This is a genomic window from Pseudomonas sp. NFACC45 (genome assembly GCF_900113505.1).
GTDB classification, from domain to species: Bacteria; Pseudomonadota; Gammaproteobacteria; order Pseudomonadales; family Pseudomonadaceae; genus Aquipseudomonas; species Aquipseudomonas tehranensis.
This window is the reverse complement of record NZ_FOPO01000008.1, coordinates 230,687-287,278: the sequence shown is the minus strand read 5'-3', so window position 1 is coordinate 287,278 and position 56,592 is coordinate 230,687. Positions and strand designations below refer to the sequence as shown.

54 protein-coding genes and 3 tRNA genes (2 of these 57 only partly in view) are annotated in these 56,592 nt (G+C 59.9%); 24 read left to right on the top strand and 33 right to left on the bottom strand.

The annotated features are described in order from the left end of the window. Window positions 1-251, bottom strand: partial view of a LexA family protein gene (locus BM132_RS16920; RefSeq protein WP_092457052.1) — the start only. Its footprint begins 397 nt before the window's first position; 251 of the gene's 648 nt are visible here — the first part of the coding sequence; its start codon is at window positions 249-251; the stop codon falls past the left edge of the window. 129 nt (window positions 252-380) lie between these two features. Between BM132_RS16920 and BM132_RS16915 the strand changes: the two genes are divergently transcribed. Then, window positions 381-722: a DUF6124 family protein gene (locus tag BM132_RS16915; protein WP_092457049.1), complete on the top strand. Its 342-nt coding sequence runs from the start codon at window positions 381-383 to the stop codon at window positions 720-722. 491 nt (window positions 723-1,213) lie between these two features. Beyond that, on the top strand, window positions 1,214-2,365 hold the full coding sequence (locus BM132_RS16910; RefSeq protein WP_092457046.1) for a M14 family metallopeptidase: 1,152 nt from the start codon (window positions 1,214-1,216) through the stop codon (window positions 2,363-2,365). A 66-nt stretch (window positions 2,366-2,431) separates the two neighbouring features. Here BM132_RS16910 and BM132_RS16905 read toward each other — a convergent pair whose 3' ends face one another. Next, on the bottom strand, window positions 2,432-2,968 hold the full coding sequence (locus BM132_RS16905; protein ID WP_092457044.1) for a cytochrome b: 537 nt from the start codon (window positions 2,966-2,968) through the stop codon (window positions 2,432-2,434). Then, a complete protein-coding gene (locus tag BM132_RS16900; RefSeq protein WP_092457041.1) occupies window positions 2,965-4,047 on the bottom strand; it encodes a catalase family peroxidase in 1,083 nt (360 codons plus the stop codon). Before BM132_RS16900 ends, BM132_RS16905 begins: the two co-directional genes overlap by 4 nt. Before the next feature lie 163 nt (window positions 4,048-4,210). On the opposite strand from BM132_RS16900, the gene BM132_RS16895 reads away from it, so the two are divergent. Then, a complete protein-coding gene (locus tag BM132_RS16895; RefSeq protein WP_092457038.1) occupies window positions 4,211-4,717 on the top strand; it encodes a sigma-70 family RNA polymerase sigma factor in 507 nt (168 codons plus the stop codon). Continuing rightward, a complete protein-coding gene (locus tag BM132_RS16890; RefSeq protein WP_092457035.1) occupies window positions 4,714-5,466 on the top strand; it encodes an anti-sigma factor family protein in 753 nt (250 codons plus the stop codon). Before BM132_RS16895 ends, BM132_RS16890 begins: the two co-directional genes overlap by 4 nt. 127 nt (window positions 5,467-5,593) lie before the next feature. Here BM132_RS16890 and BM132_RS16885 read toward each other — a convergent pair whose 3' ends face one another. Next, window positions 5,594-6,430 (bottom strand): IclR family transcriptional regulator, encoded by an 837-nt coding sequence (locus BM132_RS16885; RefSeq protein ID WP_092400609.1) that lies wholly within the window; start codon window positions 6,428-6,430, stop codon window positions 5,594-5,596. A 245-nt stretch (window positions 6,431-6,675) separates the two neighbouring features. Here BM132_RS16885 and BM132_RS16880 point away from each other — a divergent pair, with 245 nt between their 5' ends. The 8 genes from BM132_RS16880 to BM132_RS16845 all read left to right on the top strand — a co-directional run bounded on the left by BM132_RS16880 (window position 6,676) and on the right by BM132_RS16845 (window position 14,917). Next, entirely contained in the window at window positions 6,676-7,701 is a 1,026-nt protein-coding gene (locus BM132_RS16880; protein WP_092400607.1) for an ABC transporter ATP-binding protein, read from the top strand. Further along, window positions 7,698-8,567: an ABC transporter permease gene (locus BM132_RS16875; protein WP_092400605.1), complete on the top strand. Its 870-nt coding sequence runs from the start codon at window positions 7,698-7,700 to the stop codon at window positions 8,565-8,567. Before BM132_RS16880 ends, BM132_RS16875 begins: the two co-directional genes overlap by 4 nt. A 6-nt stretch (window positions 8,568-8,573) precedes the next feature. Further along, entirely contained in the window at window positions 8,574-9,368 is a 795-nt protein-coding gene (locus tag BM132_RS16870; RefSeq protein ID WP_092400603.1) for an ABC transporter permease, read from the top strand. Between the two features lie 7 nt (window positions 9,369-9,375). Next, a complete protein-coding gene (locus BM132_RS16865; RefSeq protein WP_092457032.1) occupies window positions 9,376-9,666 on the top strand; it encodes a (2Fe-2S)-binding protein in 291 nt (96 codons plus the stop codon). Between the two features lie 154 nt (window positions 9,667-9,820). Beyond that, window positions 9,821-11,176: an FAD/NAD(P)-dependent oxidoreductase gene (locus tag BM132_RS16860; RefSeq protein WP_092457029.1), complete on the top strand. Its 1,356-nt coding sequence runs from the start codon at window positions 9,821-9,823 to the stop codon at window positions 11,174-11,176. Next, a complete protein-coding gene (locus BM132_RS16855; RefSeq protein ID WP_092457026.1) occupies window positions 11,173-12,288 on the top strand; it encodes an NAD(P)/FAD-dependent oxidoreductase in 1,116 nt (371 codons plus the stop codon). Before BM132_RS16860 ends, BM132_RS16855 begins: the two co-directional genes overlap by 4 nt. 18 nt (window positions 12,289-12,306) lie before the next feature. After that, window positions 12,307-13,368 (top strand): ABC transporter substrate-binding protein, encoded by a 1,062-nt coding sequence (locus tag BM132_RS16850; protein WP_092400595.1) that lies wholly within the window; start codon window positions 12,307-12,309, stop codon window positions 13,366-13,368. A 193-nt stretch (window positions 13,369-13,561) separates the two neighbouring features. Further along, a complete protein-coding gene (locus tag BM132_RS16845) occupies window positions 13,562-14,917 on the top strand; it encodes a leucine-rich repeat-containing protein kinase family protein (protein WP_092457023.1) in 1,356 nt (451 codons plus the stop codon). On the opposite strand, the gene BM132_RS16840 is transcribed toward BM132_RS16845, so the two are convergent. Then, on the bottom strand, window positions 14,914-15,618 hold the full coding sequence (locus BM132_RS16840; protein WP_092457019.1) for a YebC/PmpR family DNA-binding transcriptional regulator: 705 nt from the start codon (window positions 15,616-15,618) through the stop codon (window positions 14,914-14,916). The two genes, BM132_RS16845 and BM132_RS16840, sit on opposite strands and share 4 nt — an antisense overlap. A 220-nt stretch (window positions 15,619-15,838) precedes the next feature. On the opposite strand from BM132_RS16840, the gene BM132_RS16835 reads away from it, so the two are divergent. Both BM132_RS16835 and BM132_RS16830 read left to right on the top strand, forming a co-directional pair. Further along, the gene (locus BM132_RS16835) at window positions 15,839-17,245 is read left to right on the top strand and encodes a type VI secretion system Vgr family protein (protein ID WP_092457015.1); all 1,407 of its coding nucleotides are present in this window, start codon (window positions 15,839-15,841) and stop codon (window positions 17,243-17,245) included. 106 nt (window positions 17,246-17,351) lie between these two features. Further along, on the top strand, window positions 17,352-17,900 hold the full coding sequence (locus tag BM132_RS16830) for a cytochrome b (RefSeq protein ID WP_092457012.1): 549 nt from the start codon (window positions 17,352-17,354) through the stop codon (window positions 17,898-17,900). Between the two features lie 6 nt (window positions 17,901-17,906). Here BM132_RS16830 and BM132_RS16825 read toward each other — a convergent pair whose 3' ends face one another. Beyond that, window positions 17,907-18,815 (bottom strand): 1-aminocyclopropane-1-carboxylate deaminase/D-cysteine desulfhydrase, encoded by a 909-nt coding sequence (locus tag BM132_RS16825; RefSeq protein ID WP_092457009.1) that lies wholly within the window; start codon window positions 18,813-18,815, stop codon window positions 17,907-17,909. Window positions 18,816-19,006: 191 nt separating this feature from the next. After that, entirely contained in the window at window positions 19,007-21,046 is a 2,040-nt protein-coding gene (locus BM132_RS16820) for an oxidoreductase (RefSeq protein WP_092457007.1), read from the bottom strand. Window positions 21,047-21,253: 207 nt separating this feature from the next. Here BM132_RS16820 and BM132_RS16815 point away from each other — a divergent pair, with 207 nt between their 5' ends. Together BM132_RS16815 and BM132_RS16810 are read left to right on the top strand one after the other, a co-directional pair. Beyond that, a complete protein-coding gene (locus BM132_RS16815; RefSeq protein WP_092457004.1) occupies window positions 21,254-22,384 on the top strand; it encodes a carbon-nitrogen hydrolase family protein in 1,131 nt (376 codons plus the stop codon). A gap of 4 nt (window positions 22,385-22,388) precedes the next feature. Next, on the top strand, window positions 22,389-23,426 hold the full coding sequence (locus BM132_RS16810; RefSeq protein WP_092457001.1) for an AraC family transcriptional regulator: 1,038 nt from the start codon (window positions 22,389-22,391) through the stop codon (window positions 23,424-23,426). A 41-nt stretch (window positions 23,427-23,467) separates the two neighbouring features. Here BM132_RS16810 and BM132_RS28490 read toward each other — a convergent pair whose 3' ends face one another. From BM132_RS28490 to BM132_RS16755, 11 genes are all read right to left on the bottom strand, one after another. Next, window positions 23,468-23,614: a hypothetical protein gene (locus tag BM132_RS28490; RefSeq protein ID WP_171061343.1), complete on the bottom strand. Its 147-nt coding sequence runs from the start codon at window positions 23,612-23,614 to the stop codon at window positions 23,468-23,470. Between the two features lie 116 nt (window positions 23,615-23,730). Beyond that, window positions 23,731-24,651, bottom strand: coding sequence for a DUF2242 domain-containing protein (locus tag BM132_RS16805; RefSeq protein ID WP_092456998.1), 921 nt, complete (start codon window positions 24,649-24,651; stop codon window positions 23,731-23,733). Window positions 24,652-24,872: 221 nt separating this feature from the next. Further along, window positions 24,873-26,744, bottom strand: a complete 1,872-nt coding sequence (locus BM132_RS16800; protein ID WP_092400574.1) for a SurA N-terminal domain-containing protein — start codon at window positions 26,742-26,744, stop codon at window positions 24,873-24,875. Between the two features lie 225 nt (window positions 26,745-26,969). Continuing rightward, window positions 26,970-27,245, bottom strand: a complete 276-nt coding sequence (locus BM132_RS16790; protein WP_047228496.1) for an HU family DNA-binding protein — start codon at window positions 27,243-27,245, stop codon at window positions 26,970-26,972. 148 nt (window positions 27,246-27,393) lie between these two features. Further along, entirely contained in the window at window positions 27,394-29,790 is a 2,397-nt protein-coding gene (lon, locus tag BM132_RS16785) for an endopeptidase La (RefSeq protein WP_092400572.1), read from the bottom strand. Between the two features lie 161 nt (window positions 29,791-29,951). Continuing rightward, window positions 29,952-31,235: an ATP-dependent Clp protease ATP-binding subunit ClpX gene (gene clpX, locus BM132_RS16780; protein WP_047228498.1), complete on the bottom strand. Its 1,284-nt coding sequence runs from the start codon at window positions 31,233-31,235 to the stop codon at window positions 29,952-29,954. Between the two features lie 107 nt (window positions 31,236-31,342). Further along, window positions 31,343-31,984, bottom strand: a complete 642-nt coding sequence (clpP, locus tag BM132_RS16775) for an ATP-dependent Clp endopeptidase proteolytic subunit ClpP (protein ID WP_003183177.1) — start codon at window positions 31,982-31,984, stop codon at window positions 31,343-31,345. 93 nt (window positions 31,985-32,077) lie between these two features. After that, window positions 32,078-33,388: a trigger factor gene (tig, locus tag BM132_RS16770; protein ID WP_092456995.1), complete on the bottom strand. Its 1,311-nt coding sequence runs from the start codon at window positions 33,386-33,388 to the stop codon at window positions 32,078-32,080. A 421-nt stretch (window positions 33,389-33,809) separates the two neighbouring features. After that, window positions 33,810-33,894, bottom strand: a tRNA-Leu gene (locus BM132_RS16765). Window positions 33,895-33,951: 57 nt separating this feature from the next. Further along, window positions 33,952-34,027, bottom strand: a tRNA-His gene (locus tag BM132_RS16760). Window positions 34,028-34,068: 41 nt separating this feature from the next. After that, window positions 34,069-34,145, bottom strand: a tRNA-Arg gene (locus tag BM132_RS16755). A 282-nt stretch (window positions 34,146-34,427) separates the two neighbouring features. On the opposite strand from BM132_RS16755, the gene folD reads away from it, so the two are divergent. After that, window positions 34,428-35,282: a bifunctional methylenetetrahydrofolate dehydrogenase/methenyltetrahydrofolate cyclohydrolase FolD gene (gene folD, locus BM132_RS16750; RefSeq protein WP_047228500.1), complete on the top strand. Its 855-nt coding sequence runs from the start codon at window positions 34,428-34,430 to the stop codon at window positions 35,280-35,282. 269 nt (window positions 35,283-35,551) lie between these two features. Further along, window positions 35,552-36,490 carry a D-alanyl-D-alanine endopeptidase gene (gene pbpG, locus BM132_RS16745; protein WP_092400568.1) on the top strand — a complete coding sequence of 313 codons (939 nt, stop codon included), beginning with the start codon at window positions 35,552-35,554 and terminating at the stop codon, window positions 36,488-36,490. A gap of 44 nt (window positions 36,491-36,534) precedes the next feature. Here the strand turns inward: pbpG and BM132_RS16740 are convergent, their stop codons facing one another. Then, window positions 36,535-36,738, bottom strand: a complete 204-nt coding sequence (locus BM132_RS16740) for a DUF6021 family protein (RefSeq protein WP_092456990.1) — start codon at window positions 36,736-36,738, stop codon at window positions 36,535-36,537. A 99-nt stretch (window positions 36,739-36,837) separates the two neighbouring features. Next, window positions 36,838-37,515 carry a peptidase C39 family protein gene (locus BM132_RS16735; protein ID WP_092456987.1) on the bottom strand — a complete coding sequence of 226 codons (678 nt, stop codon included), beginning with the start codon at window positions 37,513-37,515 and terminating at the stop codon, window positions 36,838-36,840. A 222-nt stretch (window positions 37,516-37,737) separates the two neighbouring features. Between BM132_RS16735 and BM132_RS28485 the strand changes: the two genes are divergently transcribed. Continuing rightward, a complete protein-coding gene (locus tag BM132_RS28485; RefSeq protein ID WP_177218184.1) occupies window positions 37,738-37,905 on the top strand; it encodes a hypothetical protein in 168 nt (55 codons plus the stop codon). Window positions 37,906-37,980: 75 nt separating this feature from the next. On the opposite strand, the gene BM132_RS16730 is transcribed toward BM132_RS28485, so the two are convergent. Both BM132_RS16730 and BM132_RS16725 read right to left on the bottom strand, forming a co-directional pair. After that, window positions 37,981-38,730 carry a TerC family protein gene (locus BM132_RS16730; RefSeq protein WP_092456984.1) on the bottom strand — a complete coding sequence of 250 codons (750 nt, stop codon included), beginning with the start codon at window positions 38,728-38,730 and terminating at the stop codon, window positions 37,981-37,983. Between the two features lie 28 nt (window positions 38,731-38,758). Continuing rightward, on the bottom strand, window positions 38,759-39,010 hold the full coding sequence (locus BM132_RS16725; RefSeq protein ID WP_092456981.1) for a hypothetical protein: 252 nt from the start codon (window positions 39,008-39,010) through the stop codon (window positions 38,759-38,761). 136 nt (window positions 39,011-39,146) lie between these two features. Between BM132_RS16725 and nhaR the strand changes: the two genes are divergently transcribed. Next, entirely contained in the window at window positions 39,147-40,043 is an 897-nt protein-coding gene (gene nhaR, locus BM132_RS16720) for a transcriptional activator NhaR (protein ID WP_047228504.1), read from the top strand. Here nhaR and BM132_RS16715 read toward each other — a convergent pair. After that, window positions 40,040-41,197, bottom strand: coding sequence for an MFS transporter (locus BM132_RS16715; RefSeq protein WP_092456978.1), 1,158 nt, complete (start codon window positions 41,195-41,197; stop codon window positions 40,040-40,042). The two genes, nhaR and BM132_RS16715, sit on opposite strands and share 4 nt — an antisense overlap. Window positions 41,198-41,480: 283 nt before the next feature. Between BM132_RS16715 and sstT the strand changes: the two genes are divergently transcribed. Next, window positions 41,481-42,713 carry a serine/threonine transporter SstT gene (gene sstT, locus BM132_RS16710; protein ID WP_092400558.1) on the top strand — a complete coding sequence of 411 codons (1,233 nt, stop codon included), beginning with the start codon at window positions 41,481-41,483 and terminating at the stop codon, window positions 42,711-42,713. Window positions 42,714-42,901: 188 nt separating this feature from the next. Here sstT and BM132_RS16705 read toward each other — a convergent pair whose 3' ends face one another. After that, window positions 42,902-43,411, bottom strand: a complete 510-nt coding sequence (locus tag BM132_RS16705) for a DUF1993 domain-containing protein (protein WP_092400556.1) — start codon at window positions 43,409-43,411, stop codon at window positions 42,902-42,904. Between the two features lie 130 nt (window positions 43,412-43,541). On the opposite strand from BM132_RS16705, the gene BM132_RS16700 reads away from it, so the two are divergent. Next, window positions 43,542-44,189 (top strand): YceH family protein, encoded by a 648-nt coding sequence (locus BM132_RS16700; RefSeq protein ID WP_092456975.1) that lies wholly within the window; start codon window positions 43,542-43,544, stop codon window positions 44,187-44,189. Window positions 44,190-44,275: 86 nt separating this feature from the next. Here the strand turns inward: BM132_RS16700 and BM132_RS16695 are convergent, their stop codons facing one another. After that, window positions 44,276-45,097 carry a shikimate 5-dehydrogenase gene (locus tag BM132_RS16695; protein ID WP_092456972.1) on the bottom strand — a complete coding sequence of 274 codons (822 nt, stop codon included), beginning with the start codon at window positions 45,095-45,097 and terminating at the stop codon, window positions 44,276-44,278. A gap of 161 nt (window positions 45,098-45,258) precedes the next feature. Here BM132_RS16695 and BM132_RS16690 point away from each other — a divergent pair, with 161 nt between their 5' ends. Beyond that, window positions 45,259-45,609, top strand: a complete 351-nt coding sequence (locus BM132_RS16690; protein WP_092400550.1) for a hypothetical protein — start codon at window positions 45,259-45,261, stop codon at window positions 45,607-45,609. Between the two features lie 92 nt (window positions 45,610-45,701). On the opposite strand, the gene BM132_RS16685 is transcribed toward BM132_RS16690, so the two are convergent. From BM132_RS16685 to arsN2, 6 genes are all read right to left on the bottom strand, one after another. Further along, window positions 45,702-47,222 carry a nucleobase:cation symporter-2 family protein gene (locus BM132_RS16685; RefSeq protein ID WP_092400548.1) on the bottom strand — a complete coding sequence of 507 codons (1,521 nt, stop codon included), beginning with the start codon at window positions 47,220-47,222 and terminating at the stop codon, window positions 45,702-45,704. A 141-nt stretch (window positions 47,223-47,363) separates the two neighbouring features. Next, a complete protein-coding gene (locus tag BM132_RS16680) occupies window positions 47,364-48,182 on the bottom strand; it encodes an arylamine N-acetyltransferase family protein (RefSeq protein WP_092456969.1) in 819 nt (272 codons plus the stop codon). Between the two features lie 111 nt (window positions 48,183-48,293). Continuing rightward, a complete protein-coding gene (gene xth, locus BM132_RS16675) occupies window positions 48,294-49,088 on the bottom strand; it encodes an exodeoxyribonuclease III (protein WP_092400544.1) in 795 nt (264 codons plus the stop codon). Window positions 49,089-49,157: 69 nt separating this feature from the next. After that, window positions 49,158-51,734 carry a bifunctional diguanylate cyclase/phosphodiesterase gene (locus BM132_RS16670; RefSeq protein WP_092456966.1) on the bottom strand — a complete coding sequence of 859 codons (2,577 nt, stop codon included), beginning with the start codon at window positions 51,732-51,734 and terminating at the stop codon, window positions 49,158-49,160. A gap of 205 nt (window positions 51,735-51,939) precedes the next feature. Beyond that, window positions 51,940-53,511, bottom strand: coding sequence for a sensor domain-containing diguanylate cyclase (locus tag BM132_RS16665; protein WP_092456963.1), 1,572 nt, complete (start codon window positions 53,509-53,511; stop codon window positions 51,940-51,942). 208 nt (window positions 53,512-53,719) lie between these two features. After that, a complete protein-coding gene (gene arsN2, locus BM132_RS16660) occupies window positions 53,720-54,151 on the bottom strand; it encodes an arsenic resistance N-acetyltransferase ArsN2 (protein WP_092456960.1) in 432 nt (143 codons plus the stop codon). Between the two features lie 192 nt (window positions 54,152-54,343). On the opposite strand from arsN2, the gene BM132_RS16655 reads away from it, so the two are divergent. Further along, window positions 54,344-55,495 (top strand): mechanosensitive ion channel family protein, encoded by a 1,152-nt coding sequence (locus BM132_RS16655; RefSeq protein WP_092400691.1) that lies wholly within the window; start codon window positions 54,344-54,346, stop codon window positions 55,493-55,495. Window positions 55,496-55,581: 86 nt separating this feature from the next. Here the strand turns inward: BM132_RS16655 and BM132_RS16650 are convergent, their stop codons facing one another. After that, window positions 55,582-55,830 carry a hypothetical protein gene (locus tag BM132_RS16650; RefSeq protein WP_177193373.1) on the bottom strand — a complete coding sequence of 83 codons (249 nt, stop codon included), beginning with the start codon at window positions 55,828-55,830 and terminating at the stop codon, window positions 55,582-55,584. A gap of 158 nt (window positions 55,831-55,988) precedes the next feature. Beyond that, window positions 55,989-56,592 carry the 3' portion of a LysR family transcriptional regulator gene (locus BM132_RS16645; RefSeq protein WP_092456957.1) on the bottom strand. 284 nt of this gene lie beyond the right edge of the window, so only the last 604 of its 888 coding nucleotides appear in the window; the start codon falls outside the window, past its right edge — the gene reads right to left on this strand; the stop codon is at window positions 55,989-55,991.

The following is a 56,592-nucleotide window of genomic DNA, read 5'->3' as shown; positions in this document are numbered from 1 at the left end:
TTGTACTTCTGCGCCAGGGCCATGCCTTCCTCGGTGGAGGTGTCCGGCTCGCGGATCACCATTGCCACTTCAAGAAACTCCAGCCCCAGCTCCCGCAGGACCCGGTTCATGTCGTCGACACTGGGTTGCCGGCGCTTGGTCAGCCAATGGCCGACGCCGCCCTGGGACATCCCCAAACGTTCTGCGAGCACCACTTGCGTGATGCGCAGCTCCTTCATCTTGGCCTTGACCAACTCTATCCATTTATCCATGTGCGGCACGATACTTGGCTGGCTCCGACCATCAAAACACAAAATGTAGTATTTAAATTATCGTCACAATTACGATAGGTACTATTCTGGATTCAGGATTTCAGCCCCTACACGGAGAATCTAGACACCATGGACAGACTCAACAACGATGAGCCCACCCGCCCTTCCGACAGTACATTCACCTCGCTGCAGGACTGCCCGGCGGCCCAACGCGCTTTGGACTACTACTTGAAACCGGGTATGTCAGAAGCGCCTGCAGAACATCGCTTCTTCGACGTGAACCGCAACATCAGCGCAGAAGAGGCCTTGGTCCATGCTTGCGACCTGCTGCGCTGTGCGGCCGCCACCGCCCAGGAATCCGCCAGCCGACTACAAGGGTCGAGCCGCGACCTGGCTTTTTCAGTGGTGCATATGATTGATCTGGTCAAGGTGATGCTTGACCGGTCACTGGATGGCTACCCTACTCGCTAGGCGTAACACTTGGGAATGGCACCGCGAATGCGGGACCAGGAAAATATTTTCCAATAGGCAGGATAAAAACATTTGACTTGCAAATGATAATGATTATTATTGCATCAGCTGGTCGCGAGATCAGTCGATAGGCCAGAAGACCTTAGGTCGGACTTCTGGAATATCTCCTCATCAGGCTAATCACGGTTTTTGACCCGGCTTTTTGCCGGGTCTTTTTTTGCCGATTTTTCGGCTTATGGCTTCAGGCTAATGAAGTCTTTTGGGTGTCGCTCATTCAATGGCGGCGATGATAGCAAATGAATATCCCTTTTCAAGCAATCCACGCCGTACCGACGAAAACTATCGACAGGCAGCACTTGAGAATCAATCGCGGACTCACTAAGCTCCAATAGCGTCCAGGGAGGACGCCCCCTCTTTTCTGTCACGCAAATCGTCCCGACATCCTCCTCCTTGCGTGTAAAGTAACGGTCATAAAATCCATCACAGGAACCGTGACCGTGGCTAAATCTTCCTTTGATATCAGCGCCAATTTCGACAGCGGCAACATCGAGATCGTCGACATCAGCAATCCTTTGCAATCACTGCTGAAGATCAGACCCGACACCCGTAGCGCCCACTTCCAGTGGTTCCACTTCAAGGCCAGTGGCTTGCATGTCGGCCAGGAATATTCCTTTCGTTTGCTCAATGCCAGTCAATCGTCCTACAACAAGGCATGGACGGGTTACCAGGCCGTCGCCTCTTATGATCACGTCAACTGGTTCCGTATTCCCACACAGTTCGAAGGCGACGCCCTGCGCTTTCACTTGGAAGCCGAACAGTCTCATGCCTGGTTTGCCTACTTCGAACCCTACAGCCGCGGTCGCCACGACTGGTTGATCGAGCAGGCACTGCACAAGGCCGGGACCGAACTGCTGGCCATTGGCAAAAGCGTGGAAGGCCGCGACATTCAACTACTGCGCAAGGGCAGCGGTGCCGAAGGTCGACGCAAGGTCTGGATCATCGCCCAGCAGCATCCCGGCGAGCACATGGCCGAGTGGTTCATGGAGGGCGTGATCGAACGCCTGCAACATCAGGACGACCCGCGCTTGAACCGACTGCTTGCCAAGGCCGATCTGTATCTGGTGCCCAACATGAATCCTGACGGTGCCTTCCACGGCCATCTGCGTACCAATGCCATGGGTCAGGATCTCAACCGCGCGTGGCAGAACGCCAGTCCGGAAATCAGTCCTGAGGTATTTTTCGTCCAGCAGCAAATGGAAAAATACGGCGTAGATTTGTTCCTGGACGTTCACGGCGACGAAGAAATCCCTCACGTCTTCACCGCCGGTTGCGAAGGCAACCCCGGCTACACGCCACGCATTGCCGAACTTGAAGAGCGCTTTCGCAGCGATCTCAAGCACCAGACCAAAGACTTTCAGACCGCTCACGGCTATACCCGCGACGCACCGGGCCTGGCCAACATGACCCTGGCCTGTAACGCAGTCGGCCAAAAATACGATTGCCTGTCCCTGACCCTGGAGATGCCGTTCAAGGATCATGACGACCACCCGGATCCTCGCACCGGCTGGTCCGGCAAGCGTTCGATGCAACTGGGCAAGGATGTATTGAGCAGCATTGAGACCATGGTTGACGAATTGCGTTAATCCAACGACCTGATCAACCCTGGTCCAAGATGGATATCCTAGGTGGGAGCTTTGCTCCCACAATCATCAGCCCTTGCCACGCAACATACTGTCCAACACCTCATCCCGACGCACCCAACCATGAAACAGTGCCGCCGCCAGATGCACCAGCACGGTCAGGAACAATAGATAAGCCAGGTAGCCGTGAGCCTTGCGCAACAGTGCGAAAGTCTGGGCATCCGCCGGTACGATGGAAGGCAATTGCAGGGAGCTGCTGAGCATCACCGGGTCTCCCGCCGCTGAAATCATGCCCCAGCCCAACAATGGCAAAATCAACATCAAGGCATACAGCAGAACATGGGAGGCCTTGGCCGCCAACGCCTGCCAGCCTGGCAGATCGGCCGGCAATGGCGGTTGGCGCGTCGTAAAGCGCACCACCAGGCGCACGATCACCAGCAGCAAAATCGCGATGCCCAAGGGTTTGTGCAACTGAAGCAGCCATTCATGGCGCTCGGACACCGAGGCCACCATGCCCGCGCCGATAAAGAGCATGGCAATGACCATCAATGCCATCAACCAGTGCAGCAGTCGCGCCAGCGGTGCGAAGTGTCGAGGGGTGCTCATGGGCGGGACTCCTGGTTGGCGGGCAATTGACTGACTTCGCTGGTGCGCCGCAAGTACGAGCTGGCATACGCGGCAGAGCGCGCCGCCAAAAGCGGGTCTTCTGAACCTTCGATGCCGTTGGGCAAAATCAGCGGGTCATAGTTGATGTCGCGGCATTCGCCGTCGTCCTGCGACTGGGTGCGCTCCAGCACCAGCGTACCGGCGTTGAGCACCTTTCGATCTTCGGGCCAGGCTTTGCTGGCGTCATTCACCGGATCGCCCGGATTGGCCAAAGTGATATTCAGTTGCCAGCGCAACGGCCCCGCAGCCAGGCGCTTCACCAGATCCTGTTCCAGAAAGTCGGCGCCCTGGGGTGAGGTCACTTGCGTGCCATCTGCGGCCACTGGCACCACGCCCCACCGCACCGCCTGGCGTTGTCCAGCAGGATTGACCAGATAGAACGCATTGATGCCGTTATAGATTTCGGTGGCATAGCTGGCCGAGGGCTTCGCGGTCTTGATCCATTGCAGGAACGGTTTGGCTTCCGGGTGCGCGGCAAAGAAGGCGGGGACGGCCGCAGGGTTGGGTTTACCCGTGGCCGGATCCGGCGATTGGGCCTGTTGCAACTGATAGAACGCTTCGGGAGTGCCCACCGGAAACACCGGCATGCTGTTCATGCCGGTACGCCACTGCTGCCCGTTGGCCTGGGTGAAGCGCAGCGCCAGACTGCGGATCGGCACGCTGTTGTCCGGCGCGTAGGGGTTGCCGCTGGGCAAGGCAAACCGCCCGACGACCGGCGTGCGCGGCTCCATGAAGACTTGGGCACTGGAATAGGGGCGAGCTTCACCGCTGCTTTGGAAATAGCCCGCAACGCAAACCCCTTTGGAGTGATTACGACGAAAGCCGGGGTGCACGCCGTTGTTCTTTTCCAGCACATTGACCAACGCATTCGGCGTCAGGCGTTGTGGGTCAAGGGTTCCATTGACGTAGGCAAATGTCCCGGCCAACGCGGCGACAATCACGGCGATGCCGCTCAGGCGCAGCGCCAGGCTGGTGGCACCCAACGGCGGCCGGCTCGGTTCAGAGGAAGGGTCAACCATGACGAAGCTCCAAGGCCCAAGGCCATTTCTACAAAGGACCCGTCAGACGAAAGCCTGAGGGTTTTATTCCCACGCTTCGTATTTATTTTTTCCAGGCTGGAATAATCTCCTTCGCGAGTCGTCTTTCCACTCCCGGCGCAGTGACTGCCAAAGAAGCACAGCCATGAACGAACTCGACGAACAGTTGCGCACGCTCATCCCCCGACTACGGCGGTTTGCCGTGTCGTTGACGCGCAACCCCAGCAACGCTGACGACCTGGTGCAAGCATGCCTGGAGCGGGCATTGTCAAAATGGAACGACAAGCGGGCCGACGGCGATCTTCGGGCCTGGCTGTTTTCGATTCTTTATCGACAGTTTCTCGATAGCCATCGTCGTTCCCGGCGCTATGCCCGCATGCTGGAATTTTTTACCGGCCGCGACGACGCTCACCCTTCGGCCGAGCGCAGCGTGATCGCCCAAACGTCCCTCGAGGCGTTCGATCAACTGACCACCGAACAACGCGCGCTATTGCTGTGGGTGTCAGTGGAAGGCTTGAGCTACCAGCAAGTGGCCGACATCCTCGACGTACCGACCGGCACCGTAATGTCACGCATATCCCGCGCCCGCCAGGCCCTGCGCCAACTCAGCGACGGCGAAATCACCCGCCCTGCCCTGCGGATACTCAAATGATCAGCATGCCCCCCAGCGACAACGACCTGCACGCCTTCGTCGATCATCAACTGAGCGAAGCCGACCAGCGTCTGATGGAAAACTACCTGGCCCATCACCCGGAAGTCGCCGCCCGAGTCCAGGCCTGGCAACAGGACGCACAACACTTGCGCGCGGCCCTGAACGCAGGCCTGCAACACGCGCCCAATCCGGACCTCGACCCGATAGCGATCCGCCAACGCCTGAAACATCGGTTCCATCGTCATCTGGCCAGCGCGGCAGTGTTGCTGCTGGCCGTCAGTGTCGGCGGTTTGAGCGGCTGGAAGGCCCGGGAGATGACGCTCGTCAGCGCTATGCTGCCCATGACCGACGCCTTACAGGCGTATCGACTGTTTGCCCAACAAGGCATCCTGCCGGCCGATTATCAAGGCGGCGACGAGAGCACCATGCAAGGCTGGCTCGACCGTTATTTCACCCGGGCCGACCGCCTGCCAGATCTGTCGGGGGCAGGATTCAAGCCGGTCAGCGGGCGATTGCTGAGCACCGAGCAAGGGGCGGCGGCAATGGTGGTTTATCAGGACCCGAGCGGTCAGAAAATCAGCTTCTACGTGCGTCCACCGGGCCCGAAAAATTTCCTGCTACCGCGCGGCAGCCGTCGTGACGGCGAGTTGCAGGCCGAGTATTGGTCCGGGCCGGGATACAACTATGCGATGGTCATACCCAGTGATACGCCAGCGGCGCAAAAGCTCAAGCAGACCCTGAATTTCTGAGCACCGCAGATCCCCTGTGGGAGCGGGCTTGCTCGCGAAGGCGGTGTGTCAAACGACATTGATGTTGAATGTGCCAGCGCCTTCGCGAGCAAGCCCGCTCCCACAGGGGCTGGAGATGTCGTGAAATTTAACCCTGCCCAAACACCTGCGAAGGCCTGCGCAGCAGTGGGTCGAACGGATTGATCCGCGGCCCGATCAGCGCCGCCTCGCGCTTAAGCATCTCCACCACCGTCGGCAGGCGGTCGGGCCCCAGTCGATCACTCACGGTCGCCACGCTCAACGCCGCCACGGCGCGGCCCTCCCGGTCCAGGATCGGCACAGCCACCCCGGCCATGCCTTGCAAGACGCCAGTATTGCGTCCGGCGTAGCCCAGCGCGCGTACGCTCTCCACTTCCGTGCGCAGGAAGACTTCATCGTACAAATGAAAATCCTTGAGCCGTGGCAGGTTGTACTGGATCACCGTGTCGCGCTCTTCTTCCGGCAGGAACGCCAGAATCGCCAGGCTGCCCTGCCCCACGCCCAACGCCACGCGACCGCCGATGTCGCCGGTGAATGTGCGGATCGGGAAAGGACCTTCACTGCGGTCCAGACAGATCGCATCAAAACCACTGCGCGCCAGCAGAAATAACGAATCCCCCAGGGACGCCGACAGCCGCAGCATGGCAGGCCGCGTCAACTCACGCAGGTTGCCGGTGTTCCCGGCACGCGCGGCCAAGGCAAAAAAGTCCAGGCTCAGGCGATAGCGTTTGCTGCGCGCGTCCTGCTCGACCATGCCTTCGTCCATCAGGCTACGCAGCATGCGATGCGTGGTGGGTTGAGACAGGCCGATGCGCTGAGCCAATTGCGTAACCCGCTCCCCGCCCTCGATGGTTTCTCCCAGGCTGCGCAACACGGCAAACAGTCGGGAGACCGCGCCGACCCCAACTTCATTTTTTTCGTTATTCCGATCAATGGAATCTGACATTAGATTTCTCGGTAGCTAATTTACTCACCGAAGGAAACTGAAAATAGTCGTCGCTTCAGTGAAATAGTCCATTGAGCCCATCCTATTCTTCGTCCTACTCTGCGTCCATACAGGGGCGATTCGAACAACAGCGGCAGCCGACTTAACGCCGAGCGCCAACGCACCCCGCAGCATCTTTTCGTATCTGCCCATACAAAAAAGCGCGCCTTGTGGCGACGCATAACAATCTCAGGTGGAGCGCAATCATGGCTTTTGTGCAACTTGAAGGACTTGGCAAACGTTACGGCGACATCGATGCCGTGGTGGACACCCATCTCTCGGTGGAAAAAGGCGAATTCGTCTCGCTGCTGGGCCCCTCAGGCTGCGGCAAAACCACCACCTTGCAAATGATCGCCGGCTTCGTCGAAGTCAGCAGTGGGCGCATCCTGCTTGACGGTCGCGATATCACCCACGCCAAGCCCGCCAGTCGGGGCCTGGGCGTCGTGTTCCAAAGCTACGCGCTGTTCCCCCACATGACCGTCAAGGACAACGTCGCTTTCGGCCTGCGCATGCGAAAAGTGCCCGGCGCCGAGCTGCAACAACGGGTGAATCGGGTGCTGAAGCTGGTGCGTCTGGACCAGCACGCCGAGCGCTACCCGCGGGAACTCTCGGGCGGCCAGCGCCAGCGTGTGGCACTGGCCCGGGCGCTGGTGATCGAGCCGCCAGTGCTGCTGCTCGACGAACCGCTGTCCAATCTCGACGCCAACCTGCGCGAGGAGATGCAGTACGAAATCCGCCGCATTCAGCGAGAAGTCGGCATCACTACATTGATGGTGACCCACGACCAATCCGAAGCACTGTCCATCAGTGACCGGGTCGTGGTGATGCAGGCCGGGCGAATCACTCAGATCGACGCGCCGTACACCCTCTACGAACACCCGCGCACCGAATTCATTTCCGGCTTCGTCGGCAAAGCCAACCTGCTGCCCGGCGAGCGCGACAGCCAGGGCAACGTTCAAGCTTGCCGCCAGGGCCACGGCCCACTGGTCTTGAGCCTGCGTCCAGAGAAAATCGATCTGTGCCAAGCCGGCTCGGGTCGGTTGCAAGGCGTCATCGTCAGCCGCTTCTTTCTCGGCAGCCAATGGCTGTACGGTGTTTCGACCAACCTGGGCGAACTCAGCGTGGTGCGCCGCAACGACGGCTGCGCGCCGCTGACCGAAGGCACGGCGGTGGGTCTTGACTGGGATCCGGCGCTGCTGCGGGTGCTGAGCGTGGACGAGGTGCCGGCATGAAACTGATCGATGCAATGCGCCGGGGAAGGCAAGGCTACCTGATGTCAGCCCCCGCCCTGGCCTGGTACCTGGGCCTGCTGGTCATTCCCTTGGGGCTGACGTTGGTGCTGTCGTTCAACGTCTTCGACTACGGCACCGGCATCGACGCGCACGCCTACACCCTCGACCACTACGCGAGCCTGCTGAGCGACCCGTACTATTACGAGATCTTTTTGCGCACATTCTGGATCAGCGCACTCACCACTATTTTGTGCGTGCTGATCGGTGTGCCCGAGGCCTATATCCTCAGCCGCATGGGCGCGCCTTGGCGCTCGATTTTCCTCATTCTGATTCTCACGCCGCTGCTGATTTCGGTGGTGGTACGGGCCTTCGGCTGGAGTCTGCTGCTGGGTGCCGACGGGCTGGTCAACCAGACGTTGCAAGCCTTCGGTGGTTCACCGATGAAGCTGCTCTATACGCCGTTTGCCGTGGTCATCGCCCTGGTGCATGTGATGCTGCCGTTCATGATCATCCCGGTCTGGACCTCGCTGCAAAAGCTTGATCCGGCCGCCGAACAGGCCGCGCTGTCCTTGGGCGCCAGCCAGTTCACGGTGATGCGCAAGGTCGTGCTGCCGCAGATCATGCCCGGCGTATTGTCCGGCACCCTCATCGTGTTCGGCCTCGCCGCCAGCTCCTTCGCCATTCCCGGCCTGCTCGGCGGACGCCGTCTGAAAATGGTCGCCACGCTGATCTACGACCAGTACCTGTCGGAGCTGAACTGGCCAATGGGCGCGGCGATTGCCGTCGCGTTGCTGCTGCTCAACCTGCTGATCATGCTGTCGTGGAACCGCATGATCGAAGGCCGCTACAAGAAGTCATTGGGGTAACTCGTCATGTCCAGGAACGGTCCTTTCGCCCTGTTGTTTCATGCCCTGGTGGTGGTGTTCATGATGGCGCCGCTGGTGGTGGTGTGTCTGGTTGCCTTCACCCCGGAAAACACCCTGAGCCTGCCCACCACGGCGTTTTCCCTGCGCTGGTTCCGTGCGGTGTTCGAACGCGCCGACTTTATCGATGCGTTCTACAACAGCCTGATCCTGGCGTTCAGCGCGGCGTCGTTGGCGACGCTGATCGCGGTGCCGGCAGCACTGGCGATCACTCGACTCGAATTCCCTGGCCGGGATTTTTTCAATGCTCTGTTCCTGTCGCCAATCATCATTCCGCACCTGGTGCTGGGTGTGGCATTGCTGCGGCTGTTTGCGCTGATGGGCGTGAACGGCAGCTTCACCTGGCTGATCTTCGCCCACGTGCTGGTGATTACTCCGTATGTGCTGCGTCTGGTGCTGGCCTCGGCCATCGGTCTGGACCGCAGCGCCGAGCAGGCCGCGCAATCGCTAGGGGCCGGGCGCTTCACACTGTTTCGGCAAATCACCTTGCCGATGATTCTGCCCGGGGTAGCCGGGGGTTGGTTGCTGGCGTTCATCAACAGTTTCGACGAGGTCACCTTGTCGATCTTCGTCACGTCACCGGCCACGCAAACCCTGCCGGTGCGCATGTATGTCTACGCCACCGAATCCATCGACCCGATGATGGCGGCGGTTTCGGCGCTGGTCATCGCGCTCACGGCGCTGACCATGATTCTGCTCGACCGGGTCTATGGCCTGGATCGGGTTCTGGTGGGCAAACAATGAGGGCGCCATGGCTCTGCTGACACGACTGGCCGAGGGCGACCGCCCGGCACTGGACTTTACCCTCGACGGCAAACCGGCCATCGGTCTGCTGGGCGATACCCTGCTCACCGCTGTGCTGACCTGCAGCGAACATTTGCGCGGCAGCGACTTCAGCGCCGAGCCCCGGGCCGGTTTCTGCCTGATGGGCGCCTGCCAGGATTGCTGGGTCCGGTTGGGCGACGGCCGCCGCGTGCGCGCCTGCTCGACGCTGCTTGAAGCCGGCCAGCAAGTCATCCGTGAACCGGGGCGTCAGCTATGAACAGTGCCGGCTGGGATGGCCTCATCGCGAGCAGGCTCGCTCCCACAAGGGATGTGCAGCAAGCATCACCATCGCGCCCCTGTGGGAGCGAGCCTGCTCGCGATAGCGTCTTTGAAGAATCCGCCAAACCCACCGCATCGCCTGTGAGGTGGCTATGAAACCGGTAGCCATCATCGGGGCCGGCCCGGCGGGTATCCGCGCCGCCCAGACCCTGGTCGCCCACGGCGTTTACCCCATTCTTCTGGACGAAGCCGCACGCGGTGGCGGACAGATCTATCGGCGACAACCGGCCAACTTCAAACGCTCGCCAGCCAAGCTGTATGGCTTTGAGGCGCACAAAGCCAGCGCCCTGCACCAAACCTTCGACGCGTTGCGCGAACAGCTCGATTACCGGCCAGACACACTGGTGTGGAACGCCGAGGCCGGCCTGCTGGATACCTTGCATGAGGGCCGCGCCGCGCGCCTGGATTACTCCCGGGTGATCGTCGCAACGGGCGCCACTGACCGAATCCTTCCCGCTCCGGGATGGACCCTGCCGGGCGTGTACAGCCTGGGCGCGGCGCAGATCGCCCTGAAATTCCAGGGGTGCGCCATCGGTGAACGAGTGGTGTTCGCCGGCAGCGGCCCGTTGCTTTATCTGGTGGCTTATCAATACGCCAGAGCCGGTGCCAAGGTGCTCGCGGTACTCGACAGCTCGCCCTTGAGCGCCCAGGCCCGCGCCCTGCCCGGCCTGCTGGCTCAGCCGGTCACACTGGCCAAGGGGCTCTACTATCGTGCCTGGCTGACCAGCCACGGCATTGCTGTGCATCAAGGTGCGAGCCTGTCGCGTATCGACGGAGAAAGGCGCGTCCAGTCATTGCAGTGGCGCACCACAAAAGGCCTGCAATCGCTCGACTGCGACGCGGTGGCCTTCGCCCACGGCTTGCGCAGCGAAACCCAACTGGCTGACCTGCTGGGCTGCGAATTTTTCTGGAGTCACCTGAACCGCGCCTGGCTGCCACAGCGCGACCCTGCCGGTCGCAGCAGCGTGCCAGGGGTCTACCTGGCAGGCGACGGCGCTGGAATCATGGGGGCCGACGCTGCGGAGATAGCCGGCGAACGTGCAGCCCTGGCCTTGCTCGAAGACCTCGGCTACCTCGTCGACCCGCAGCGTTGCGCCCAACTGGAACAATCCCTGGAGCGCATCGGCCGTTTCCGACAGGGCTTGGAGCGCGCCTTTGTCCTTCCCACGGATTGGGCCGCCCACGCCGCTGACGACCTGATGATCTGCCGCTGCGAAGAGGTCAGCGCCGGCGAGATCCGCCAGGTAGTGGGCGAAGGCCATTGGGAAATCAACCGGGTCAAGGCCCATTGCCGGGTCGGCATGGGGCGTTGCCAAGGCAGAATGTGCGGCGCGGCAGCGGCGGAAATCATTGCCAGCGAGAGCGGGCGTCCGGTCGGCGAAATCGGCCGGATGCGGGCACAGGCACCGGTCAAGCCCCTACCGTTTGGCCTGGAGGTCGAGCCATGATCGAAGTGGACGTCGTGATCATTGGCGGCGGTATCGTCGGGGCCTCGGCCGCGCTGTTCCTGAGCAAAGCCGGACGCCGGGTGGCATTGCTGGAGAGAGACTTCTGCGGTTCGCACTCCAGCGGCGTGAACTACGGCGGCGTACGGCGCCAGGGTCGACCGTTGTCACAACTGCCGCTGTCGCAACGGGCCCATGAAATCTGGAGCCAGTTGCCACAGTTGATCGGCATCGACGGGGAATACCAGCGCAGCGGTCACCTGAAATTGGCCCGCAGCCCCGACGACTTGCGAGCCCTGCACGACTATGCCGCCAACAGCCAGGGCTTCGGCCTTGATCTGCAACTGCTGGACCGTGACCAGTTGCGCGTCCGCTTCCCATGGGTCGGTGCAGTTGCAGTCGGAGCATCCCTCTGCCCGGACGACGGCCACGCCAACCCGCGACTGGTATCCCCGGCATTTGCCCAAGCGGCCCGCAGGCATGGCGCACAGGTCTTTGAACAATGCGCAGTCAGTCATGTGGAGCATGACGGCCAGCGCTTTGGTGTGCGTACCGAAACGGGCCTGGTGCTTCAGGCTCCCTGGCTGCTGAACTGCGCGGGCGCCTGGGCGAGCCATTTTGCCGGGCAATTTGGCGAAGCGGTGCCCATGCACGCCGGACATCCAGCGATGCTGGTCACTGAGCCATTGCCCTTGGTGATGGATGCCAGCACCGGCGTGGAGGGCGGCGGTATCTACGCCCGTCAGGTCGCCCGCGGCAATTGCGTGCTGGGGGGCGGCCAGGGTTTCGCCCTGGACGATGCCCGCGCCCGACCCGGCCAGAACGCAGTGATCGACATCCTGCGCCAAGCCGTCGAGCTCTACCCTTTTTTGGAGGGTGCCCAAGCGATTCGCACCTGGAGCGGCACCGAAGGTTACCTGCCCGATCGCCAACCGGTGATCGGCCACAGCAGCATCCAACCCGGCCTGTTGCATGCGTTCGGCTTTGCCGGCGCAGGTTTTCAGATCGGTCCCGCGGTGGGCCAGGCGCTCACCGAAATCATCTGCTGCGGCGCGTCAAAAACGTCGCTGGATGCGTTTTCAATCACCCGGTTTCACTCCATCTCCGTTGCTTGATAGAGGAAGGTCGCGCCAATGAATAACGTCAAACGCAGTGCATTGTTCGGTTTCTGCTCGTTGGGTTTCTCCTGCCTGGGCGCCCTGCTCCCGGTCAGCCAGGCGCTGGCCGAGACGACGCTTTATCTGGGCATGAACGGTGGGACCATGGAGCGGCTTTATGCCGACAAGGTCTTGCCGGCCTTCGAAAAAGCCAACAACGTCAAAGTGGTGATCGTGCCCGGCACCTCCGCCGATATCCTGGCGAAAGTCCAGGCCAGTAAAGGCAACCCGCAAATGCACGTGATGTTCCTCGATGACGGCATCATGTACCGCGCCATCGCCATGGGGCTGTGCGACAAGCTCGAAGACAGCCCGCCCCTGGCGCAGATTCCGACCAAGGGCCGCATCAAGGATCAAGCCGTGGCCGTCAGCCTCGGTGTCACGGGACTGGCCTACAACACACGGTTGTTCAAGGAAAATGGCTGGAGCGCGCCCACCTCCTGGATGGACATGGCCGATCCGCGCTTCAAGGACAAACTGGTATTCCAGTCCCTGGCTTCCTCGACCTTCGGCCTGCACGGTTTCCTGATGTTCAACCGGATCCAGGGCGGCAGCGAAGCCGACGTCGAACCGGGCTTCAAGGCCTGGCCAAACACCGTCGGACGCAACGTGCTGGAATATATCCCGAGCTCCGCGAAGATTTCCGAAATGCTGCAAACCGACGAAGCCGCGCTATTCCCGTTGACGCCTACCCAAGTGACCGCGCTCAAACTCAAGGGCATGCCGGTCGAGTACGCGCAACCCAAGGAAGGCGCGGTGGTGCTTAACGTCGCTGAGTGCGCCATTGCCCAGAACACCCAGCCTGAACTGGCGCAAAAGCTCGCCGCCTTCCTGCTCACGCCCCAAGCCCAGGCCATTGCCCTGGAAGAAGGCGACCAGATCCCGTCCAACCCCACCACCCCCACCACTGACAAAACCCGCGGCCAGGTAGAGGCGATGAAGCAGTACCTGGAAACGGCCATTGCGGTGGATTGGGACCAGGTCAACGAGCAACGCCCGGCCTGGAACGCGCGCTGGAACCGCAGCGTCGAACGCTAGACACGTTTGTGGGAGCAAGGCTTGCCCGCGATGAAAGCAACGCGGTCTGCGAGAAAGCGAGGTGCCTGCATCGCGGGCAAGCCTTGCTCCCACAGATAAATCCCTCGCCAAAGGGTTTTGTGTTGGGCTGATTATTGGTTAACTGTCTGGCCTCGGGCGCTACGCCCGCCCCTTGATCAGCAGCGAACCTCTCATGCACACCCTCGCTCAACTGCGCGCCGGCCAGCTATCGGGCATCAAACGGCTGGATCTGTCCTGCGGCCTGACGCAGTTCCCCCGGGAAATCTTCGACCTGGCCGACTCGCTCGAAGTCCTCAATCTCAGCGGCAACCAGTTGACTGCGCTGCCCGATGATCTGCATCGGCTGACCCACCTGCGGGTGTTGTTCTGCTCGGACAACCACTTCATTGAATTGCCCGAATGCCTGGGCCGCTGCGCGGCATTGACCATGGTCGGTTTCAAGGCCAACCGCATCGAACGTGTGCCCGGCGCTGCCCTGCCGCCCCTATTGCGCTGGCTGATCCTGACGGACAACCGCATCAGTCAGCTACCGCAAGAGCTCGGCCAACGCCCGTTCTTGCAAAAGCTCATGCTCGCCGGCAACCGATTGCGGCAGTTGCCCACGAGCCTGGGGCAGTGCCATCGTCTTGAACTGCTGCGCATCGCCGCCAACCAACTGACCGAGCTGCCGCAATGGTTGCTGGAATTGCCAAGCCTGAGCTGGCTGGCCTATGCCGGCAACCCGCTGGAAACCCAGGCCAATGCCGACATCCTGGCTGGGACGACGACCATCGACTGGTCGCAACTTTACGTGCACCAACAATTAGGCGAAGGCGCTTCGGGGGTGATTCATCAGGCGCTGTGGCAGCCCCCGGGCCAGATAGCACGAAACGTTGCGCTCAAGCTGTACAAAGGCCAGATGACCAGCGATGGCTCCCCCTTGCATGAAATGCACGCCTGCATCACCGCAGGTCGTCATCCGAACCTGATCGACGTGCTGGGCCAGATCAATGGGCACCCCGAGCAACAGGCCGGGCTGGTGATGGAGCTGATCGAGCCCAGCTACCGCAACCTGGCGGGGCTGCCGAGCCTGGCGTCCTGCACCCGCGACGTGTATGCCGACGCACTGCATCTAAGCGCTCCCGCGGCCTTGCGCATCGCCCTGGGCATCGCCTCGGTGGCGGCGCACCTGCACCGCCAGGGCATCACTCACGGCGATTTGTACGGGCACAATATTCTGTGCAATGACCAGGGCGATTGTCTGTTGGGCGACTTTGGCGCGGCGTCGTTCCACGCCACTGCCGACACGGTGCAAACCCGTGCGCTACAACGCATCGAAGTGCGGGCGTTCGGGATTCTATTGGGGGAGTTGCTGGCGCGGATCGAACCGGGGCTCAGTGCTGAGGGACTGGCAACGTTGCAGGATCTGCAGGCGCGCTGCTGTCAGCCGCAAGTGCTGGGGCGACCGGGGTTTGAGGAGATTGAAGGCTTACTGCGCGACTGTGGTGAGGGAGCAAGCTCCCTCACCACAGGGGGTTGTAGTGCTTAACCGGCCAACCCGACAAACATGTCCTGCACGTCGTCGTGATTGTCCAGGCCCTCAAGGAACGCCTCGACTTCGGCCATCTGCTCGTCCGTCAGGCCGCTGACCGGGTTTTTCGGCTGGTAGCCGAGCTTGGCGGACAGCACGGTGAAACCTTGCTCCGGCAGCGCCTTCTGCACCGCATCGAGGTCGGAGGGATCCGTGAGGAACAGCGTCGCGCCGTCTTCGCCCGGTTCGAAATCCTGGGCACCGGCTTCGATAGCGGCCATTTCCGGATCGGCGTCCGGGCTGTCCGGGGAGGCCTCGACCATACCGACATGGTTGAAGTCCCACGCAACCGAACCCGAGGCACCCAATTGGCCCTTGCGAAACGCAACGCGAATCTCGGCGACGGTGCGGTTGATGTTATCGGTCACGCATTCGACGATCAGCGGCACCTGATGCGGTGCGAAGCCTTCGTAGGTCACACGATGGTATTGCACGGTTTCGCCGAGCTGGCCGGAGCCTTTCTTGATCGCGCGCTCCAGGGTCTCGCGGGGCATCGAGGCCTTTTTCGCCTGCTCGACCACCAGTCGCAGATGCGCATTGGTGGCAGTGTCAGCGCCGTTGCGCGCGGCAATGGTGATTTCCTTCACCAGCTTGCCGAAGATCTTGCCCTTGGCGTTGGCAGCCGCTTCTTTGTGTTTAACCTTCCACTGTGCGCCCATTACTCACTCTCTTGTCTGTCGCGCCGAGACATCTGCTGGCCGGCGCTGTGGCGCAAGTTTATACGGCCTAAACCGGCTGATCGACCAAAAAATCACCGCCGATGAATCAACATTTCCCCGACGTGCTGTAGGGAGTTTCTGAAATGGCGATTTGGCCCCCCCTTTCCTCCTACGGTTTCGTACTCTCGTGAACTTATCTCCCCAGCCAGTAAGAACCGCGATGCGCAACGAATCGGAAAGTCCTTTCAGCCTGACCCTCACGCAAAGCGATTTGCGCCTGCAAGTCCTGAGGTTTAACGGTCGCGAAGCGCTCAACCAGCCCTACCGTTTCGACCTTGAATTGATCGGGCTGTCGCCGCCGATCAATCCCGACACGTTGCTGGACCAGCCCGCCTTCCTGCGACTCGATGGCGAATCCGGCGTGCATGGCGTTGTGCACAGCGTCGGCGTGACGAGCCATGCCCCACACCGCATCGGCTATCGCTTGACGCTGGTGCCGTACCTCCAGCGCCTGGAACAGGGCCCACGGCGACGGGTTTTCTACCGGCTCAGCGCTGTGCAGATCCTGCATCGACTGCTGGAAGACAATGCTCTGCCGGCCCACAGCTACCGCTTTGAACTGCCCCATGGACAGTACCCGTGCCGCCCGTTCTGTATCCAGTACGAGGAGAGCGACCTGGAGCTACTGCACCGGTTGTGTGAAGAAGAAGGCATTCATTACCACTTCGAACACACCGTTCATGGCCATGTCCTGGTGTTCGCCGAAGACCCGAAAAGTTTTCCCGCCCGTCCGGTCGAACTGAACCTGCGCCCCGATCCCGGCCAGCAACCAGCCATCAGGCAGGTGTACCAGCGACACCGCACAATGACCCATGGCCTGCCGGTCGGCTTCAGTGATCGCGACACAAGCCAAGCCGGGGACAGCGCGGCCAATCACGCCTTCGAAGGTGAAAATCACGAGACGATACGCAGCAATCCGACGTTGGCTCATCGTTACCAGGCCGGCCGCCGCAGACTTGAGCGGCTGCGCTGTCGACAGCGGGAGATCCAAGGCCATAGCCACCAACCCTTCCTGCGCAGCGGCCATATCGTGCAGATCAGTGAACACCCGGAGTCCACCTTCAACGACCAGTGGCTGATCACCGATATCCAGCATCGCGGGCGGCAATTTTCCATCCTTGAAACCAACCTGTCGCCCACACCGGCGACCCGCGATTACCGCAACCGGTTTTCGGCCATCCCATGGTCCACCGTATTCAGGCCGGCCCTCAAGCATCCAAGACCCTGCATCCCCGGCTATCACCTGGCATACGTACTCGACCCTGGCGATCAGCCGACAAGCCCCGATCAACGCGGCCGTGTCACTGTCAGCCTGTGGACCCCGGATAACGAAGGCATCACGTTGCCGGTGTCACGCCTGACGCCGAACGCCGGCCCCGCCCTGAGGACCGGCAGCGTAGTGCTGGTGAGCTTTCTCGATGGTGACCCCGACCGACCGGTGCTGTGCCTGGGGGTAGGCGATGTTGGCGGTGCGCAGCCGGCTACGCAGGCGAAACCGGTGCAGGGCCAACGAGACACCAGGCTGCTATTGGACTGGCTCTTGAATCCGCCAGACCTGACACCCTGATACTGGCGAAAATGATCTGGCTCAAGCGACGCCAACAAAACGGACTTACAGTAAGCGCGCAACGCCGCTCAAGACGGTGATCTACCTGATGACTGGAGATACCTGCATGCCCTGGAAAAGCTCGGATATCCGCTACAGTACCGCCACGGTCGCCCTGCATTGGCTGATGCTGATTCTACTGGCCGTGGTTTATGCCTGCATCGAACTGCGAGGGATATTCCCCAAGGGCAGTGACGGTCGGACCCTGATCAAAGAAGCTCACTTCATGCTCGGCCTGACCGTGTTTGTGCTGGTCTGGCTACGCCTGTTCGCCCGCAGCATGGGGAAGGCTCCAGCCATCTTTCCAGCCTCGCCTGCCTGGCAGACCTTCCTTGCCCACCTGATGCACGGGGCGCTGTATCTGTTCATGATCGCCATGCCATTGCTGGGGTGGCTGATCACCAGTGCCGAAGGGCATCAGGTGATGTTCTATGGTTTCGACTTGCCGCTGCTGATCGATCAGGACAAAGACTTTGCCAAACAACTGGAGGGCTGGCATGAGTTGGGGGGCACCATTGGCTACTGGCTGATTGGCCTGCATGCCCTGGCGGGGCTGTACCATCACTACATCGTGCGCGATAACACCCTGCTGCGGATGATGCCCAAACGCGGTTGACGCTGGTTATTCAAACCCTCGGCGGCCTTGCAAGCCGCCGGTGTGAACGAAAATCAAGCGGGTGCCGCGGGCAAACTGTCCGGCCTCGACCCGGGCCTTGAGCAGCATCAACGCCTTGCCGGTATACAGCGGCTCCAGTTCGATAGCGCCAGAGGCGTGGATGAAGGCGACGAGTTCGGCATCGACCCGGGCGAACCCGCCACGGCTGCCATCGAACAACTCATAACGCGGGTTGCAAAGACCTGCCTGCTCTACGATGCTTTCGACCTGTTGCGCCACGCCGTGATTCGGAGGCACAGCCAACACGCCGTAGACCGAGTGCTCCCCCGCTTCAGCCACCACCAGCCCCGCCAGGGAGGTCCCGGTACCGCAGGCCAGCCACCAGCCGTCATAATCCACCCAACCCAACGCCGCCAATTGTTCACGGGCCCCGGCCACCCAATCCATGCAACCCTGCGCGCCGGACAATCCTGAACCGCCCTCGGGCACCGGATGCAGGTGCGGGTATTGCGCCTGCCAGGGTTGCCAGAAATCCGCGGCGTGCCGCCCTCGGTATCCGCCATAACCCAGCCAGTGCAGATCCATGCCGAACGCTTTGAGGTCAAGGACCGTCGGCGTTTCCTGGGGATGACCGCGCAGCAGCCCGACCGTTGGGAACCCGAAGCGCTTGCCAGCCGCTGCCAGCGCATGCAGATGGTTGGAATAGACACCGCCCAGGCTCATGATCCCCTGGGCACCGGTCTCATGGGCAGCGCGCACATGGTGAACCAGCTTGAACCACTTGTTGCCGCTGATCAGGGGGTCAATCTGATCCAAACGCAGCACCGCCACTTCAACTCCGGCACGGGCGAGCCAGCCCAGATGAAGGCGTTCCAGGCGGGGTTGGGGGCGCCAGTCGAGGCAGGAAAGCAACATTGCAGCAGGCCGGATGGGAAGATGCCGGCATCTTAACAGCTAAGGTGCGGATGACCTCAGCGTCTGTGCTCATTGCAACCCCTTGTGGGAGCGAGCCTGCTCGCGATGGCGATGGGTCAGTAAACGCTCATGCAACTGACTAACCGCAATCGCGAGCAGGCTCGCTCCCACAGTGGATTCAGTTCGGTCTCTTACAACTGCGCCGCCAATCGCGAACCCTGATTGATCGCCCGCTTGGCATCCAGCTCTGCCGCCACGTCGGCACCGCCAATGAGGTGGACGGTTTGCCCGGCATCTTCCAGACCTTGCTGCAGCTCGCGCAACGGATCCTGGCCGGCGCAGATCACGATGTTGTCCACGGTCAACACCTGCGGCTCACCGGTTTCACCGATGCGAATGTGCAAGCCTTGGTCATCGATTTTCAGGTATTCGACGCTGTTGAGCATCTGCACCTGCTTGTTCTTCAAGCCCGTGCGGTGAATCCAGCCAGTGGTCTTGCCCAGGCCGTCGCCCACCTTGGACTTCTTGCGCTGCAACAGGAACACTTGCCGCGCCGGGGCATGGGGCTCGGCTTTGATACCCGCCACACCGCCGCGCGCCTGGAGCAGGGTATCGATCCCCCATTCTTTCCAGAACGCTTCACGGTCCTGGCTGGTGGCAACCCCTTGGTGGACCAGGAACTCCGACACGTCGAAGCCGATACCGCCGGCCCCGATCACTGCGACGCTGCGGCCCACTGGCTTGCGCTCCAGAATCACATCCAGGTAGCTGAGGACCTTGGCATGCTCCACCCCAGGAATCGCCGGCACCCGCGGCGCAATACCGGTGGCCAGGATGATCTCGTCAAAACCGCCGGCGACCAATTGCGCCACATCCACCCGCGTGTTGAGACAGAGCTCGACATGGCTGGTCTGCAACTTGCGTTTGAAATAACGCAGGGTTTCGAAGAACTCCTCCTTGCCCGGCACCCGCTTGGCGATGTTGAACTGGCCGCCAATTTCGCTGGCCGAATCGAACAGCGTCACCTGATGCCCCCGTTCGGCCGCCACGGTAGCAGCGGACAAACCGGCCGGACCGGCGCCGACCACGGCGATTTTTTTCACCTGGGTGACCGGCAAGTAATTGAGTTCGGTTTCATGGCACGCCCGTGGGTTCACCAGGCAACTGGTGAGCTTGCCGCCAAAGGTATGGTCCAGACAGGCCTGGTTACAGCCGATGCAGGTGTTGATTTCATCCGCGCGCCCGGCGGCAGCCTTGTTGACGAACTCCGGATCGGCCAGGAACGGTCGCGCCATGGACACCATATCGGCGTCGCCTTCGGCCAGGATCTGCTCGGCCACTTCCGGGGTGTTGATGCGGTTGGTGGTGATCAGCGGAATACTCACTGAGCCGCGCAGTTTGGCTGTGACCTTGCTGAACGCCGCCCGCGGAACCTTGGTGGCGATGGTCGGAATCCGCGCCTCATGCCAGCCAATACCGGTGTTGATGATCGTCGCCCCGGCCTGCTCGATGGCTTTGGCCAACTGAACGATTTCATCCCAACTGCTGCCACCTTCCACCAGGTCGAGCATCGACAGGCGAAAGATAATGATGAAGTTGGGACCGACCGCCTCACGCACCCGACGCACGATTTCCACCGGCAGGCGCATGCGGTTTTCATAGCTGCCGCCCCAGCGATCGGTGCGGTGGTTGGTATGGGCCGCCAGGAACTGGTTAATGAAATAACCTTCCGAGCCCATGATCTCGACACCGTCATATTCGGCTTTTTGCGCCAGGACCGAACAGGTGACGAAATCGCTGATCTGTTTCTCGATCCCCTCCTCGTCCAGCTCCTTGGGCTTGAACGGGTTGATCGGTGCCTGGATCGCGCTCGGCGCTACCTGCTTGGGGCTGTAGGCATAGCGCCCGGCGTGAAGAATCTGCATGCAGATCTTGCCACCGGCCTCATGCACGGCACGGGTAACAATCTGGTGCTTGAGGGCTTCTTCCTCGGTGGTCAGCTTGGCCGCGCCGGAGTACACGCCGCCCTCGTCGTTCGGCCCGATTCCGCCGGTGACCATCAGCCCCACGCCGCCACGCGCGCGCTCGGCAAAATACGCCGCCATGCGCTCGAAACCACCGGGTTTTTCTTCAAGGCCCGTGTGCATCGACCCCATCAGGGTGCGGTTGCGCAACGTGGTAAAACCCAGGTCCAGCGGGGCCAGCAGGTGCGGGTAATGAGGGGCGGTCATCGGTAACTCCACAACGGGCGATCACGGAAAAATGTGGAGGCTCTGTGGCTTCCATCGGTCATGCCAAACAGCCTAAGAGCCGGAAGCTGCGTGCTCAATGGCCGTAACTGACAACTTAATGATCCAAATGCGCAACGCCCCTTGGCAACACCCCATCGTGGGCCCTACCCTAGTCAGCGAATCCGCACACGGCCGCTGACTGTTCCCATGCGCAAACTTCTGTACCTGCTGTTGTCACTGGCCTTGATTGCCGCCCTGATCACCTACGCACTGTGGACGGTGGATCGTCCGGCGGGTCATTACCTGTCAGACCTTCGCATCAACCTGGCGGTGAACCAGGGCACCCCCGCCGATCAAGGCAACTTGCTGGGCATCCAGCCCGAACTTTTCCCCACCGACTACCAGAGCCCCAAACGCCTGCACCGCAAACTGGCGGCCTATCTGCAAACCGCTCGTGACCAAGGCTTGCTCAATGACAAAACCGTGGTGGTGTTGCCCGAGCACATTGGCACCTGGCTGATGATCGTCGATGAAAAAGACGAGTTGTATCAGGCCGCGACGTTGAAGGAAGCGATGAACTGGCTGGCGGTCAGCAACCCGCTGGCGTTCATCCGGGCGCTGGTCGGCGCAAAAGGTGACAACCGGCTGGACGATGCTTACCTGCGCATGAAAGCCGACACCATGGCCCGTGACTACCAGGCACTGTTCGGAGGGCTCGCCAAGGAGTTCGGCGTGACGCTGGTGGCCGGCTCCATCGTGCTGCCCGAGCCCAGCGTCAGCGATGGCCAACTGAAAGTTGGCCGGGGCCCGTTGTACAACAGTAGCGTGGTGTTCGGCCGCGACGGTCGGCCGCTGGGCCAGCCACAGCGCCAACAGCATCCCTTGTTCGAACAACAAGGCGTGCTGGGGCCAGACCATCCCGACACAGTCGGTGTCGTCGACACCCCGGCCGGTCGCCTGGGCGTGCTGATCGGCAGCGACAGTTGGTACCCGGTTCATTATCGCCAGCTAAATGAACAGGGTGCGCAACTGGTGGCGGTGCCCGCCTTTGTCAACGGTCGCAATAGCTGGGAAAAACCCTGGAGTGGCTACAGAGGCCTGTCCACACCGAGCGAAGTCAGCCTCAAACCGGGGGAAGTGAGTGAAGGCCAGGCCTGGCATCGCCTGACACTGACCAGCCAGCCGCCCATCAGCCAAGCCAAGGGCGGCGTCAGTGTCTTCCTGCGCGGACAGTTCTGGGACAGCGGCAGCGCCGGGCAGAGTTTCGTCAGCCATAACGGCGAACATTTCGCCGACGGTGAAGCTCGTGGCGCCCGTCTGCTGAATCTGTGGCTGTAACACCATGAAACCGCAACCGATGCGACTGGGAGACTTGTCAGTCAGCTTCGTCCATAGCCTGGCCGACGCGGTTGCCAGCCATGGACACGATCCCCAGCCTTTGCTTGAACAATACGGGCTGGATGCGGCACGCCTGGCCGAGCCTGGGGCTCGTCTGTCGATCCCGCGCTACATGCGCCTGGGGCACGCCGCCATCCAACAGACCCAAGACCCTGCCTTGGGTTTGCGCATGGGCCAACTTAGCCGCTTGAGCCAGGCCGGGCTGGCAGGCGTGACGGCGGCTCAGGCACCGACGGTGCGCGAAGCCGCGCGGTGCTTGATCCGCTTTGAGCCGCTGTACGGCTCCAACTATCGCGGTCAGTCGAGTTTTCATGAAGATGCCCGAGGCGCGTGGCTGCGGTTCTATTCCATCAGTCCCTATAACGCCTACAACCGCTTCGTCGTGGATTCGATCATCGCTGGCTGGCTGGCGCAGCTGTCCTGCGTGAGTGCTGTCGCGTTGCGGGCTGAACGTGTGGAAATCGAGTTCGAAGAACCGGCATACCTGGAGGCCTATCGCGAGCTCGGTGACTGCCCGATCCTGTTCGGTGCCGAACACAATCAGTTGCGCCTGGGGCTCGACAGTCTCGCCCAACGCAACCCCCAACATTGCCCCGGCACCTGGCGACACCTGGTTCAGTTGTGTGAACGGGAGCTGGAGCAATTGACGCGCACCCGCAGCCTGCGCGAGCGCATCATCCAACTGCTGGGACCGTTGCTCAATGGTGGCCGGGAACCCGACCTGGAAGAAGTGGCGACGCGTCTGAAGCTGCCCACCTGGACACTGCGGCGCAAACTGGCCGAAGAAGGCACGCAATTTCGCGCAATCCTCAACGACACTCGCCGCGACCTGGCCATGACCTACATTCGCGACACTGAATTGGCGTTCGGTGAAATCGCGTACCTGCTGGGGTTCGCCTCGGCCGAGGCATTTCAACGCGCCTTCAAGCGCTGGAACAACCAGACTCCGGGCGAGTTTCGGCGCAGTCGTAGAAGCAGTTAAGCTGCAAACTTGCCGCTTATAACGTGTAGCTTGTAGCGGGTTTACAGCTCTGTTGCATCCTCGGCGGGTTCCAGGGGATCAAGCTCATACGCCTGATATTCCAGCAGCTCTTCCTGATAATCATCCATCTTGAATCCTTCCCATAACGTAACGTTGAAACCGATGCCTGATGGCGCTGGAATCAGCATAAAGCCGCTTTATGAACAAAACATGAAGCAAAAGCTTCATGAATTAAACGTAGCACAGCGCTGGGAAATTACTGCGTGCAGGTGTGGCAAGGGATTTCCACCCTTGCCACTGAGCATCAAGAGGCAGGAAGCGGCTGAATCGGCTCGGAAGGGGCCGGCAAGGCGCTGGAGGGTGGCGGTGTAATGGCTGGCGTCGACGACTCTGGCTCGGATGATTCAGGCTCGCTGGGTGCGATGGGCGCGGGCTCTGCCGGCGGCGCGACCGGCTCCGAACTGGCCGGAGAAGTCTCGGCAGGCGCGGGCGTGGCTTCCTCCACCGGCGCAACTGGCGCTGGAGTCGGTTCTGGAGCCGGTTCGGGAGCCGGCACCGGCTCTGGAGCAAGAGCAGGTACAGGCATCGGTGCCGGCTCCGGAGTAGAAACCGGTGACAACGCCGCCGGCGCGACCTGGGGTTCCGGAACGCCAAGCTCAGCCTTGGGTTTTTCGGTTTCTTCCACGGGTTTCTTCGCCTCGGGAGGCAGGAACAACTCCACCAGGGCAAAGAAACGCTCATAGAACTTCGCCGACGACACGGTTTCGCTGGCGACCTTGACCATCGAATCATCGGACGAGCCGATCGGCATCGACACCGATCCCAGCACCCCCACGCCCAAGCTGGCTGAGTTGTTGGTTTTCTTCAGCGCATAACGGTCCTGCAAGGCGTTGGCAAACATGGTCGCACGGTGTCCAGGACCACTGTCTTCAGCACAGACCAGATTGAAGCTGATCTCCATATGGGTTTCGCCGGTCTGCTGAAAACTCTTATGACCGCTGACCAGCTTCGGATCGCTGCTGGTAATGATATAGCCCTGGCTGAGCAATGCCCGACGCCCGGCTTCGCAGGTCGCCGCATCATTCACTGAATAGGAACGCGAGAACGTACCAGAGTCATCGAAGTTTTCATGCTCGTAAATAGCGGTTTTCTTCGACGAGCAACCGGCTGCAGCGGCCAGCACCAGTGCCAGCCCGACGGTGCGCATAGGGAATGATTTGAACATTGAACATCCTGAGGAAAACGATCCGGGGCGTATTGTGCAACAGAACGCTGCCAGGCCGCGTGGCTAATCTTGTCTCAAACGGGTTACAAGTCTACTGGGGGTTATTTGCGGGAAAAAGACGCGAATTCGGTGGAACGACGAAGATACTGCCCGATGCAACAAGCAGACACAAAAAACCCGGCCTTTCGGCCGGGTCGTTGGGGGGCAAACCATCAGAGCACTTAGAAGCGCTCGATGTCCGCCTCACTCTCCAACTGCTTGCGATAGGCAGCGAAGTCCTGCTGACCGACGCGAGAGGCGAGATAACGGCGGTATTGCGCCTTCTCTTCATCGCTCGGCGCCGCTGCTTCGTTCACGCCGTTCAAACGCACGACGACCAGACTGCCGTCGGGCAACGTCACACTGCTGAACGTCGGCTTGTCTTTCGATTCGGGCTTAGGCATCCGGAACAATGCCTGCAGCACCGCCGGGTCGATACCTTCCTGGCTTCGGGTCGCCGCTTCGATGACTTTCCAGTTCTGACCGTCGACAGGTTTGTCCAAGGCCGTCTTGCCATCGCGCAAACCGGCGATCAACTCATCGGCCCGGGTCTTGGCCGCCGCACTGGCATGTTCCTTCGCCAGTTGAGCGCGAATGGCCCCGTCCACGCTTTCCAGTGGCATCTGCTCAGGTTTGCGGTGCTCCTTGGCACGCAACACCACCACGGTTTCCGGGTCCAGCTCAATGGCGGTGCTGTTTGCACCCTCATCCAGTACCTCCGGGCTGAACGCGGCGGTCACCACGGCGCGATTGGCCGCAATCCCTTCCCCACCCTCACGGCCGAACGGCGCCGAAGTGTGGACGGTCAGTTTCAGGTCCTGAGCCGGCTGTGCCAAGTCGGAGGCTTCGAAAGCGGCATCCTCCAGTTGCTTGGTCGCCTCCACGAAACGCTGCTCAACCTGCTGGGTTTTCAGATCGCGGACAAGCTTGTCCTTGAGGCTGGCAAACGTCGGCACTTCAGGCGCTTCAACGCCCAACAACTTGATCAGGTGGAAACCGAAATCGGTACGCACCGGCGCCGATACCTGATCCTTGCTCAACGCATACAGGGCTTTTTCGAACTCCGGATCGTAGACCCCCGGACCGGCATAACCGAGATCGCCGCCGTTGCTAGCAGAACCCGGGTCCTGGGAGAACTCCTTGGCCAACGCCTCAAACGATTCGCCCTTGGCCAAACGAGCCTGAATCTCTTCGATCTTCGCCTTGGCCTGGGCTTCGGTGACCTTGTCGTTCACTTCAATCAGGATGTGCGCAGCACGACGCTGTTCGGACAGATTCGCGATTTCTTTCTGATAGGCCGCTTGCAGGTCTTCATCCTTGACGCTGACCTGATCGAAGAAAGAAGCCTTCTTCAGCTCAAGGTAGTCGATGACCACCTGATCTGGCGTCATGAATTCCTTGGCATGCTTATCGTAGTAAGCCTTGACCTCATCATCGGTCAGTTTCACCGTCGACGAGTCGGCCTGGATATTCAAGGTGGCGAAATCCCGGGTCTGTTTTTCCAGACGGGCGAAGGCCAACACCTGAGCGTCAGTGACAAAACCACTTCCCGCCAGACCTGCGCGCAACTGGCCGATCAGCATCTCCTGAGCCAGCATCTGACGAAATTGCATGCGGCTGTAACCCAACTGGCGGATCACCTGATCGAAACGCTCGGCGCTGAATTTGCCATCGACCTGAAACTCAGGCGTTTGCAGGATCACTTGATCCAGCGCGGCTTCGGAGAAGGCGAATTTCGAATCTTGCGCGCCTTGCAGCAACAGCTTGCGATCGATCAGGCCTTTGAGCGCTGAGTCGCGCAGCATTTTTTCGTCCAGCAACGAAGCGTCGAAATCCTTGCCCAGCTGTTGCATGAGCTGGCGGCGTTGCATGTCGACCGCCTGGCTCAGCTCGTTCTGGCTGATCTCTTCGCCGTTGACCTTGGCTGCGTCATTACTGTTGGTGGTGGCTTGAAAAATGGCATCGAAACCGGTCAACGCCATCAATACGACGATGACCCCGATGATGGTTTTGGCAATCCAGCCTTGTGAATTGTCCCTGATATTCTGCAGCATGCGTCCCCCAGAAACGGTTGAACTTCAAATTTAGGCAACCGTGGAGCGTGGGTAGAATCCGGATAGAAGAAAGGCGCATCCGAGGATGCGCCTTCTCGTAACTGGCGGAGCGGACCGGACTCAAACCCGCGAGTCCTGGCGTGACACACCGGCTACAAACCGGCTGTATGACCGCTCCGCTGCCAAGCCAGGCATGACCCCGACCCGGATAAACTCGATGAAACCTTAGTCGTTAACAGCTTCTTTCAATGCCTTGCCAGCTTTGAAGCCAGGCTTTTTGGCAGCAGGGATTTCCAGCGTTTGGCCGGTCTGCGGGTTGCGGCCGGTACGCGCTGGGCGATCAGTCACGGAGAAGGTGCCGAAACCAACCAGAACTACGGAGTCGCCGGCCTTGAGAGCGCCAGTGACGGATTCGATTACAGCGTCCAGCGCACGGCCAGCAGCAGCTTTCGGGATATCAGCGGATGCAGCGATAGCATCAATCAGTTCCGACTTGTTCACTCTAAGTCCCCTTATATCTATTTGAGATGATTCTAAGTTTTTTTGGTGAAAGCAAAAACGAGTGCTGAATGGCCTACAGACACTTAAGAGCCGCTTTATAACAAGGGCTCTAAAAAACTGTCAAGGAAGCCCCCCAGGCAAATGCGTATTAATGCGTGCTAATTCTTTCCTTAGAGTCAGACTCTCGCTTGTCGTCCTTCGCGACTATCTCCGGAGCCACATCCGGCAAGGGCTCCGGCGCGTATTGCAGCGCAATTTGCAGGACCTCGTCAATCCATTTAACCGGTTTGATCTGAAGATCCTGCTTAATGTTGTCAGGAATCTCCTTCAGATCGCGGACATTCTCTTCAGGAATGATCACGATCTTGATCCCGCCACGGTGAGCCGCCAGCAGTTTTTCCTTCAGGCCGCCAATGGCCAATACCTGGCCACGCAGAGTGATTTCACCGGTCATGGCGACGTCGGCGCGCACCGGAATGCCAGTCAGCGCTGACACCAGGGCCGTGCACATGCCTACGCCGGCGCTCGGGCCGTCCTTGGGCGTAGCCCCTTCAGGCATGTGGATATGGGTGTCGCGCTTCTCATGGAAGTCCAGGGGAATGCCCAGGCTCCGGGCGCGGCTGCGCACCACCGTCAGCGCCGCGGTGATCGATTCGACCATCACATCGCCCAGCGAACCGGTCTTGATCAGTTGACCCTTGCCTGGCACCACCGCCGCTTCAATAGTCAGCAACTCGCCACCGACCTGAGTCCATGCAAGGCCAGTCACCTGACCAATCTGATCCTGCTGTTCAGCGAGGCCGTAGCGGAATTTGCGCACCCCCAGGAAGTGCTCCAGCAGGTCCGCAGTGACCTTGACCGCGAAGCGTTTTTCCAGCGCATGCTCTTTGACCGCCTTGCGGCAGACCTTGGCAATTTGCCGCTCCAGACCACGCACACCCGCCTCGCGGGTGTAGTAGCGGATAATGTCGCGAATCGCTTCCTCGTCAAATTCCAGCTCGCCTTTTTTCAGGCCGTTGGCCTGGATCTGCTTGGGCGAAAGGTATTTGACGGCGATGTTGATCTTCTCGTCTTCGGTGTAGCCCGGCAGACGAATCACCTCCATCCGGTCCAGCAGCGCTGGCGGAATGTTCATGGAGTTGGAGGTGCAGAGGAACATCACGTCCGACAGGTCGTAGTCGACCTCCAGGTAGTGATCGTTGAAATTGTGATTCTGCTCCGGATCAAGCACTTCGAGCAGCGCAGAAGCGGGATCGCCGCGCATATCGCTGCCCATCTTGTCGATTTCATCCAAAAGGAACAGCGGATTGCGCACGCCGACCTTGGTCATCTTTTGAATCAATCTTCCTGGCATCGACCCGATATAAGTGCGGCGATGACCGCGAATTTCCGCTTCATCGCGCACGCCACCGAGGGCCATGCGCACGAATTTACGATTGGTCGCGTGGGCAATCGACTCTGCCAACGATGTTTTACCGACCCCAGGAGGTCCCACCAGGCAGAGTACCGGTCCGCGAATTTTCTTCACGCGCTTTTGCACGGCGAGGTATTCGAGGATACGTTCCTTCACCTCTTCCAGACCGTAATGGTCGGCGTCGAGAATATCCTCGGCGCGGGCCAGGTCCAGACGGACCTTGCTTTGCGCCTTCCAAGGCACCTGAACCAGCCAGTCGATATAGGAGCGCACCACAGTGGCTTCGGCAGACATAGGCGACATTTGCTTGAGCTTGTTCAGCTCGGCCTGGGCCTTGGCAAGTGCATCCTTGGGCAGGCCGGCGGCATCGATGCGCTTTTTCAGCTCTTCGATTTCGTTGTGCCCTTCGTCACCATCGCCAAGTTCCTTCTGAATGGCCTTCATCTGCTCATTCAGGTAGTACTCACGCTGGCTACGTTCCATCTGCTTCTTGACGCGACCACGAATGCGCTTCTCGACCTGCAGCAGGTCGATTTCGCCATCCAGCAATGCCAGCACGTGTTCGACACGGGCAGACAAATCGATGATTTCGAGAATTTCCTGCTTCTGCTCGATCTTGAGGGCCATGTGGGCCGCCATCGTATCGACCAGCCGCCCAGGTTCGTCGATGCTGTTAAGCGACGACAGGACCTCAGCAGGCACCTTCTTGCCCAACTGCACGTATTGTTCGAACTGCGACAAAAGACTGCGGACAAACACCTCAGACTCACGCTCGGGCGCGTCCACTTCGTCGATCAGCGACACTTCGGCCCGGCAATGGCCGTCCACTTCGCTGAAACGCTCGACCGTGCCCCGCTGCTCGCCTTCGACCAGGACCTTGACGGTGCCATCAGGCAGTTTGAGCAGCTGCAGAACGGTTGCAATTGTGCCTACGCGATACAGTGCGTCTTCGCCGGGATCATCGTCAGCAGGGTTTCTCTGCGCCAACAGAAGAATCTGCTTGTCACCCGTCATCGCAGCCTCGAGGGCTTCGATAGACTTCTCGCGCCCCACGAACAGCGGGATAACCATGTGCGGATACACCACGACATCACGCAATGGCAGGAGAGGCAATTCGATGGTTGTCTTCATGATTTCGCCTCTACGGCGGCCACAAGGCCGGAAACAGATGGAAGTAAGCTTGAAACCAAGATGGGGGCAGCCTTGAAAAAAAACAAGCGCAAAGACACGTCTAAAACGCGCAAAAAGCAAAGGGGCCCGAAGGCCCCTTCTTTATTCCGGCACCGGGACGCTTAAGCGTCCGGCGCGGCCTTGGCAGCCGGCTCTTTGTTTTCGTAGATATACAAAGGCTTGGACTTACCTTCTATAACGCTTTCGTCGATCACGACTTTACTCACCTCAGACTGCGAGGGGATCTCATACATCGTGTCGAGCAATACGCCTTCCAGAATCGAGCGCAACCCACGGGCACCGGTTTTACGCTCCAGGGCTCGTTTGGCAACCGATTTCAGCGCGTCGGAACGGAACTCCAGGTCTACACCTTCCATTTCGAACAGCTTGGCATATTGCTTGGTCAGGGCATTCTTCGGCTCGGTCAGAATCTGCATCAGTGCAGCTTCATCCAACTCGTCCAGCGTCGCCAAGACCGGTAAGCGACCCACGAACTCCGGGATCAGACCGAACTTGACCAAGTCATCAGGTTCGACTTCACGCAGCGATTCACCGACCTTCTTACCCTCTTCCTTACTGCGCACTTCGGCGTTGAAACCAATGCCGCCACGGGTGGAACGGTTTTGAATAACCTTTTCCAGGCCGGAGAACGCGCCACCGCAGATGAACAGAATGTTACGCGTGTCGACCTGCAGGAACTCCTGCTGCGGATGCTTGCGACCACCCTGAGGCGGAACGGAAGCCACCGTACCTTCGATCAACTTGAGCAAGGCCTGCTGCACGCCCTCGCCGGAAACATCCCGGGTGATGGACGGGTTGTCGGACTTGCGGGAAATCTTGTCGATTTCGTCGATGTAGACAATACCCATCTGGGCCTTTTCCACATCGTAATCGCACTTCTGCAACAGTTTCTGAATGATGTTCTCGACATCCTCACCCACATAACCCGCCTCGGTGAGGGTGGTTGCATCGGCGATGGTGAACGGAACGTTCAGCAAACGGGCCAGGGTTTCGGCAAGCAGGGTTTTACCCGAGCCTGTCGGGCCGATCAGCAGGATGTTGCTCTTGCCGAGTTCGACCTCGTCATTCTTTTTGTCACGTTGGTTCAGGCGCTTGTAGTGGTTGTACACCGCTACGGCCAGTACCTTTTTCGCGCGCTCCTGACCAATGACATATTGATCAAGGATGCCGCTGATTTCTTTAGGCGAAGGCAACTTATGCGCGCTGCTTTCGGCCTGGGCTTCCTGCACCTCCTCGCGGATGATGTCATTGCACAGGTCGACGCACTCGTCGCAAATGAAGACCGAGGGGCCGGCAATCAATTTGCGTACTTCATGCTGGCTTTTGCCACAGAAGGAGCAATAAAGCAGTTTGCCGTTGTCCTCGCCGTTGCGGGTGTCAGTCATTCGATCGATCCAAATCCGATAGGCTTGCAACACAAGATGAAGGCAATTGCGGGCTTTTTCAAGCCCGCAGGCGGCCGGTCATCCCAACCACCTGCATTTTGAGCGGCTTAGGCAGGCATTTGACGCTTGTTGATCACGGAGTCGATCAGGCCATATTCGGCCGCACGCTCAGCGCTCATGAAGTTGTCACGCTCGGTGTCACGCTCAATGGTTTCGAGGCTTTGGCCGGTATGGTGGGCCAGCAACGAGTTCAGGCGCGAACGAATGTGGAGGATTTCCTTGGCATGGATGTCGATATCCGACGCCTGCCCCTGGAAACCACCCAACGGCTGGTGAATCATCATGCGCGAATTAGGCAGGCAGTGACGCTTGCCCGCTGCGCCACCGGCGAGCAGGAATGCGCCCATGCTGCAGGCCTGGCCGATGCAGATGGTGGAAACGTCAGGCTTGATGAACTGCATGGTGTCGTAGATCGACATGCCTGCTGTCACCGAGCCGCCAGGTGAGTTGATGTACAGATGGATATCCTTGTCCGGGTTTTCCGCTTCAAGGAACAGCAGTTGTGCCGCAACCAGGTTGGCCATGTAGTCTTCAACGGGGCCGATCAGGAAGATGACGCGTTCCTTGAGCAGACGCGAGTAGATGTCATAGGCACGTTCGCCACGGGCGGACTGCTCGATAACCATCGGGACCAGGCCGCCTGCGGCTTGGATGTCAGAGCTCTGCTGATAAAAAGAATTGCGGGACATGTCTCGCAGTCACTCCCAAATAGTTATGTCTTGAATACGCATAAGCCAGCGCGAAGGCTGGCTTATGGGTGTGTATTTCTTACCGCAGAACAATCAATCGGCTTGTGGAGCTTCCACCGGCTTGACCGCTTCTTCGTAAGAGACCGCTTTATCGGTCACGCTAGCTTTCTGCAGAACAGTATCCACAACTTGTTCTTCCAGCACAACCGAACGGACTTCGTTCAGTTGCTGGTCGTTCTTGTAGTACCAGGACACGACTTGCTCAGGCTCTTGGTAGGCCGAAGCCATTTCCTGGATCAGCTCGCGAACGCGGGCTTCGTCAGGCTTGAGCTCGAACTGCTTGACCACTTCAGCAACGATCAGGCCCAGCACAACGCGGCGCTTGGCTTGCTCTTCGAACAGCTCAGCTGGCAGCTGGTCCGGCTTGATGTTGCCGCCGAACTGCTGAACAGCCTGCACACGCAGACGGTTCACTTCGTTGTCCAGCAAAGCCTTTGGCACTTCGATCGGGTTGGAGGCCAGCAGACCGTCCATGACCTGGTTCTTGACCTTGGACTTGATGGCCTGACGCAGCTCACGCTCCATGTTCTTGCGAACTTCGGCGCGGAAACCTTCCAGACCGGTTTCCTTGATGCCGAACTGGGCGAAGAACTCTTCGTTCAGCTCTGGCAGCTTCGGCTCGGAAACGCTGTTGACGGTCACGGTGAACTCGGCAGTTTTACCAGCCAGGTCCAGGTTCTGATAGTCCTCAGGGAAGGTCAGGTTCAGAACGCGCTCTTCGCCGGCCTTGGCGCCAACCAGGCCATCTTCGAAGCCAGGGATCATGCGGCCAGAGCCCAGTACCAGCTGAGTAGCCTTGGCGGAACCACCGGCGAACACTTCACCGTCGACCTTGCCGACGAAATCGATGTTCAGTTGATCTTCGTTCTGGGCAGCACGATCGGCCACTTCGAAACGGGTGCTCTGCTTGCGCAGGATGTCCAGCATCTTGTCCAGGTCGGCATCCGAAACATCGGCACTCAGACGCTCGACGGAGATGGACTCGAAACCGGCAACCGTGAACTCAGGGAATACTTCGAACGTGGCGATGAACTCCAGGTCCTTGCCCTTTTCCAGCACTTTAGGCTCGACGGACGGAGCGCCGGCCGGGTTCAGTTTCTGCTCGACGACCGCTTCGTAGAACGAAGACTGGATCACATCGCCCACAGCTTCCTGACGTGCGTCAGCTTCATAACGCTGACGGATCACGCTCATTGGCACTTTGCCTGGGCGGAAACCTGGGATTTTGGCCTTTTGGGCAGTCTGCTGCAGACGCTTGTTGACCTGAGTCTCGATGCGCTCAGCCGGCACGATGACGCTCATGCGGCGCTCAAGAGCAGAAGTATTTTCAACAGAAACTTGCATGGATATTCCTCGTTGCACAGACGTTGGCCGGGCGTTTCCGACCCCAGAATCAAGGGCATGCATTCTAGTAGGTCAAACTCAAGAAGTCACCCTACTGAAAAAGGGCTGGAAACAGGCGCCGAATTTAGGAGCGGACATACGGTCATGCCTCACCCGGATTGCAAATACAGTCGATCATCGCAAGGCTCTGGGTCAATGCTTCTATATATAGGAGCAGCAAACCCGCACGCCCGGCATCCGGTCTCACGAGGAGACCAACGGGCATGCCGCGCATCATCAGGAAACACAATCGTGACGACCCGGGCACCCCGCACAACCCTGAACCAGGGCGGCAACACAACAAAAAAAAACGTGAATACAAAAACGGCGCAGCCCTCTTCAGGTACTGCGCCGTTCTCTGCTATTTAAATAGCGACTTGTATGGTGCGGACGGAGAGACTCGAACTCTCACACCTTGCGGCGCTGGAACCTAAATCCAGTGTGTCTACCAATTCCACCACATCCGCGTATCAAGCTTTTAAAGCAAAGGCGCCAGATTGTTAATCTGGCGCCTTTCTAGAATATGGGGTGGACGATGGGGATCGAACCCACGACAACGGGAGTCACAATCCCGTGCTCTACCAACTGAGCTACGCCCACCATATTGCCTTGTTGCCTTACTTGTGCCAAAGCTGCCTAATTGGCGCACCCGGCAGGACTCGAACCTGCGACCATCCGCTTAGAAGGCGGATGCTCTATCCAGCTGAGCTACGGGCGCCTTTTTAATCTGTATTCTTGGACGATTACAAACTAAGTGCTTTCAGTGTTACCGAGTTAAAAACAACTAACTCCGCCTCACCTTCTTAACCAGTGCTAGGCTGTGCCCGACAAGTGCGACGAATGTTATAGACGGCCCGATAGGTCGTCAACTCTTTTTTAAAAAAAATTCATTTAATTAAAGGGGTTAGGGGAATTTGCAGACCAAGCGCCTTTGCCCTCACGCCTCGGCATGCGAGAATGCGTTCTCTTTTTTTCCCCTCTCGATGGTTAACCACGCGCAATGACTGCACAACTTATCGACGGCAAATCGATCGCCGCCAGCCTGCGCCAGCAGATCGCCCAACGAGTCACCGAGCGCCGCCAGCAAGGCCTGCGCACGCCCGGCCTTGCGGTGATCCTGGTCGGCAGCGATCCTGCCTCTCAGGTTTATGTCTCGCACAAGCGTAAAGACTGTGAAGAGGTCGGCTTCCTTTCCCAGGCCTACGACCTGCCTTCCGAAACCACTCAACAAGCGTTGGCTGATCTGATTGATCGCCTGAACGACGACCCGAACATCGACGGCGTTCTGCTCCAACTGCCCCTGCCTGAACACCTCGACGCCTCCAAACTGCTGGAGCGTATCCGCCCGGACAAAGATGTCGACGGCTTCCATCCTTATAATGTCGGCCGCCTGGCCCAGCGGATCCCGCTGCTGCGCCCCTGCACCCCCAAAGGCATCATGACGTTGCTGGAAAGCACCGGCGTGGACCTTTACGGTCTCGATGCCGTGGTTGTTGGCGCGTCCAACATCGTTGGCCGTCCGATGGCCATGGAGTTGCTGCTGGCCGGCTGCACCGTCACCGTAACCCATCGCTTTACCAAGGACCTGGCTGGACACGTCGGCCGCGCCGACCTGGTGGTCGTTGCCGCCGGCAAGCCTGGCCTGGTGAAGGGCGAGTGGATCAAGGAAGGCGCCATCGTCATCGACGTGGGCATCAACCGCCAGGACGATGGCAAGCTGGTCGGCGACGTGATCTACGAAACCGCCCTGCCCCGTGCAGGCTGGATCACTCCAGTCCCTGGCGGTGTAGGTCCGATGACCCGCGCCTGCCTGCTGGAAAACACCCTGTATGCGGCGGAGACGCTGCATAGCTGATACGCCTTTTCAGCCCAGCTCCAAACCCTGTGGGAGCGCGCCCGCTCGCGATAGCCTTGTATCACAGCCTTCATCATTGCTGGCTGACACACCGCTATCGCGAGCAGGCTCGCTCCCACAGGCGTTTATGGGCCCTTCATTAAACTTTATTTAATCGCAAGCCCCGGCGGTACAGGCGTATAGCGCTGCCATCGCCCATACTCATAAAATGCAGCGCTTTTTAACAAGCCGTGCTGCACGGCACCTTCAACTCTATCGAGTCTACTCGCGTGAAAATCCGTCTTTCGATCCTCAGCCTGTTCATCGCTTTCACAGGTACCTTCATCACGCAAAATGTCGACGCGCAGGAAACCATCGCCACCCCCCGAGACACCTCAAAACTGCAAGTCGCCTCGGGCAGTGCGATTCTGCTGGACTTGCAGACAAATAAAGTCGTTTATGCGAGCAATCCCGACGTAGTGGTGCCCATCGCTTCGGTGACCAAATTGATGACCGGTCTGATCGTGCTGGATGCCAAGCAGGATCTGAATGAATACATCTCCATGACCATCGCCAATACCCCGGAGATGAAGGGAGTATTTTCCCGGGTCAAGCTCAACAGCGAACTGTCACGCCGGGACGTGTTACTGATCGCCCTGATGTCGTCGGAGAACCGCGCCGCCGCCAGCCTCGCCCACCACTACCCGGGCGGTTACGCAGCGTTCATCGCGGCCATGAACGCCAAGGCAAAGGCGCTGGGCATGAGCAGCACCCACTATGTCGAGCCCACAGGTCTGTCGATTCACAACGTTTCCACCGCCCGGGACCTGACCAAACTGCTGATTGCGGCCCGCAAATATCCACTGTTGAGCGAACTGAGTACCACCAAGGAAAAGACCGTAACCTTCCGCAAACCGGTTTATAGCCTGGGCTTTCGCAATACAGACCACTTGGTCCATAAGGCTGGCTGGGACATCCAGTTGACCAAGACCGGCTTCACCAATCAGGCCGGCCACTGCCTGGTACTGGTGACGAAAATGAGCAATCGACCGATGGCCCTGGTGGTGCTGGATGCGTTTGGCAAATACACCCACTTCGCCGACGCCAGCCGGATCCGTAGCTGGGTGGAAACCGGCAAAAGCGCCAGCGTCCCTGCCGCGGCCCTTCAATACAAGGCGGCCAAGAACCTCAAGAGCCGCCAAACCGGTGTGGTCGAGGCGTCGAATTAATTAACCTGGCAAACAAAGCCCCGATTCACCGGGGCTTTGTTTATTCAAGGTTTTAGATCACCCAGCGGGTCATACGCTCTGGAACCGGGCTCCTCCTGCTCATCCTCTTCGTCCAAAGGCGCCTTGGCGGGGCCTATCGGATCGACTTGAGGATCACCGAGATCCGGCGAGTCGGGGTCAAATCCCAAATCATCACCAGCAGAATGTTCGGAAGAATGTGGCCCCGTGGGTGTTTTCGACTGTGCCATGCTTCTCTCCTCGCAATCATGGGCCGGATATTCCAGCCCTGATGTTAGGAGCCCTGGCAGGGTGGGTGGTGCCCGACAAGTGACGAACGGGGCGTGAGATCAGTGCGCGTTGCTCAGGGCTTGAGTCGCCCGGGCCGCAGCCTGTTCCTGCCCTGCCCCGGCCAGTTCGCCCGCAGCTTTCAGCCAGCGCTGAGAGTCTACCTTGGCCGGGAGCTGCGTAGGCCGCTGGACCAATACCGCCCAGCCGCCAGCATCTTTGAGAGCCGACTCAAACCCACTGAAGCTCATCAGCAGCCGCCGGTTCATCCCCGATCGCAGCAAGACCGTCTGCTTTTGGCGGTCATAACCGACGAGAATGCCGTACCTGGGCCCAGACCAGAAAGCCGCTCCGTCCGTGTAGCGCACCAGCACGGGATAACCCGCTGCAACCTGCTCCAACAGTGCCGGCAGTTCGCTGTCGAGGGGATACACCACCAGCCCATACTCTCGCGCCAAGGTCTGCAGGTTCTGCTGCAAATGCGCCTCGCCTTTGGGCAGATGCAGAGGTTTCTCCAGCAGCCCCGGTGTGATTACCGTGCCTTGCAGCGTCAAGAGGCTGGCCAGCGACTGGGGGCCACCCTGGTACATTTCGCCGCGAAAGAACGGCACGCTGTTGAGCTCCACCCGCTCGGGCAGACGCTGAATCTGCGGCGACACACTGCCTGCGCAACCCGCCAGGACCGCCAGGCAGGCCGTCACCAGCACCAGTGATCGAAAAGAGGAAATTACCGGAAGCATTAGGACTCTCTTGTTAAGGCACCCGACATCGGGCCAGGCAAGGGCCGTCGATCATAAGGTGCAGACAGACGTGGGTATAGCCTTAAACAGCAGTCCCATCGCGGCGATAGAACGAAGCGGTCCGTCTGTCGTCAATACCGATCGATTCCCTGCAACACTTTAGCGACTAGACTGTCCATTGTAACGAGTGCGTCGCCCTGACTGGGGCAGAAGGAGGCACAGATGAGCCTGACCACAACAATCCTGATGCTGATATTCGGCTGGTTAAGCGTCGCCACAGCCATGCTGTGGGGCGTTTTGCGCATTGCACGCCGCCATCATCCTGCGCCGCCCCCAGCGCGGGCGGAAAAAGCACCAAAATCGGCCAGGCGCCACGCCGCCGCACACTGACCGTCCCGCCGCCCTTCAAAAATCCAAAAAAAAGCCGCCCGAGCATCGACCCGGGCGGCTTTTGACTATCTGCAATCAGGCTTCTTCGGCCAAGGCCTTTTGCTGACGGCGACGCGACATCATGTTCAACACCTCGATCGCTGCCGAGAACGCCATGGCTGCGTAGATATAGCCCTTGGGCACATGAGCACCAAAGCCTTCGGCGATCAGCGTCATGCCGATCATGATCAGGAAGCCCAGCGCCAGCATGACCACCGTGGGGTTGTCATTGATGAACTTGGCCAGCGGTTCGGCCGCCAGCAACATCACCAACACCGAGATCACGACGGCGATGATCATGATCGGCAGATGCTCGGTCATGCCCACCGCGGTAATGATGCTGTCGATGGAAAACACCAGGTCCAGCATCAGGATCTGACCGATCGCAGCGGCAAAGCCGAGGGTCACGCCGGAGGTAGCGGATTTGGGATCATTCGGCGCCGGGTCCATGCTGTGGTGGATCTCGGTGGTGGCTTTCCACAGCAGAAACAGGCCGCCGGCGATCAGGATCATGTCCTTCCAGGAGAACGCCTGGCCAAGAATTTCGATAACCGGCTCAGTCAACTGCACGATGAAAGCAATGGTACTCAACAAGCCCAGGCGCAGGATCAGCGCCATGCCAATGCCGATACGCCGTGCCTTGGCGCGGTGCTGTTCGGGCAATTTATTGGTCAGGATCGAAATGAAGATCAGGTTATCGATGCCCAGCACGATTTCCATGACGACCAGAGTCGCCAGCGCGATCCATGCAGTAGGGCTGGCAGCGAGTTGTAAAAGATAATCCATGGGTCAGTCCTGACTCGATATGACGGGGTTAGATGGTTTGGGTGGAGGTTTCGGATTCTTCAGCTTCCTCCGCCGGCTTCTTCTTGGGGCTGATCAAGCCGCCAGTGGCCTCGCTGATAGCCTGTTCCGCGGCCTTATGGGTGTCATCGATTGCCTGCTTGGCCGTTTCAGCGGCTTGCCCCATCAACTGCTGGGCACTTTTTTCGGCCTGTTCGCAGCCAACGAGGGCGATTGAAGACACCGCCAACAAGGCCGCCACACCCAGGGTTTTGTACGTCATGGATAAATGCCTCTCAGGAGTAAACAGAGCACCAAAGGTGGCTCACCGATGGCCCGGCATTCTAGAGAGATGAATACTTCAGGAAAATTCGTATTTTCAGCGGTTATACTTCGGTTTTTACGAATCGGCGTGCCTTATGCTCAATTACCGACAGTTGCATTACTTCTGGGTGGTGGCCAAGACTGGCAGCATCGTGCGGGCCTGCGAGCAACTGAACCTGACACCACAAACCATCAGCGGACAGATTTCGCTGCTCGAGCAAACCTTTAACATCAAGTTGTTTCGCCGCGTCGGACGGCAGCTGGAACTGACCGAGGCTGGCCGCCAGACGCTGCCCTATGCCGAACACATGTTCCAATTGGGTGGCGAACTGGAGCTGATGCTCCGGGCCCAACCCAATGAGCAGCAGACGCTGTTCCGGGTCGGGGTCGCGGATGTGGTGCCCAAGTCCATTGTCTATCGGCTGCTGGCGCCGACCATGGAGCTCAGTGAGCCGCTGCGCATCACCTGCCGCGAAGACAAACTCGAGCGGCTGTTGGCGGACCTGGCGATCCAGCGCCTGGACCTGGTGATCTCCGACAGCCCGATGCCGACCCACCTGGATATCAAGGGTTATAGCCAGAAGTTGGGAGAGTGCGGGATCAGCTTCTTTGCCACCGCTGCGCTGGCCGAGCGCTACGGGCAGGATTTTCCCCGCAGTCTGCAGGATGCCCCACTGCTGATTCCCGGTGCCGAAACCGTGGTACGCAGCCGCTTGCAACGCTGGTTCGCCGAGCAACAGATCCAGCCGCGCATCGTCGGCGAATTCGACGACAGCGCGCTGATGCAGGCCTTCGGGCAATCAGGCAGCGGAATTTTCATCGGCCCGAGCGTGATCGCCGAAGAAGTTCAGCGCCAGTACGGCGTTCAGGTGATCGGCCAGACCGATGCGGTCAGCGAGTCGTTCTATGCCATTTCCGTGGAGCGCAAGGTCAGCCATCCGGGCATCGTCGCCATCGCCGAAGGTGCGCGACGCGAGCTGTTCAGCGCCTAGCACTGCGCGCAGGCGGCACGGGGCTTGAAGGTCATCAGCAACAACGCCAGCAGGATCGATATGAGGATGAAGCCGGACGCGGCGAAACCAACGCTGCCCAGGCCCAGGGTATCGATGACGCGCCCACCGACCATCGCCCCCAGGCCAATTCCCAGATTGGCCCCGGCGATGTTCAGCGACGCGGCAAAGGCTGGAGCCTCAGGCGCGGCCTTCATCAGTCGTACATGACTGACCAGGAACAGGGCCGCCTGGGTCACTCCCCAGATGCCCATCGCTGCTGCCAGCCCGACGGTCGAATGAATGCTCGGCACCAGCGCCACCATGCCGCCAATCAGGAACAGACAAAACACCATCGAGGCGATCAATGGATGCCGATCTACCGCGCGCCCGCCCAAGGAGTTACCCACCAGCCCCACGGCCCCGAAGCCCATCAGGCACCAGCCCACGAGTGTGCCGTCGAACCCGGCCAGGCGCTCGAGGATATCGGCCAGGTAGGTGTACGCGGTGAACATGCCGCTGAACACCAGGATCGACAGCAGCACATGGCCCTGCATCAACGGGCTGCGCAAGATCTTGAGTTGCGAACGCAAACTGACTTGACGCTGGTGCAGATTGGTTTTGGGCAGGTAGATAAACAGCAGCAACGCCTTGGCGAACGCAATGAACGCCAGGATCGCAAAGGCGCTGCGCCAGCCGAACGCATCAGAAATCAGCGTGCCTACCGGAATACCGAACACCGTGGCACAGACAATGCCGAACCCGATCCGGGCGATGGCCCGCCCGGCAAACTGCGGCCCGACAATGTCCACTGCCGTTTCACTGGCCAATGCCCAGAACACCGGCAGCCCCAGGGCTGGGATCAAGCGGGCGATGGCCATTACGCCGATATTGGGCGCCAGAGCCGCCAGTGTGTTAGCCAGACCAAACATAACCAACACGCTGATAAACAGCTTGCGCCGCTCAAAGCGAGCGAACCAGGCGGTCAGAAACGGCCCGAATGCCGCCACGGTAAATGCAAACAGCGTCACCAGCAGCCCGGCCTGGGCAATCGTGACTTGCAGGTCGCGGGCAATGGATGGCAACAGGCCGACGATGATGAATTCGGTGGTCAGCACTGTAAAACCAGCCGCCGACAACAGAAAAACAGACAACATGCAGAACTCCAGCAAAACAACGACACCAGCGTCAGCCCAGAAGGGCCGCTGGCAGAGTAGAAAGGGGATTGCCCAAAAGCCTAACAGAATGTGCCCCTCAGACAAACGCGCGTGAACGCCCAAGCGACGGATCGTCACAGGTCCGTCAGATTTTTCAACCGGCTGTGATAAAGTCCGCGGCCTGCAAACGCCGTACTTTCTTTTCGGTCCCGCTCATGTGGCCTGCCCGCTTGTTGCCCTGAGGGGTCGACCGTTGCACACAAAAAAAATCAGAGATGCCGTTATGACTGCTTTGTCCCCTTCCGTTCTACACCGCCTCAAACGCACCGGCCTGGTGACGCAAATCGTCATCGGTCTGATCGCCGGCATCATCCTGGCGTGGCTGGCGCCGGACCTTGCCAAGTCCACCGCCTTCATCGGCAAGGTCTTTGTGTCAGCGCTCAAGGCCGTGGCACCGATCCTGGTGTTCGTGCTGGTCATGGCGTCGATCGCCAACCACAAGCACGGGCAGGAAACCCATATCCGACCGATTCTCTTCCTTTACCTGCTCGGCACTTTTGCAGCCGCAGTGGTCGCGGTGGTTGCCAGTACCCTGTTTCCGTCCAGCCTTGTCCTGGTCTCCCATGACGTCGCCGTCACCGCCCCCGGCGGCATTGGCGAAGTACTGCAGAGTTTGATGCTCAGTGTGGTGGACAATCCGGTCAGCGCCCTGATGAATGCCAACTTCATCGGCATTCTGGCCTGGGCCATCGGCATGGGCATTGCCATTCGCCATGCAGGCGAAACCACCCGTACCGTGCTCGGGGACCTGTCCAACGGCGTGACCGTGATCGTGCGCGTGGTCATCTGCTTCGCCCCGCTGGGGATCTTCGGCCTGGTGGCTTCTACCCTGGCAACCTCAGGTTTCAGCGCATTGCTGGGCTACCTTCACCTGTTGACCGTGCTGATTGGCTGCATGCTGTTCGTGGCGCTGGTGATGAACCCGCTCATCGTATTCTGGAAGCTGCGTCGCAACCCGTACCCACTGGTCTTCACTTGCCTGCGCGAGAGCGGCATTACCGCATTCTTCACCCGCAGTTCGGCGGCGAATATCCCGGTCAACCTGGAACTGAGCAAACGCCTGGGCCTGCACGAAGACACCTATTCGGTATCGATCCCGCTGGGCGCGACCATCAACATGGCCGGTGCCGCCATTACCATCACCGTACTGACCCTGGCGGCGGTGCATACCCTGGGTATCGTGGTGGACGTGCCGACAGCCGTGCTGCTGAGCGTCGTCGCGGCCATTTGTGCCTGCGGCGCGTCCGGAGTGGCCGGTGGTTCGCTGTTGCTGATTCCCCTGGCCTGCAGCCTGTTCGGCATTCCCAGCGACATCGCCATGCAGGTGGTCGCCGTGGGCTTCATTATCGGTGTCCTGCAGGACTCGGCGGAGACTGCGCTCAACTCCTCTACCGATGTGCTGTTCACCGCGGCGGCTTGCTTGGGTGAAGAAGAGAAACTCGCTCATAAGGCGTAACAAATGCGTTGGCTGTACGGACGTCATCGCGAGCAGGCTCGCTCCCACAGGTTTTGGGCACACACAAAGCCCATGTGGGAGCGAGCCTGCTCGCGATAGCGGTGGTACATCCGCCGCCGATCTGACAAACAAACACCAAAAAGCCCGGGACGGCCCACACCGTCCCGGGCTTTTTCTTACTGGCGGGTTTAGAACGCGCCCATGTAGTCGCGTTTGCCCACTTCTACGCCATTGTGGCGCAGCAGCGCGTAGGTGGTGGTGACGTGGAAGAAGAACTGCGGCAGACCATAGGTCAGCAGATAGTTCTGGCCGGTGAAGCGTTTTTCCTTCGGCGTGCCCGGACGGGTGACGATCTCGATGCCTTCCTTGCCATCGATCTGCTCGGGGCTGATACCGTCGATGAACGCCAATACCTTGGCGATCAAGGCTTGCAGTTCGGCAAAGGTGGTTTCGCTGTCGTCATATTTCGGCACTTCAAGCTCGGCCAGGCGCGCAGATACGCCTTTGGCAAAATCCACCGCGATCTGCACCTGGCGTACCAGCGGGAACATGTCCGGGTACAGGCGGGCTTGCAGGAACGCGTTCGGGTCGATGTTTTTCGCAGTGGCGTGGGCTTCAGCCTTGTTCAGGACATCACTCAGGGCGTTGAGCATCTGCTTGAAAACCGGGATGGAAGCGGCGTACAGGGAAATAGTCATGGCGATCTCATGCAGGTGGCAGGAAAGGACAAATCAAACGGGTGCGATTATAGCCACGCCTTATTGCACAGCTTGTCTTTTATTGCGCAAGGATTAGGCTAGGCGGCTTCCACAGCAGAGGGAACGCGCGATGAGTATCGAAGAACAAAGCCCGGCCGAAGAACCGCGGCTCAACAGCACGGAAATCCGCATTCTCGGCGCGCTGGTCGAAAAGCAGGCCACCAACCCTGAGACCTACCCGCTGACGCTCAACGCCCTGGTGCTGGCCTGCAACCAGAAGACCAGCCGTGAGCCGGTCATGAACCTCAACCCGGGCCAGGTCGGCCAGAGCCTGCGTGCACTGGAAGGTCGCGGCTTTACCAAACTGGTGATGGGCAGCCGCGCCGACCGCTGGGAGCATCGGGTCGACAAGGCCCTGGAGCTGGTGCCGGCCCAAGTGATTCTGATGGGGTTGCTGTTCTTGCGCGGCCCGCAGACAGTCAGTGAACTGCTGACCCGTAGCGGTCGGATGCACGATTTCGAAGACACTGAACAGGTGGTGCATCAGCTTGAACGGCTGATTGCCCGTGGCTTGGCGCTGTTGGTGCCGCGCCAGCCCGGCCAGCGGGAAGACCGCTACATACACGCCATGGGCGACCCGGCGGATATCGAAGCGATCCTCGCCGCCCGCCAGCATCCCGTGGAGCGTGGTGCCGGCAGCGGCGTGTCACTGGAGCGCATCGAAGAACTCGAAGCGCGGATCGCCGCACTGGAGGAGCGTCTGGCCAGGCTGGAATAGCCGTGTAGGAGCTGTCGAGTGCCACGAGGCTGCGATCTTGTTCCAGACAATTGAGTCGAGAGCGAAAGATCAAAGTCCAAAGATCGCTACGCAGCCCGGGCGAACGCCACGGCCTTCTTGAATTGTTCCGCGCTGGGCCGCACGCCGGTGTACAGGACAAACTGCTCCAGGGCCTGGATCGCAATCACTTCGAGCCCGGTGATGACCCGTTTGCCCTCAGCTTGGGCGCGCACGATCAGCGGCGTTTGCGACGGGATCGCCACCACATCGAACACCGTCTCGGCACCTGCAATCACGTCGGGTTCGAACGCCAACTGGTCGGCTTCCGGGCCGCCGGTCATGCCGATCGGCGTGACGTTGATCAGCATCTGCGGCCGTCGCTCCCCCAGTTCAGCCTGCCACTCGTAACCCAACGAGTTGGCCAAGGCTCGCCCGGCGGTTTCGTTGCGGGCCACGATCAAACCGTTTTTATAGCCGCCGTCGCGCAAAGCGCTGGCCACCGCCTTGGCCATGCCGCCGCTGCCGCGCAGAGCAAAGGTTGAATCCTTGGGCACCGCATGGGTTTGCAGCAATTGGACGATCGCGATGTAGTCGGTGTTGTAAGCCTTTAAATGACCATTGGTGTTGACGATGGTGTTGATGGACTGGATCGCCGCAGCAGAGGGATCCAGCTCATCGACCAGGGCAATGCAGGCCTCCTTGAATGGCATCGACACCCCGCACCCACGGATGCCCAAGGCCCGAATACCGCCGATGGCACCGGGCAGGTCCTGGCTGCTGAATGCCTTGTAGTAGAAATTCAGCCCCAGTTGCTCATACAAGTGATTGTGAAAGCGCAGGCCGAAATTCCCGGGGCGGCCCGATAGCGACATGCAAAGCTGGGTGTCTTTGTCGGGATTGATCTGCATGCGTGACTCCTTCTCGTAAATAAACCGCTACAGACCTTACACAATATTTACCCAGCGGCGCGGCAAATTCTGGAAAAATCGCTGTCAGAGCAAGTATCCCCGCGGCCCTCATTCGGGTCTGTTGCAGACCACAGGCGCCGGGGCCAAAACGAGGAATCGTTATGAACCGTCAACTCCCCATCATCGCCCTGCTCGTGGGGGCACTCGCGGTCACCGGCCAGGCATCCGCCCATGGTCGAGGTGGTTGGGAGGGGCCCGCCGTGTTTGGTGCAATCGTTGGTTCGGCCATCGTCGGCTCAGCGATCATCAACCGTGATCGTCCGGTTTACGTGCAGCAACCGGTGTACGTCCAGCCACAGCCGGTTTATGTGCAGCAGCCGCCACCGGTCTACTACCAGCCACAGCCGGTCTACATCGAGCGCCCTGTCTACTATCGCCCGGCGCCGGTGTATTACGGGCCACCACGGGGCTATTACTACGGCCCACCGCGCGGTCATTACGGGCGCTGGTGATCAGTAAACGAAAGGCCTGTGATCGAGGATCACAGGCCTTTCTTTCAAGAGACATAAAGCCGAGCAAACGCCGTCACCACGGGTTTTATCGGCTAGACGTGCTCGCTGCTTTTCAGTCGTACCGGGCCATGCTCTACCGGTGCATGGGCTGCCTCCGCCACCACCGGAATCTCGTTGCCATCGCAGTCGTGCAGCTTGCCGTCACTGAAGTAGTCGCCTTCGCGCAGCGCCGCCAGGTCCTGATAACGCAACACCCGCTCGGTACCGGCGGCGAATACGGACTGCTGATCCGAGTTGCCCCGGGTGAAGTGATTGAAGGCCAGGTTCAGCACGATGGCCATGATCGCCGAAGAGCTGATGCCCGAATGGAAGATCGTCGCGAACCAGCTTGGGAAATGATCGTAGAAATTCGGCGCGGCGATGGGAATCATGCCGAAACCGATGGAGGTGGCGACGATGATCAGGTTGACGTTGTTGCGGTAGTCGACTTTTGACAGCGTCCGGATGCCGCTGGCCGCCACGGTGCCGAACAGCACGATACCGGCACCACCCAGCACCGAGGTCGGCACCGCCGCGATCACTCGGCCCATGAACGGCAGCAGGCCGAGCACCACCAGAAAGACCCCGCCAGTTGCCACCACGAAACGGCTCTTGATCCCCGTCACCGCCACCAGCCCGACATTCTGGGCAAAGGCGCTCTGGGTGAAGGAGCCAAAGATCGGCGCGATCATGCTCGACAGCATGTCGGCCCGCAGGCCATTGCCCAGACGCCTGGAGTCGACTTTGGTGTCGATGATCTCGCCCACCGCGAGGATATCGGCGGACGTTTCCACCAATGTCACCATGATCACGATGCACATCGACAGAATGGCCGCGACATGAAAAGTCGGCATGCCGAAGTGGAAGGGTGTGGGGAAGCCGAACATAGGGCCTTGGCTGACGGATGAGAAGTCCGCCATGCCCAGGAATACGGCAATGACTGTGCCGATGACCATTGCCAGCAGAATCGACAGCCGCGAGATCGTCGCGCTGCCCATTTTGCTCAGCAGCAGCACCAGAACCAGGGTGACGGCGGCCAAACCGATATTGGCCATGCTGCCGAAATCGGCGGCGTGGCTATTGCCACCCATGGCCCAGCGCGCCGCGACCGGCATCAAGGTCAAGCCGATGGTGGTGATGACGATGCCGGTGACCAGCGGTGGAAAGAACCGGGTGATTCGCGAGAACACCGGGGTAATCAGCAAGCCGATCAAGGACGCGGCGATCACCGCTCCGAGGATGGCCTGGAATCCCCCTTCTCCGCCGCTGCCGACGATCGCCACCATGGTCGCGACCCCGGAAAACGAAACGCCCTGCACGAGGGGTAACTGACAGCCAAAAAATGGCAGGCCAAGGGTTTGCAACAGTGTTGCCAGCCCTCCCGCAAACAATGACGCCGCGATCAACAGGCCGATGTCCGCCGGTGACAACCCGGCGGCCTGACCGATGATCAATGGCACAGCGACGATGCCACCGTACATGGTCAACACATGTTGCAGGCCGTAAGCCATATTCGCGCCGACGCCAAGGTTTTCGTCCTCGGGCCGTGGGAGTGAAACATGGGGCGTTTTCATGGTTCGGGAGTTCCCTGTTTTTTGTTATGCGCACACTGTATTCAAAATTCAGGACAAATGTCCATAGAGTTGTATACAACTTGCTGCGCAACACCCCTTCTCTCCCGTGAACCCTTCCGCCCCCCTGCTACCCCCACTCCGTTACAGCAACCCGACCAGGGCGGGCCGTAAAAGCTCACGGGGCGGTACACGCAGACCAAATTCGTTCTCCAGCAGGTCGATCAGTTCGTCGGCGTCGGTGATTGTCCGGCGCTCGCTCTGCTCGCCTATCCGGTGCAAGGCATAGCTGTTGCCGTTGAGTGTCTTGCGCAATCCATCGCCAGTGCGAGCCACCATCAACCGGCCCATGAACGGCGACTCGGGGTGGTTGCTGACATACCAATTGCCGACGGTGTAGTCGATGTCTTCCTGGCGCTGCAGATCGAACAGGTACATCGGCCGCCATTCGTCGGCCACGCAGGCACGGAGCAGATAGCCGTCCGGGTGAGCCTCGATACGATAGGGTTCGTGAGGAGTGGCCTGGGTATCACGACTGTCCAGCAGCAGCGGCGCGGTCGGCACCATGCCGCCGAAGCCGACATCGGTGGTGTAACGCACCCCGTCAAGCGTCACCAGGCTGAGGCGGTGGGTGCGGGCCGGCCAGGCACCTTCAGGGGCATTCATCACCACCCGTCCAGTGATGCCTCGGGCTTCGAAGCCCAGTTCCAGGAGCAGCGCCAGGAACAATTGATTAAGTTCATAGCAGTAGCCCCCGCGGCCTTGCTCGAAGACTTTTCGCTCCACTGATTCCAGGTCAATGGGCACGGGTTGGCCCAGCAGCGTCGAAAGGGTTTCAAAGGGAAACTCGGCGGTGTGGCGTCGTTGAAGCTGGCGCAAGGTGTCGAGGGTCGGGGCTGGCGGTGTGTCGAAGCCCAGGCGTTGCAGATAACGGCCCGAATCGTTCAGTCGGGTTTGGCTCATGAGGATGTCCTTTCCTGTCCAATGCAGGGCTTACAAAAAGCACGCTGCTGGGATGCAGATATAAGGCATTCCCCTTTGCGAGACAATAACTGGCCAGGAGAACTCGCTCCCTCACCGACGTTTTCGCGAAGCGAGCCGGATCCAGGTGGGAGCATGGTCGCTGGGATGTGGTTGATTCCTGACCCATGCGTCCACGCCCGCTTCGCTCAGGTAAGGACTGGCCGCCGGGTTGAGCAGCAGGTGATCGATGCGCAGCCCGGAGTTCTTTTGCCAGTGCTGACGGAAATAATCCCAGAAGGTGTACACCCGCTCGTCCGGGTACAGGTGGCGCAACGAATCGGTCCAACCCTGGTCGAGCAACCTTTGGTAGCACTCGCGGCTTTGCGGTTGCAGCAGTGCATCCTTGAGCCAGGAACGCGGGTTGTAGATGTCCAGGTCGGTGGGCACCACGTTGTAATCCCCCGCCAGCACCACCGGATGATCGCTGGCCTGCAGCCCTTGAGCATAGGCGATCAGCCGTTCGAACCAGGCCAGTTTGTAATCGAATTTGGGCCCTGGCTGCGGATTACCGTTAGGCAGATAAAGGCAACCCACCAGCACGCCATGCACCGCTGCCTCCAGGTAACGACTGTGGCTGTCATCGTCGCCGCCGGGCAAGCCACGGCGGCTCTCCAGCGGTTGCGCATCACGGGCCAGGATCGCAACGCCATTCCAGGACGCCTGGCCGTGCCAGAGCGATCCATACCCCACCGATTCCAGCTGCGCAGCGGGGAAATCCTTGTCCGCTGCCTTGAGTTCCTGCAAGCAGACAATGTCGGGTTTCTCCCGCTCCAGCCACTCCAGCAGATTGGGCAGTCGGGCCCGGATGCCGTTGATATTGAAGGTTGCTATGCGCAGGTTTTTCATCGGGCCAGAGCTCCAGAACCAGGACACTAGCTGTGACCGATAAGCCACCGTGGTGGTTGCAACAAACGTTCACGAACCGGTTTTCGACAGCGGCCGGCCGCTCTCGAGCAAATGCGCAAACGCCTGCTTGTCGATCGGCCGACTGAGGAAATAGCCCTGCACCTCGTGGCATTGGTCCGAACCCAGCGAGCCCAGTTGCGCGAGGGTTTCCACACCTTCAGCCGTAACGGTCAAGCCCATGGCCTTGCCCAGGTTGATGATCGCCTGCACCACTGCGCGATCATTGCTGCTGTTGCTCATGGACGCAATGAAGCGCTTGTCGATCTTGATGCCGTCGAAAGGATAGGTACGCAGATAGCCAAGTGACGAATAGCCGGTACCGAAATCGTCCATGTTCAAGCGCACGCCCAGCTCCTTCAGGGCATTCATGACCTGGAGGGCACCATCTACATCGTTGAGCATCACGTTTTCGGTGATCTCAAGCTCCAGGCGACTCGCCGGGAAACGGGTGTCGATCAGCACCTGACGCACATCTTGCACCACATCGCTGCGCTCAAATTGCGCCGGTGACAGGTTGACCGAAACCATCAGTTCCCCCGGCCAGGTCAACGCGGTTTCACAGGCCTCGCGCAACACCCAACGCGACAGCGGGACAATCAGCTCGGTCTGCTCAGCCAAGGGAATGAACGCGTCGGGGCCCAGCAAGCCCTGGGTCGGATGCTGCCAGCGAACCAGCGCCTCGACGGCCACGATCTCCCGGCCATCGACTTTGTAGCGCGGCTGGAAATGCAGGACGAATTCGTTGTTCTTCACGGCCTGACGCAAGTCGCTTTCCAGTTGCCGTCGATGCTGGATTTGATCGTTCATCTGCGAAGCAAAATAGCACCAGGTTTTCTTACCCTCGGACTTGGCCTGGTACAAGGCGATATCGGCGCAACGGATCAACTCACCCGGTACATAACCCTGGCGGCGGCTGACGGCAATGCCGATGCTGGCGCCGATGTGCAACGCATGGGTCTCGTAATGGATCGGTTGCTGCAGGCTTTCGATCAGTCGCTCACAGAACCGGTCGATCTCGGTGGTGTTTTCCATCCCGCCGAGCACCACCACGAACTCATCGCCCCCCAACCGCGCCACGAGGTCCTGCTCGCGTGTACTGTCGCGCAGACGCTGGGCCACTTCCAGCAGCACCGCGTCGCCGGCCGGGTGACCGAGTGAATCGTTGATCGGTTTGAAATTGTCCAGATCCACCATCAGCAGCGTCAACGGTGCCGAATGCTCCTTGGCCACCAGCGCATCATCCAGGTGCCGGGCCAGCTTGTTGCGGTTTGGCAGGCCAGTCAGCGCATCGTGCAGCGACAGATGCTGTACCTGGGCATGGGCGGCCACTTCGTCAGTGATGTCGCTGGCAGTGCCGCGATAGCCCACCACCTGCGCCTTGTTGTAGATCGGCCGCGCCGACACTCGACAGAAGCGTAATTGCCCGGAATGATCGCGGTAGGAACAGCGCAGGTGGCTGGCGTTCTGCTCTTCGGTCAGCTTGCCCAGCCACAAGGCGATCGGGGTCGTGTCGCAATACAACAGCTGTTCGATAGCCTGGCCCAGCCACTGCTGATCGGAGAACCCGGTGACCGTGTTGAAACGTCCCGACAGATAGGTGATGTGCTGCCGGTCGTCAATTTCCCAGATCCAGTCGGAAGCGGCCTCGGCCACCGCCCGAAAACGTTCTTCGCTGGCTTCAAGGGCCTGGGTCGACAATTCCAGACTGTCGTAGCTGGCATCCACATGCCGCGCGGTGCGCATGGCGTATCGAAAAAAGTAAGCAGTCAACAGCGCCAGAATCAACAGCGCGCCGCCCAGAGGCGGTATCAGCGACCAGAGCAATTGCTGGCCGGGCCGCTCCAGTCGGGACACCAGGCTGTAACCGGTGCTGTCCAGCGGCACGGCTGGCTGACCGACTTGCAGCGCCGTGTCTTGCTTGAGCGTCAGGTCGGTCAGCCCGTAACTGTTCCCCAGTTTGCGGAGCTTGACCGGGGTCAGTTGGTCGACGAACAGCAGGACCGATGTCCCCTTGGATTCGACCTGGGGGCGCTCGTCATTGGGCAGGATCACCGACGCAGTGACAATGGCGGGCCAGCCTTCGAACAGCGTGTAACGAACCGTGGACACGGTCAGATCGGGTTGCTCCTGAAGCTGCGCCACCAGATCGGCCAGGGGCAGATTCATGTAAGCCGCCGCATCCCTCTGGACATTCTGCCCGCGTACCACCGCGTACTTGGTGCGTTCCCGGTCAATGACAAACACGCCCTCGTATTCATCGTTGGTGAAGAGCGTCTTGCCCATATTCTGTTCGGTGTAGGCCCATTGCACATCGACCTCACCGTTGAGGTGCTCATAGGCCGTGGTCCAGTAGGTATAACTGGCAATGTAGTTCTTCGAGGCAGTGATACGGTTCTGGAGGGCCCGCTCCGTATAGAAATGGGTCTTGCGCGCATCCTGCGCGTCCAGTTCATGGGCGATATTGAACAGCGCGGCAACGGCCACCAGCACACCCAGGACAAACAAGCCGGCGACGGCCACCACCAGACGACGGGTGATGGGGGTGTGACGCGTGGTATGTGCAGGGGTATCGGCAGCGGTATCCATTGACCTGCTCCTGTCCTATCGACGCTGGCTTCGACGTGTCAGAACAGGCAATCCCGGTGTTCCGTCACGCCCTTGACCTTAGCACCCACTGCCTGAACGGTTGGCAAGCCCCCAAGATTTGAGACGAGGCCTGCACATCATTGCCACTTCGCTGGCCAAGTGCCTGAACAATTGACCGTGACAAGCCGCCGATGATTCCACGATTTCAACGATCCGAGCGCGCCAGCGTATCAAACCCGTCTTCCATCGATAGCGCCGCCACTCGGTTGCGTCCGCTGTGCTTGGCCTGATAAAGCGCCGCGTCAGCCCGCTGGAGGAACACTTCAATGCTGTCCAGACTGCTGGGCACGAACGCGTAACAGCCCAGGCTCACCGTCAAGTAGCCGGTAGGAGAGCCGGCATGGGTGATGTGTTGGTCGATGACGCTGCGGCGGATCTGCTCGGCCAGGGCCAAGGCCCCTTGCAGGTTGGTATCGGGCAACAGCACCGCGAACTCCTCGCCGCCATAGCGCACGGCAAGGTCAGCCTTGCGATGACAGCACCCCTTGAGCACCTTCGCCATTTCTGCCAGGCAATGATCCCCGGCCACGTGGCCATAGGTGTCGTTGTAACGCTTGAAGAAATCGATATCGAGCATGATCAGGCTCAAGGGGCTGCGCTGGCGGGCGCCCCGGCCAAACTCGATGTCCAGGGCCCGTTCGAACAGCCGACGGTTCGCAAGCCCGGTCAGGCTGTCATGGGTGGCAATCAGCTCCAACGCCTCCTGGGCCTTGCGCAGGTCCGCTTCGATCCGTTCGCTGTTGCGCAACTGGCGCACGAATACCCAGCCGAACAGGCAGATGCCCACCACCACCAACGCTACGATGAGACTGGATTTGAAGGCTCTGTCGTGCCACCCCGCCAGGATCGCCTGTTCGGACATCGCGGCGGTGACCACCAGCGGATAGGCCTCTAAATGCTGGTGGTCATAGAGCCTGAGGATGCCATCGGCAGCGGAACGGATGGTCGCGGTGCCGGCGCTGTCGCTGTACGGCTCATGCTGAAAGACGGGTTCCTCGGCCAGGGATCGACCGATTTTCGCCTCGTCGAAGGGTCGCCGGGCCAGCAAGGTCCCGTCTGACAAGGCCAGGACCATTTCGTCTTGGTCAGCGAGGCTGAAGCTTTCGAAGAATTGATCGAAGTACGACATCTTGATCCCAGCCAACAACACGCCCTGGAAATTGCCGTCCTGATCATTCAAGCGCCGCGACACCGGGATGATCCAGTCACCATTTTGTCGACTGCGGATCGCCGGCCCGATATGAGCGGTCAGGGCGGTGTTCTGCTGATGGAAACTAAAGTAGTCCCGATCTGCTACCCCTGGGCCCCTGTGCAGTTGTTCAAAGGACGTAATGACCCACTGACCGTGCTTGTCGAACAGAAACAGGCCATGCAATTGCTCCAGTGACTGCACGCGCCGGGCGAAGGTTTTCTGCAGACGTGGTTGCAGCGCCGGACCGAAACCGTCGCTTTCTATCCAGTCCGCCAGGCTGGTCAGGACCAAGTCTGTCTGCTGGAACGTGTCCTGAGCCTGTTGGGCCATGGCCCGGGTGAGGTTCGCTGAGGCGGTGCGCGCCGACTCCAGGTCGTAGCGACGAGACTGTTCCAGTTGCAAAAAAAGCAGGCCACACAGGCACAGGCAGACCGCCGCGATAAACGCCACCGCTGCCTTGAGCAACGGCAGGCGCTTGAGGGCACCACCGGGGACATGGAACGGATCAAAATTGGGGATAGGCAAGCGAATTCCTGAGGGGGGCAAAGCATGAGCGAAACCCTCAAAGCCCCCAATATTCGTGAGCTTAGCCTACCGCTTGGGGGGGCGGCAATTTGCCGGTGTGGCGTAGCCGATGGGTGGCTCAATGGATCCAAAATCCTGCGCATCGCCCTGTCAAATTCGCCCATTCAGGCAGGGTTAATTCGAGTCCAGGAATTAGCCACACAGGCCACTAAACGAGGCGTTTGCTCAGGTAGGTCGCCGAGGCCGGGCACAATGACTTGAATTGGGCTGTTTGGCTGATCGACATTGGCGCCAGCGCACGGTCACGCGCCTGATATCCTTGGGCGACAAAAAACGCGGCGGCACTGTCAGTGAGCAAGTGAAAGCGTTCCGCGCCCTGGTTTTTCGCAAAGTCTTCCAGAGCGACCAGCATCGCTGCACCTATGCCGCGCCCCCGCAGTCCCTCAGGGACCACCAGAGAACGTAACAATCGGTCCGCGCCCTCCCCCTCGATCCCGCCAAACGCCGCCTGAGCGTCTGCTTGCCTGAAGCTGAAAAACCGTCGGCCCTGCTGGTTCAGGTCGTCCACTGGCAGACCCGCCAGGATCAGCGCCTGGCGCAACGGCTCCAACGCCTCATTACTCAGTTCGGTCATGTGCATGGCATTGCTCTGACAGAGGTTCTGCACAGAAAACTACGCCGCCAGCACCCTCGTATGCAACTGCTCGCGGAGAACAAAATTGAACGGCCCGTGCTTTGCGCGAACTAACCAGGTTCATGCCCTGCCCAGGTTCTCACACCAAAGTCGGCAAGGGCCAAAACCTGAACAGCAATGGCACAGGTGACCGTTCACATGGACTCAAGCTCTCTCCAATTCCTTACCGACACCCAATTACTCGGCATTTCCATCGCCAACTGGCTCCTGGCCCTGGGGGTGATGGTGGTAAGTTTTATCATCGTCAGGGCCGGTATCGGCTTGCTGTTGAGAAAAGTGCAGGCCCGGGCACAGAAACCCGATGCGTATGTCAGCCACATCGCCGTCGAGGTACTGTCCAGCACCAGCAATACGCTGTTGTTACTGGCCTCCATCCTCATTGGTATCGGCGTCCTGGACCTGCCGGAGCGTTGGCTTGACCGGGTCAGCAGCCTCTGGTTCGTGGTCGCAGCCTTGCAGGTGGGGCTGTGGGCCAATCGGGCAATCGCCCTGGCGTTGCTGCACTACTTCGCCCGCCACAGCCACTCCGACATCCATCAGAAAAGTGCCTTGGCCACCCTGAGCCTGTGGGGCGCGAAGGTGTTTCTCTGGGCCGTGGTGCTCCTGGCGATGCTCTCCAATCTGGGCGTGAACATCACCGCCTTTATCGCCAGCCTCGGGGTCGGTGGTATCGCCGTGGCGCTGGCGGTGCAGAACATCCTCGGTGATCTGTTCGCCTCGCTGTCCATCGCCGTGGACAAACCGTTCGAGGTCGGCGACTTCATTGTCGTGGGTTCCCTGGCCGGCACCGTGGAACATGTCGGTTTGAAAACCACGCGGATCCGCAGCCTGGGTGGCGAACAAATCGTGATGGCCAATGCCGGAATGATCAGCACCACCATTCAGAACTACAAACGGCTTCAGGAGCGACGCATCGTCTTTGAATTCGCCCTGCCCCATGACTGCTCGACAGAACAGCTAAGGCAAGTGCCGGTGATCGTCGAAAACATTATCAAGGCTCAGGAAAAGACCCGCTTCGACCGCTCGCACTTTCGTGGTTTCGGCGAGAGCGCACTGGAATTCGAAACGGTGTACATCGTGCTGGACCCCAGCTACAACGTTTACATGGATGTCCAACAAGCGATCAACCTGGGCATGATGGAAGAATTCGCCAGAATCGGTGTGCGGTTTGCGATCCCGGCCCGTACCGTTCATGTCGCCTCGCTGCCCGATACGCAGGGGCAAACGTCCAAGGAAAATGCTCACAAGACCTCGCTGGAAGCCGCGCCTGAGTATCGATCGCAGCATTAATATCCAATCTCACAGTCAGCACTTGCCCTGTGGGAGAGAAGCTTGCTCGCGATGAGGGCGGACACGCAAATGGACGCCCACTCGTATCAAATAAACCTGACAGACCGCCGATTGAGCAGCGCATTGGAGCCGGTCTCAATCGCCGACGACCGGTTCTCCACTGGGGGTTTCCCCACGAGCAGGCTCAACGCGTTGTCGATCTCGTCGGCCGCCCCTTGTGCGTATTGCGCGTTTGCCCAGCCCCAGTGGTGTTCAAACATCAACCCGCCCACCGCCTGAGCGCACAGTTCATCACTGCTTACACCCATCTTTCCCGCCGCAGCGATCACGGCCATAAGGGCTTGTTCCAACTGACAAATTCGCTCGGTAGACACACTGACCCACTCGATAGGTAACGAGTGCTTAGCCTACCAATATATCAATGTGCCACCAACCGCAGGCGCTCAACGGTCGTTCCTCACATCGTCACAAGGTTTCCAGGCTTGGAGGAGCATCAGCTTCCGCTGCCGTAATACTGCGCCATGTAATCCACAAACACTCGAACCTTGGCCGGCAAATTCCGCGCATGCGGGTAAAGCGCATAGTAGTGCCGCTCCCCAAGCGTGCACTGCGGCAGAATCCGCACCAGTCTTCCCGTCAGCAGGTCATCCTGCACCGTCGCCAAGGTAAACGCGGCAATCCCCCCGCCCGCCAGAGCGCAGGCGTGCAAGGCGGTGATGGTGTCCGTATGAAAGCTGCTGGCGCAATCCACCGTGCTCGACTCCCCTGCTTCCCCCACCAGCACCCACTGCGTGGCCGAGGCATACGTCAGCAGCCGATGGTCGTTGAGTTCAGCAACCTCGCGAGGCAGCCCACGCTTGAAGACATAGGCCGGTGCCGCCACCAGCACCAGCGGCGAAACGCTGAGCAAGCGCGCAACAAGACTGCTGTCGGCCAGCGGCCCGCAAATCCGTAACGCTACATCGAACCCATCGGCAACCAGATCGACAAGCGGATCCGAGCAGGACAGATCGATCTGGATGTCCGGATAACGCGCCTCAAATGCCGGCAACCAACGGGCCAGCTCCAGCGTACCGATCACCAGCGGGGCACTGATG

Coding starts and splice junctions, on each gene's coding strand:
- BM132_RS16915 (WP_092457049.1), top strand. CDS start 381: ATGGACAGACTCAACAACGATGAGCCCACCCGCCCTTCCGACAGTACA.
- BM132_RS16905 (WP_092457044.1), bottom strand. CDS start 2,968: ATGAGCACCCCTCGACACTTCGCACCGCTGGCGCGACTGCTGCACTGG.
- BM132_RS16900 (WP_092457041.1), bottom strand. CDS start 4,047: ATGGTTGACCCTTCCTCTGAACCGAGCCGGCCGCCGTTGGGTGCCACC.
- BM132_RS16895 (WP_092457038.1), top strand. CDS start 4,211: ATGAACGAACTCGACGAACAGTTGCGCACGCTCATCCCCCGACTACGG.
- BM132_RS16890 (WP_092457035.1), top strand. CDS start 4,714: ATGATCAGCATGCCCCCCAGCGACAACGACCTGCACGCCTTCGTCGAT.
- BM132_RS16885 (WP_092400609.1), bottom strand. CDS start 6,430: ATGTCAGATTCCATTGATCGGAATAACGAAAAAAATGAAGTTGGGGTC.
- BM132_RS16880 (WP_092400607.1), top strand. CDS start 6,676: ATGGCTTTTGTGCAACTTGAAGGACTTGGCAAACGTTACGGCGACATC.
- BM132_RS16875 (WP_092400605.1), top strand. CDS start 7,698: ATGAAACTGATCGATGCAATGCGCCGGGGAAGGCAAGGCTACCTGATG.
- BM132_RS16870 (WP_092400603.1), top strand. CDS start 8,574: ATGTCCAGGAACGGTCCTTTCGCCCTGTTGTTTCATGCCCTGGTGGTG.
- BM132_RS16865 (WP_092457032.1), top strand. CDS start 9,376: ATGGCTCTGCTGACACGACTGGCCGAGGGCGACCGCCCGGCACTGGAC.
- BM132_RS16860 (WP_092457029.1), top strand. CDS start 9,821: ATGAAACCGGTAGCCATCATCGGGGCCGGCCCGGCGGGTATCCGCGCC.
- BM132_RS16855 (WP_092457026.1), top strand. CDS start 11,173: ATGATCGAAGTGGACGTCGTGATCATTGGCGGCGGTATCGTCGGGGCC.
- BM132_RS16850 (WP_092400595.1), top strand. CDS start 12,307: ATGAATAACGTCAAACGCAGTGCATTGTTCGGTTTCTGCTCGTTGGGT.
- BM132_RS16845 (WP_092457023.1), top strand. CDS start 13,562: ATGCACACCCTCGCTCAACTGCGCGCCGGCCAGCTATCGGGCATCAAA.
- BM132_RS16840 (WP_092457019.1), bottom strand. CDS start 15,618: ATGGGCGCACAGTGGAAGGTTAAACACAAAGAAGCGGCTGCCAACGCC.
- BM132_RS16835 (WP_092457015.1), top strand. CDS start 15,839: ATGCGCAACGAATCGGAAAGTCCTTTCAGCCTGACCCTCACGCAAAGC.
- BM132_RS16830 (WP_092457012.1), top strand. CDS start 17,352: ATGCCCTGGAAAAGCTCGGATATCCGCTACAGTACCGCCACGGTCGCC.
- BM132_RS16825 (WP_092457009.1), bottom strand. CDS start 18,815: ATGTTGCTTTCCTGCCTCGACTGGCGCCCCCAACCCCGCCTGGAACGC.
- BM132_RS16820 (WP_092457007.1), bottom strand. CDS start 21,046: ATGACCGCCCCTCATTACCCGCACCTGCTGGCCCCGCTGGACCTGGGT.
- BM132_RS16815 (WP_092457004.1), top strand. CDS start 21,254: ATGCGCAAACTTCTGTACCTGCTGTTGTCACTGGCCTTGATTGCCGCC.
- BM132_RS16810 (WP_092457001.1), top strand. CDS start 22,389: ATGAAACCGCAACCGATGCGACTGGGAGACTTGTCAGTCAGCTTCGTC.
- BM132_RS28490 (WP_171061343.1), bottom strand. CDS start 23,614: ATGCTGATTCCAGCGCCATCAGGCATCGGTTTCAACGTTACGTTATGG.
- BM132_RS16805 (WP_092456998.1), bottom strand. CDS start 24,651: ATGTTCAAATCATTCCCTATGCGCACCGTCGGGCTGGCACTGGTGCTG.
- BM132_RS16800 (WP_092400574.1), bottom strand. CDS start 26,744: ATGCTGCAGAATATCAGGGACAATTCACAAGGCTGGATTGCCAAAACC.
- lon (WP_092400572.1), bottom strand. CDS start 29,790: ATGAAGACAACCATCGAATTGCCTCTCCTGCCATTGCGTGATGTCGTG.
- clpX (WP_047228498.1), bottom strand. CDS start 31,235: ATGACTGACACCCGCAACGGCGAGGACAACGGCAAACTGCTTTATTGC.
- clpP (WP_003183177.1), bottom strand. CDS start 31,984: ATGTCCCGCAATTCTTTTTATCAGCAGAGCTCTGACATCCAAGCCGCA.
- tig (WP_092456995.1), bottom strand. CDS start 33,388: ATGCAAGTTTCTGTTGAAAATACTTCTGCTCTTGAGCGCCGCATGAGC.
- folD (WP_047228500.1), top strand. CDS start 34,428: ATGACTGCACAACTTATCGACGGCAAATCGATCGCCGCCAGCCTGCGC.
- BM132_RS16740 (WP_092456990.1), bottom strand. CDS start 36,738: ATGGCACAGTCGAAAACACCCACGGGGCCACATTCTTCCGAACATTCT.
- BM132_RS16735 (WP_092456987.1), bottom strand. CDS start 37,515: ATGCTTCCGGTAATTTCCTCTTTTCGATCACTGGTGCTGGTGACGGCC.
- BM132_RS28485 (WP_177218184.1), top strand. CDS start 37,738: ATGAGCCTGACCACAACAATCCTGATGCTGATATTCGGCTGGTTAAGC.
- BM132_RS16730 (WP_092456984.1), bottom strand. CDS start 38,730: ATGGATTATCTTTTACAACTCGCTGCCAGCCCTACTGCATGGATCGCG.
- BM132_RS16725 (WP_092456981.1), bottom strand. CDS start 39,010: ATGACGTACAAAACCCTGGGTGTGGCGGCCTTGTTGGCGGTGTCTTCA.
- nhaR (WP_047228504.1), top strand. CDS start 39,147: ATGCTCAATTACCGACAGTTGCATTACTTCTGGGTGGTGGCCAAGACT.
- BM132_RS16715 (WP_092456978.1), bottom strand. CDS start 41,197: ATGTTGTCTGTTTTTCTGTTGTCGGCGGCTGGTTTTACAGTGCTGACC.
- sstT (WP_092400558.1), top strand. CDS start 41,481: ATGACTGCTTTGTCCCCTTCCGTTCTACACCGCCTCAAACGCACCGGC.
- BM132_RS16705 (WP_092400556.1), bottom strand. CDS start 43,411: ATGACTATTTCCCTGTACGCCGCTTCCATCCCGGTTTTCAAGCAGATG.
- BM132_RS16700 (WP_092456975.1), top strand. CDS start 43,542: ATGAGTATCGAAGAACAAAGCCCGGCCGAAGAACCGCGGCTCAACAGC.
- BM132_RS16695 (WP_092456972.1), bottom strand. CDS start 45,097: ATGCAGATCAATCCCGACAAAGACACCCAGCTTTGCATGTCGCTATCG.
- BM132_RS16690 (WP_092400550.1), top strand. CDS start 45,259: ATGAACCGTCAACTCCCCATCATCGCCCTGCTCGTGGGGGCACTCGCG.
- BM132_RS16685 (WP_092400548.1), bottom strand. CDS start 47,222: ATGAAAACGCCCCATGTTTCACTCCCACGGCCCGAGGACGAAAACCTT.
- BM132_RS16680 (WP_092456969.1), bottom strand. CDS start 48,182: ATGAGCCAAACCCGACTGAACGATTCGGGCCGTTATCTGCAACGCCTG.
- xth (WP_092400544.1), bottom strand. CDS start 49,088: ATGAAAAACCTGCGCATAGCAACCTTCAATATCAACGGCATCCGGGCC.
- BM132_RS16670 (WP_092456966.1), bottom strand. CDS start 51,734: ATGGATACCGCTGCCGATACCCCTGCACATACCACGCGTCACACCCCC.
- arsN2 (WP_092456960.1), bottom strand. CDS start 54,151: ATGCACATGACCGAACTGAGTAATGAGGCGTTGGAGCCGTTGCGCCAG.
- BM132_RS16655 (WP_092400691.1), top strand. CDS start 54,344: ATGGACTCAAGCTCTCTCCAATTCCTTACCGACACCCAATTACTCGGC.
- BM132_RS16650 (WP_177193373.1), bottom strand. CDS start 55,830: ATGGCCGTGATCGCTGCGGCGGGAAAGATGGGTGTAAGCAGTGATGAA.